Below are 43,597 nucleotides of genomic sequence, written 5' to 3' on the forward strand. Positions count from 1 at the left end.
CAGCGGAGAGCGTGATCGTCGAGACCTATCGTCGGTGGTACGCCCTTTCCGACATGGAACGCGCTCTCATTGCGTCGCCTCGTTCCTGGCTCGCGATGAACGCGGGCGAGATCGCTTCGGCCCGGCTGGCTCAATCCGCTTGGGATCACGATGCCGGTCCAGATGCGGCGGATGCCAAGCGGGCGGTGTCCAGGCTCGATGGCATGCTCGGGATAGCGCCGCACATCGTTCCGGAGTACGCCGGCCTGGCCGGCACCGCACCTCGCGTACTCCGGGCGCGGCAGTTCCGTCCGGCGACCTCGAAGGAGCATGACGCGATAGTCGGTGCTGTCAGGGAGGGCTGTGCGATGCAGGACGCCGGCATGCTGACGTCCTTGCTGTGTCCTGACGCCACAGCGGTCTTCGACGGTGGCGGCAGGGTTCGGGCGCCGGTCCGGCCGGTGCACGGAAGCAGGCGGGTCGCCCGCTGCCTGCTGACCGCGCTGACCCCCCATCCGCGCACCACGGTGACCGCCCAGTCGGTCAACGGCCGTACCGGCCTGGTCGTGCGCTGCGATCAACGGGTGGCCGCAGTCCTCAGCCTCGACATCACCGACCACCGCGTGGCACAGGTCTGGGCCGTTCTCAACCCGGAGAAGCTGCGCCGGTGGAACCGGCATGCCGACCCGACGCCCACCGCCTGACAACGTCGTTGCCCGTGCCCTCTTCGACGGCCTGGCAGCACCGGGAATCCGAACTCACCGAAGCCTTGCCGGCCGAACCGTCACGTCCGCACCGGCCGGCCCGCCTGAGGGCGGGCCAGCGCGTCACCAATGGCGCTGGCTCCCGCGCCGCCGGGCTCGCCATGGTGTTCGGTTCATCGAGTCGCCCAGGCCCGCTGAAGAGCGTCAACGGCTCACACCTGGTCCTCCTTGTCCGCGCCGGAGCCCGCTTCAAACGCGGCCAGCTCATCGACCGCCCCTCCGCAGGTTCTGAGCATTGCTCCGATGAGAATGCCGCAGAGGTCTTTCGCCAGACCCGAGGATCCCCTCGCCCAGTCGCCCGCTGAGGGCACACCCCGCCGAACCTCCGGTTCAGTCGTTGACGAGCATCACACCAGGAGGCAGGAGAGGCGACCGAACACGGGCGAGAAGCCTCCAGCACCTGGAGGTGACGGCTCGCGGATCTGATTGCACATAGGTGCCTTACGCCACGGCTCCGACGGATTAGAACGCGCCACGCCCGAGCCGTCTCGACCCGCACTGGCTGGAGCGGAGCATCAGCCGTCAGTCAGACTCTGCCACCTCACGGTCACCGCCACTATCAGCTGTCACTGCGTGCAGACCGTCACCTACAAGCGTCGGTTCTCTTCGCTAATAAGCCTCGGAGCCCACCATGCCTCTTCCATTAGCAGGCAAACGAGGGGACCATATGGTCCATGTGGTGCGACACGTGTGAATGTCACCATCGATAGTCGGCCCTCATCGTGTTCACATGGATCCGCCGCGTCCCGACACGGCAGCTGCCCGGAAGTCATCACGGAGGGAAGCCAGGGCCCACAGTCGAGCGTTCCCCTACAGTTCGCATCCAGTGAGAGGCAGAGGTGATCCATGACGTCAGGCAAGGCACGCGTACCTGCGGAAGCCGCACCTCGCGGGCCCGGCGCCCCGGCCGACAGCGAGCGGCCTGCTGACGCCCCCAAGGGGGCCCCGGCAACGCCCTCCGGCTCTCCCCCGGACCCGTTGATCGTCCGTAGTAATATCGGGCACATGTCCGTAGATGATGCTCCTAGGCAAGAGCGGCGCCTCACCTCGCGTGGGGCTGTCACCCGCGACCGAATCATTCAGGCCGCTGCCGACCTTTTCTACGTGAGGGGCGTCAACGCGGTCTCACTCGACGACGTACGAGCGACGAGTGGGACGAGTAAATCCCAGCTTTATCGCCACTTCGCGGACAAAGACCAGCTTGTCCACAGCGTCATCGAGCTGCGGACCGATCAGGTCCTGAACCGTGATCGCCAAATGCTGGAGCGAATGAATTCCATTCGCGCGCTCGAGCGATGGAGCGACAAGCTTATCCATCTCAACTCTTTGCAGAACGGTGCCTACGGGTGCGCGTTGGGCTCGCTGGTCAGCGCGCGGGCGGCGCAGGACCCGACGTCGAGGAGCAAGCTTGCCGAGACGTTCGCCGACTGGCAGCAGCTCATCTCGGCAGGCTTGAAGCGCATGCAGGAGAACGGCTCCCTGCGTGAAGACGCAGACCCGGCGCAACTCGCCACCGCAGTCATGGCTGCCTTGCAGGGCGGCTATTTGCTGGCCCAGACCGCCCAGGACGTTGAGCCCATGCGCGTCTCCATGCAGATGGCGCTGAACTACGTACGCTCCTACGTCGTGGACTGAGCCGGATCCTCAGCTCGATGCTTTGTCACGCAGGCAGGCGGGCAGTTGACGGCCGGCTCGGTCAGCCCGACGAAGGCGAGACCCAGGTGCCTGAATGTTTCACGTCGACCAGGCTGATGTATTCGGGATTCTTGTGTATGAACCTGTCGACGACTGGACAGTAATTTGAAATGGTATTTCCGCGGATGCGCAGAAAGTCCAAGGTGTGCTTGATGAGGACGTTGGAGAGACCTCGCCCGCGGAATGCGTCGTAGATGACCGTGTGCATCAATACGCGTCGATCACCAATCGCCCGATAACCCATGTGGCCAGCCGTCTCACCGACTACGGCTATCTCGTAGCGATGCTCGTTCTCGTTGTCGCTCACCACCACAGACGATTCCGCGTCTGAAAATATAACGTCAGGCATCTCAGCCCTCCAGTCCATCGTGAAAGCCCCATAGTGGGAAAGCTGCCAGAAGTCGATCGACGGCTACCCTGAAGAGGTCCCGCCTCTGACCGAGTCGACGTAAGGGCCCGCCTGCCCTGGCTCTGGCACAGCGCGTATCAGCCTAAGCGAAGTGGTCGAAACAGTCCAGTCTGAGTCCCCGGCCAGCATCCCGTCGGCGCACGCTGCGACGCGCGAGGGAGGGGAGGCTGCACTCTTGCCCGCATACAGTGCTCCTCACCAGCCGCCCTCCGCCCCGTTTCGGGAAGGTCCACCCCTCCGGATCCTGCACGGAGCGGCACCGGCACCCCCATCCATGGCAAGCAGACGGCGCACCGGCCATCCCGGGTACGCAGACCGTGTCTCTCGACGAGGCCCCAGGGATCGCGGGTCACGGATTCCGACTCAGCGGCATCTCCTCACAGGTAAACCTGCTGCCTGCTGAGCTGCCGCTCAGCTTCGCACCCCGCTCCCAGTGGACACGCGACCTGCTCTGCGGCAGATAGGATTGTTACGTTTATCGGGGTCATATCGCTCGATGACGGTCAGGGAGCGGCAGATGGACGCCTCGGACGAACTCCTACAGAGGGCTACACCGTCGGCTCTTTTGACCCTGGACGGTGTCATCCGTTGTCTCAACGCCGCGATGGCCTCAGCGCTGGGCAGGCCCGGGGAACAGTGCGTAGGCCGCGGCTTCGGTGATCTGCTCTCCGAAGATCAGCGCATCTCGGCCAGGAGCCTGCTGGCGCACGGGGCCACGACGAAGAGGCTCGCCATGCGGGTGCTCGAATTCCCTGGGTGGGCGACGCGTCTGTGGTCTGCCTTGTCGAAGCGCGGCCGGTACAGGACCCCGCAGGTGGCGAGCGGCTTGTGTGGGTGCACTCATTGAAGCTGCGCCATCTTGAAGTGGCTGTTCAGGGGGCTAGTGTGATGTCGTTTCGGGGTGCTCGTGCTGGTCGTGGGCGGCAGTCTGTGGTGTAGATCGTCTGGCGGGGCGGTTTTGTGGATTCCCGCCCGTCGTCGCGGCTGCCGCTCCTACGCTCCGGCGCATGACGGACCCCGAGGTACTGGAGCGGATCGCCGCGCGACGTGCGGAGCTGGACGGACTCGCAGAACGGCTGGCCAGGCGATTGGCGGAGGTGCGGGCCGAGCGGGAGGAACTCGCTGTGGCCGAGCGGGTACTGCAGCGGATGAGTGAGCAGATCGCCGATGAGCGGGCGGAGGCCGGATCGCCGGTCGTTCAGGTGGCGGGACGGGCGGTGCGGTTGGTTCCGGACCGCGCGCCAGGGGTGGCCGAGTCCGCGCTGCCGGCGGAGTACCAGCGCATCCTGACCGCCGCGCGGCAGGCCCCCGGTCCGGTCGCAACCCGGCAGATCGGCGAGGTGCTGGGCTTGGACACCGGGGTGCGGGCAGGCTGGAGCCGCTGCGCGGGAAGCTGACGAAGCTGGCCGACCGCGGCTGGCTGCACAAACGGCCCGACGGGAAGTTCACCGTCCGCCCGTGACCGGGGCCGCACAGCGATTCTGAGCGTAACTGCGTTGCCCCCGGAGGCCGTTGGGATTGTGTGACGAAAACCAACGACCATGCCGGGGCCACCGTGTCCCTGGTCTACCAGTGCCGACTGCCGCGGTCCACGCACACCGTCAACCACCTCGCCGACCTGCTGCGGCGCCATCTGGAGGCGATACGGTCCCGGTGGCGGGCGCTGCCGCCGGGGAGGACCGCGGTGATCGTCTTGGCCGTGCTGCGGCACGATCAGCGCCTGGCCGACATGGCCGGCGGCAACGACGTCTCCGCCACCACCGTGCGGCGCCGGCGCGACGAACTGATCGCCCTGCTGGCCGCCCGGGCGCCGCGGCTGGACCGCAACCTGAAGAAGATCGCCAAACGGGGCGGTGAGGTCGTCCTGATCGACGGCATCCTCATCCCCACCCAGCGCCGCACCGGGAAGGCGAACCGCCCGGACTACTGCGGCAAACACCACCGCCACGGCCTGCGCGTCCTCGCCCTCACCGACGACAAGGGCCGCCTGGTGTGGATATCGGCCGCCCGGCCCGGCCGCACCCACGACATCACCGCCGCCCGCCGCGACCGCATCCTGGCCCACCTGCGCACCGCCGGACTCGGCACCCTGGCCGACCTCGGCTTCCTCGGCCTGGACGACGAACCGGACGACCCCGTGGTCGTCACCGGCTTCAAGGCCACCCGCGCCCGCAAGCTCACACCCGCCGAGAAGGAGGCCAACCGGGTCCTCGCCGCCGGACGCGCCCCCCGTCGAACGCGGCTTTGCCCACCTGAAGAACTGGCGGATCCTCACCAAGCTCCGTACTGGCCCCGCCCGCGCCACCCACCTGCTGCGCGCCCTACTCGTCCTGCCGAACATCGAGGCCACTACCGACAATCGATCTCTACCGCGGGTAGCCCACGATCAGCACAAGCACCGCGGAACAGCGTCAGCGGGCCGGGATCGGCTGAGTGAGGTTCACTGGGTTGCCGTCGGGGTCCTGGATGTGGGCGACGCGCTGTCCCCACGGCATGTCGTTGGGGCCGCCGCGGACCGAGCCGCCCAGCGCCTCCACCCGGCCGAGCGTCTCGTCGACGTCGTCGACACCGATGCTGAGCAGGATCCGCGGCGCCGCCCCGGTCCCCGGGTTCGCCTTGGCCACCAGCCCGAGGTCGGTGTCGCCGATGCGCAAGCCGAGGTAGAAGGCCGGGCCTTCCGCCGGTACCCGGAAGATCTCCTCAGCGCCGAACAATTTCGTATAGAAGCCGAGCAGAACGTCCTGGTCGGCAGTAATGATCACTGGCTGGATGGTGGACATGGCACTCCTGTCGAGAACGGTCGTGTCGCCGGGTGGACCGTTCGAGGACGGTGAACTCATCGGCAAAACCACCCCGCCGGACGATCTACAACACAGACTGCCGCCCACGACCAGCACGAGCACCCCGAAACGAGGTCACGCCACCCCGCTGACCAGCCACTTCAAGATGGCGGAGCTTCAGTGTTCGAGTTCCCGGTGTGCTGTGGCGCCTTCCGAAGTCGTGAACATCTGCTGCCGATTCTCGTGAACGAAACGAAGCCACAGGCCAGGCCTGGCGCTCCCCCACCTGCCGGAAGGCGGTGCAGACGAAGGAGAACAGGCAGTTGGAGCGTTCCCCCCGGCTCACCGCTGTTCGGGATCCTCCTTGAGGACGCACTGCAGGCGCTGCGCACGACGCCGGCCTATACGCAGTTTCCAGCTGTCGCAACGACACGCCCCGGGATGCGCTTCGATCGCTGTCGGCACGAACCTCTGCATCGAGACAGCGTGCCTCCTCGAGGAGTTCATCCCTGTTCTGCTCGAGCCGGAACCCCGTCACATCCGCATCCAGGGTGGGCGCCTTGGCGTCCGGCTACGCATCCGCCCCGTCACCGGCTGCACCCGGCTGCGCATCCGCCGGAGCCGGATCCGCCAGGATACGCGCGTGCACGGCCTCCATGCGGGACGGGGCTGCAACGGCACGCTGCGGGCCGGGCGCCGGCTGCATGTCGGGCACGGTCTCCTCCCCCGCATCCGCTACCGCAGTTTCGAGCGCGGTGTTGGCGCGGTCCAGGGCAACACCGATGAGGGCTTCCGACACCCTCACGCCGACCGCGCCGCAACGGGCATGTTGCTGCGCGCCATCAGTGCGCAGCCGAACAGTGCAAGCTCGCCGGCGAAGAACAGGAAGCCACGTTCACGCAGGGAGTGCATCCCCAGGTGCTCCTCGGCGAACCGCCAGGAAGTGTCGCCGCTGTAAGCGGTGCACGCGGCAACAGCCAGCGCAGCCACCACGACAGCAACCGGATGCCGCTCGTCTTTGCGCTTCTGCTTCTTGCCGTTGCCCGGCTGCGCATCCGCAGCGCGCAGCCGGCGCCGCCGAAAGAGCACAGCGGCCAGGACCACCACGGCAAGCTGCACCAGGACGAACAGGCCGACGGCCAAGGGGTACTGAGAAGACTGGTCGAACAAGCCGTTCACCGCAGACTCCTCGGCCAGATGTCGGGACGGGTGGCCGAATACGCGGCGCGGCGGCTACCGGCAAGATCTGCACCCGGAGCGCGGATCACGGCCTGACGGCAGTAGCCATCACCAGCCGATGCAAAGGTTCTGGAGGTCATTGTCGCCTCGGCAGTGCACCAGCCCAAGCCCCGCAACGCAGACTTGGAGAACATCCCGCTCAACGGAGCCGACACCCGCACCCCCACACTGCCGGTGACGCTGACCAGGGCGGCGACAGGCCGTGGCTGCCGGCGATGAAGCAGGAGGTTCCGCGGCCGGCGACCACAGCAGCGAACCGGCAGCCCTCAGCTCTTCGGCCGGTCCCCGAGGCCAACACCTCACTTTCGGCAGTCGGGGGTGAAGCCGACGGCTGGCCGGGGCTGGGGGTCATAGCGGGACCGACGAAATGCTGTTCCCAAAGTGACAGAATGTGCTGAGCGAGACGATCCGGCCTGGAAGCCGGAACGTATGTCGACGGCGCCCGCACGATCGTGTGATGTGATGTCTCTGCCACTCAGGGTGGGCGTGCGGGCACAACGCGACGGAATCGGGGATGGGATGCCATGTCGAGCGGGCAGGACACGTCCGTAACGGTCTGCGGTACCCAACAGTTGCTGACGCGCGCCTTGACCCGAGAGTCAAGCCGAGCCCGGCAGTTCCTGACTGCCGGGGGATGGCGCCCCATCGACGCGGACGCCGACGCGGCGGCCCGGGTCCTGGCCCGCCTCACCGCCCCACTCCCTGCCCGTGGAGCCGGCAGCGCACGGACGCGGGCCACGGACCGGGACCGACGGCTCCAGCGGATCTGGCGCACCACAGTCCATCACCTCGATGCAGGCGCCGTCAGCGCGTCCGCCGCCGCGCTTCTGGCCTCCGTCGCTCGCGCCCTCCTGCCCTGGTACGCCGCCCCCAACCCGCCGGCCGCCGCGGCGGCTCCGCGCTATGCGGTACCCCAGGACACGGTCGGCGGCTTGCCGGTCCCCCCGACCGAGGCGGGCGAAGCTCTGCTCCCCGACCTGGCTGAACTGTTTACCGCCCTGGCCGCCCCGAACCCGTCCGGGACCCTCGCTCTCACGCCCCCGGTCGTGCCGTGGGAGACCCAGTACACGGGTCGGTTCCGGCATTACGGCAGGCCCGCCCCCAACGTGTGGACGGCCCACACCGTCCACTGTCCCGGGTGCGCGAGTGCGGATGGCCCATGGACCGTGGCCAGCGACTGGCGCCTGATCACGCTCGGCTGCCCCTGCGGGCTGGTGACCGATGAGCACGGCCTCACCTTCTCCGAGATCTGGCTCCGCCTGCCGGACTCGTAGCGAGCGTCGCCATCGACCTGCCCGGGCAGACCAAAGCGCTTCATGTCGTCGATCGAACACTCGCCGACCGGTCAAGCACTCAGTCACGGCACAGGGGCCTGGGTATGTCGGTGAGTTTGGGGAACAGGTGTTGCTCAGTGCCGTGAACACCTCGGATTGAGGCGTGTGAATGTCGATGAGTTTCGGCAACACCAGGGGGCTTGCGCCCCGAACATGGCCGTGATGGCGGGATCCCGAATCCTGCTCGGCATCGGCGTTGGCGGGCGGGCGCGCAGGAGGCCGTGGGTGTCGCGCTTGCCGGGGCTACGCCAGGGCGCGGGCGAAGGCCCCTGAGTTCCTTGGCGAACAGGTCGGGCTGCTCGAATGCGGCGGCGAGGGGGCCGGTATGGCGGTCGGCTCCGCCGTACCGGCTCCCCGACCGCCCCCTCCCGCCTCTGGGGCGGGAGGCTCCCCGGGGGGCGGTCAGACCTGGTTCATGCCGCCGTCGACGAAGAGCTCAATGCCGGTGACGAAGCTGCTCTGGTCCGAGGCGAGAAAGAGCGCGGCCGCAGCGGTCTCCTCCGGGCGGCCCATCCGGCCGAGCGGCACCCGGCCCGCCAGGAAGCCCTTGAGCTGGCCGGCCTGCTCGGCGTCGGGGGCGAGGCCGTCGATGCCGGGGGTGTCGGTCGGGCCGGGGCTGATGGTGTTGACCCGGATCGCGCGGCCCCTGAGCTCGTTGGCCCAAGTCCGGGCGAAGGACCGCACCGCCGCCTTGGACGCGGCGTACACGCCGAAGGCCTCGTCGCCGGTGGTACCAGTGGTGGAACCGGTCAAGATCACCGAGGCACCGTCGTTCAGCAGCGGCAGCGCCTTCTGGACCGTGAACAGCAGGCCCTTGACGTTGCTGCCAAAGGTCTGGTCGAAGTGCTGCTCGGTGACCTGCTCCAGGGTGGAGAAACTGCCGCCGCCGGCGTTGGCGAACAGCACGTCGATGCGGCGCCCCTGCCGGGCGACGACGTCGTAGAGCCGGTCGAGGTCGGCCGGGTCGGCGACGTCACCGCGGACGCCGGTGGCGCGGGGGCCGATCTGCGCCACGGCGGCGTCGAGTGCCTCCTTGCGGCGGCCGGTGATGAACACGTGCGCGCCCTCGGCGGCGAACCGCCGCGCGGTGGCCAGGCCGATGCCGCTGGTACCACCGGTGACGACGGCGGTCCTGCCCTCAAGCTGTCCCATGGTGTGGTGCTCCTAATCTGGATGAACGGGCGCCCTACAGATGAAACAATTTTTGTTACATCCTTTGCTGAGCCCCACTTCCCGACATCCGCATGCGGGCGTCGCGAGAATGGGATGAGCGCTTTTTGTAATGAACGATAAAAATTTGCTGCAGTCGGTGCCGTGCGACAGCCGGTGCGCCCGGCCGAACCCGGAAGGAACTGGCGCTTCCGGTTGCCCACGGACTGTTCGGAGACCTTCGCCCTCACAAAGTCCTACGCCGACACGGCGAGAGGATCAGGAAACGGTCCGGGAGGAATCCCAGAACCACCGCCCGGGCCTACTCGGCCCCCTGTGGACGCTGCGAGCCGCCCAGGCGAAGGCACATACAGCCGACGCCGTCGACTGGATGGCGCCGGGGGTAGGCGGTCGAAAGCGCCTTCCGCCTACCCCTCCCATCCGGAGCACGGGCCGAACCCATGCCTTTCGACAGGTATCACCTGTTGTTCTGTTCGCCCGGCTCCGCGCGAGTCACTTGCCGGGGTAGAACGCGTTGATTTCTTCGATGATGCGCTGCGGAGCCTCTTCTGCCAGCCAGTGCCCCGAGCCGGCCACTTCCACGCCGGTCGCGGAGGGCGAGGCGCCCTGCGCCCCGGCGAGCATCACGTTGAGGAAACCCTCCTCGCTGATCATCCTCACGGGAATGGTCAGGGGCTTCTGCTGCAATCGCTTGTTGTCGATCTCGTCCTGGTTCCAGTAGCGGTAGAACTCGAACCCGCCGTGGAGCACCTGCGGCCGCGAGTAGGTGCGGACGTACTCCTTGACGGCACCCGGCGACGGGATGGCGCGAGGCGAGTGGGAGAACGTCGGGTAGAAGTAGCCGAAGAACTGCTTCTCACGGCCGGTCACGAGCTGCTCGGCGAGCGGTGACTGCTGGTTGAACAGGAAGTGGAAGGACACGTTGCTGAAGTCAGCGAAGCGCAGGTTCTTGCCCACCAGAGGGAAGTCGATCATGAATAGTCCACTGACCTGCTGACGGTATTTGGCGGCGAGGGGGTAGGCGACGCCGGCGCCGATGTCATGCGCTACGAGCTCCACACCGTGGCGCTTGCCGATCCGGTCGAGCAGATCGTGCACGTAGGTCGCCATGGTCGCGGCGGCGTAGTTCGACGGCGCTCCGGTCGAGTCCCCCAGGCCCGGCAGGTCGACGGCGATCACCGTCCGCCCGGGAAGGAGCTTCGGCATGATCCCTCGGTATGCGTACCAGTTCTCGGGCCAGCCATGCAGCAGGACCGTGGTTTGCGGGCCGCTGCCGCCGATGACGTAGTGCATCTGTATTCCGTCGACGGTGGTGAAGCAGTGACGGAATTCCCTGTTAAACGCCGAGTCCTTGCGGGTTGCGGAGTCGTAGCCGCGGCTCTTCGGCCTCTCCGGAGCTGCGCAGGCTGGCGCGCGGGATGCGGACGACTTTCCGCTGGCAGCGGCGTTCGCAAGGTTCGGGAGGACTAGGGCGGCGAGGGCCACGAGGCCAGCCAGGATCCCCAGGAGTCTTTTCTGATTTGTGTGCACGAAAGTACCTCGGTGTTTGCTGTTCTGCCCGGCCGCTGAGACGTGGGCACTTGCGCACTGCTCAAAGGTCGCGGCCTGGTTGACGCACCGGCCCACCGGCGTAGGCGCCGGTCCTGCATCGCGGTCATAGCACTGGGGTGCGCCGTCAGGTGGATGCTGCCTTTTTGGGGGCGCCAGCCATGGGGCCTGGGTGACCGTCGAATCCGCTTAATTCTTGACCGGTTCGTCCATAACGTTACCCCATATGGACGAACCGGTCAAGAAAACGTGGATCGGCCACATGGCACGCCCTCGGAAGTTCGATGAGCAGCAGGTCCTGAACACCGCCCTGGAGCGGACCGGCGAGGTGCAGGCCCGCGAGGCAGCGCTGAGCAGGGTGCTCGTGGACCGCTCCCCCGGCCTGCGTGATCACCGGGGCGCGGTGGAGCGGGCGCTGGCTGGTGGGGCGACGGCGTTCGTGGAGGCGGTGGAGGGTGTGCTGGCCGGGTGCGGGTATCCGGCGGGGCTGCGCCGGGCGTGGCGGCTGGCGTATGCGCCGGCCTGATCACACTCATCCCCGATCACGGCGGGCGCATCAGCCTCCACGACGTCATCCGGGATTACCTCCGTGCCGAGGTGGGGGATCCAGCACTCGTTAGCTTGAATGGCCGGCTGGTTGATGCGGTGGCCGCCATGCTCCCCCCGGCCAGTCCGCTTGCATCGACCGCTCCCGATCCTGAGCGCGCCTGGTGGGCACTGAGCGACGGCTACCTTCTGGACCATCTCATCGAGCACCGCCGGCGCGGCCACGCGGAGCCGGGCGGCCTGCCGTGGGGCACGATGCTGCGCTTCGCGCTGCTGCTGATGGTGCTCTTGACCGCCGCCGTCTCGATGCTGCGTGAACTGATGGCCAGCGGCACCTCCGGTCCACTGGCCAGATGTATGGGGCCCGGCCTCGTACCCCTACTGGCGCGGCCTGGCCGGGACGGTGCTGCGAACTGCAGGCCGACGCCGGCGCCGTGTCACAAGGAGCCGATCGCCGGTTCCTCAAGCGTGCCGCCGCGGCCCGCAACACCACAGGGGGTGACCGCGTGGCCGCGTGGTGACGTACCCACCCCACCTCACGCCAGCGAGCCAAGGCGCTCCGTGCGGATGCGACGGCAGGCGGCTGACGCCGTGCGCCAAACCTTTCGCCGCCTGCCGCACCACCCGCTGGGGCGATGCTGCGCGTGGGCAGCCTCCGAAGGGCTGTCTAGAAGAAGCCGCCGTCTGCCTCGATCGTGCGGCCGGTGATGTACGAGGCGTCGTCGGAGACGAGGAAGGCGGTGACGGCCGCGATCTCTTCCGGTCGGGCCAGGCGCCCCAGGGCGCCGTGCATCTTCTCCCAGGCATCCAGCGACGCGTCGAACAGCGGGTGCTTGTAACTGAGGGCGTGGGTGTCGGCCATGTCGGTGGCGGTTCCGCCAGGCGCAATGGCGTTGATCGTGATGCCGCGCGCGCCGAGCTCCGGCGACAGGTTGAGCACCATGCTGTTCACCGCGCCCTTACTGGCGGCATACAGGGTGTGATAAAAAACCGCGCGAGTGGCGCTGACCGACGAGGTGAGCACGATCCGTCCGCCCTCCGGCAGTTGGCGAGCCGCATGCTGAACGGCGAAGAGCTGACCGCGGGTGTTGACGGAAAAGACCCGGTCGAAGTCCTCCGGGGTGATCTCCTCGAGGCGGCCGAAGTGTTCGATGCCGGCGTTGCTCACCAGGATGTCGAGCTTGCCGAAGCGTTCGACGGTCTGCTCGACAAGGCGTCCGGTCTGCTCTGGGTCGCAGACATCCGCCTGGATCGCGACCGCGTCGGTGCCGTTCTTCCTGAGCTGTTCGACGAGGTGCTCGGCGCCCGCCGCACTGGTGCGATAGCTGATTGCGACCATCGCTCCGTCCTGCGCGAGGCGTTCGGCGACCGATTTCCCGATGCCACGACCGGCTCCGGTGACAAGGGCAACTTTCCCAGCAAGCTTTCCCATGATCGCTCCACTCCATCTGATGTGTGTGCGGGAGGGGCGGAACAGACACCCGCGGACGCCCACCCCGCGCGACACCCCAAGGCGGAACGGCCATCCTCCGGCTGTACCGCCACCAAACCGTCACGTCACCGCACCAAGCAGCCCGGCCCACACCCCGGCATCGGTGCACAGCAATCGAGACCAGCCCTATCCGAGAGCCGGCTAATCGGCACACCCGTACTCATCGCGACCGTAAAACGTAACGGAGCCGGACATGTTCAACGCCCCGCCCGGCAGGGGGTCTGTCAATCGAACGGCTCTGTCTCACTTTCGGTGGTGACAGAGGGTGGTGCTATCCGAGGAGGATGCGGTGGCGAAGCAAGGTGAAACCTGCGCGTCCGTGCATCTGGCGGGCGATTCGCTCCGCTGAACACTACGTCCGGATGTACCGCGGTACCGCCACGAGCGCGCGAGTTGAGACCTCACAGTCGCCGATGCCGAAGCGGCCGGCCCGCGGGCTCGGCGACCTGCCCCCGATCCTGCCATGGGTGGGGCGAGCGCCGCCGAGGGTGACCTCACACCGCGTCCACGAAGCACCCGCCAGCAGGGGAAGGGAGGTGGTCATGGGCTGGGAGTCGAAAAGGCCTCGGACGGGGACACCCCGACTGGCCGGTGACAGCGGCGTTCGGCGGCAGCCGCGTTCCCGGATGCCGGGATGCCGGTGGCCGGCCGCCGCCCGGCCAGTAGGGGGTTGTGCGCCGCCGGCGTGGTGCCGGCCCACGGGGCTCAGGCCAGGGCGGTGACCAGCAGGGCGAAGGCGGCGATGATGACGGCGACGCGGACGTAGTGGTAGCGGTCCCAGCGGTTCATCTGCTCCTTCCAGTCGGCGGGCCGGTTCTCGGGCGTCCACGTCTTGCCCCGGTTGTTGATAGGGACGAGCAGCAGGATCGACATGATCACGCTGAGGATCAGCAGCGCGCCGGCGGTGACGACGAGGCCGGTGCCGTCGTGGTGCCATCCGGCGATGGCCCAGAGCGCGACGAGGACGAGCGAGCCGATGTACCAGACCGGCATCACCGCGCCGAGCATCCGGCCCCCGTGGGCGCGGCCGAGTTGGCCGCTGTCCTCGGGCAGGGCGCCCAAGATCGGGTTGAGGACGAAGGCGACGGAGAACTCCACCCCCACCATCAGGCCGACGGCCACGGTGGTGAAGACCTCGAGTGCGTTGAGCACGACTACCCCTCCTGGAATCTAGTGGTGCTAGATGTTGATGCAACGCTAGCCTGCTGCCGCTTGCTTGTCTAGCAATGCTAGGATCGGGTCATGTCGGTACAGGAACGCAAAACACGCGAACGGGCGGTCCGCGAGCGCCTCATCGTGGCGACAGCCCGCGAACTCGCCGAGCAGCAGGGCTGGGACGCGGTCACCACCCGCCAGCTCGCCGAGCGCATCGAATACAGCCAGCCCGTCCTCTACAGCCATTTCCGCGGCAAGCGCGAGATCATCGGCGCCGTCGCCCTGCAGGGCGCCGCCGAGATGGCCGCCGCACTGCGGGCCGCGGCCTCCGCCGCCGCAGACAGCCCCCGCACCCAGGTCACCGCCCTCGCCCGCACCTACCTCGACTTCGCCGAACACAACCCCGCGGTCTACGACGCCATGTTCCAGCTCGACGGCGGCCTGGCGTTCGCGAACGAGGACACCCCGCAGCCGCTGAAGGACGCCTTCGCCGCCCTGCTGGAAACCCTCAGCGCCGTCGCCGGCGACGGCGTCCACCCGGGACTGTTCACCGAGGTGTTCTGGGCGGCCCTGCACGGACTGGCCACCCTGACCCGGGCGGGACGACTGCCACCGGAAGACGCCGAGCGCAGGGTGGACCTCCTGGTCGACCGGCTCGCCAAGGTCTGACACACCGCCCCGGCGGGCACGCAGCCGCATTCCTCGGGGCCCCGTCGCCTGCCGGCGGCACCGTCACCGGTCACCGGCGCCCACACGGCGCAGCCGCAGACCGCCGGGCCCCGCACCCCCGGATGGGCACCCGCCCCGCAAGCCGCGATGACCGTGGATCACCACCCGATACCGGCGTAGGCGTAAGGAAGTGACCGTGGCTGACGAACGGCTCGATGCCCAGTGGCTTCGCGGCTGGTGCGGGCATGCGCAGGCGGCGCTCGCCAAGCTGAGTCAGTCGTTCCAGGCACGTCATGGGTACGAGCCGGGCAGCAACGTGGTCGTGCTCGCTACGGAACCCAGCCATCAGGCCACTGACGCGCTCGTGGAGCTGACGCCGATTCCCTCGGACCTGACCACGATGTACCGGGTGATCGAAGAGGTCTCCTAGTCCGATGTGGAGCACGGCTGCTTCGTCCATCCGGCTTCGCTGGTCGCCGACCACTTCCGCAACCTCGGGGCTGTCCAGATCGACCGGGAAGAGCCCGGCGTGGTCTTCGCCAGTGACGGCGGCGGCCATCTGTTCGCGCTGGCAGGCTCAGGGCGAGTCTGGAGGTCGTCCACCGCCTCGTGGTCCGATCAGTTCGACCTCGCCGCAGCCAGCCTTCAACAGTTCTTCGAGGGGCTTTCACGGCAGATCAGCGCTCAGCATTGACGGCTGACCGAAGGGCAAGACGGCTCAGAGACGGATGAGGATCCGGATCCCCACAAGCCGGGAACGAGGTCCGGCCATACACGGTTCTCTTGATCGTTTCCACCCTGTTGACGTGACCGTCGACGATGCCGGAGCCCCATTCGAGGATGAGGCCTGCCATGACAGCATCGAAGTCCTGGCGGAGGAACACGGCGAACTTGGCGACCGAGACAACTCCGAACTGTTCGGCCTGACGGATCCAGTCGGGCAGCAATTGGCCTCGGCGGTTACGGACGAGGTCCGTGAGGGCCCGGGCGAGCCCGCAGGCACGCGCAATGTCCGGGCAGGCGAGGCAGGCCTGGTCCAGGTGTTCGACCTCCCGGGTGCTGAGGCGGCCCCGGTTGCGCACGATCCATGCGGTGATCCGGCGCGGGCTCGGGATTTCCGCTGGTGCGGCTGGGGCTGTGCCGACTTTCAGGGTGCGCAGGTAGGGGGTGAGTGTCCAGTAGCCGCCGCGGAATCCGCGCTCGCGGATCTACTGGTACAGGGTGCGGCCGTTGGTGATACCTGCGGCGTACTGCTGCTGCAGGTAGGGCTTGAAGGCGTCCAACTTGTCGGGGCGGCGGTCTCGGGCGCTGTTGAGGAGATCGCCGAGGTCAGGACCAGTCGCGCCGTCACGCCTGCCACCGGCGACATCGCCTACGGCCTCTTTGTCAGAGGGCGTGCTTAGGGTGGCCGACAAGATCACCGGCAGAAACTGCCGGGCTGTTCGGATCGATCGCGGGGGTTGGGATGCGCTGGTGGAACAGGACACCTGAGGAGCGTGCACGGTGGGAGCTTGATCCGTTGGTGGGGGTGGGTCCGCTGCGGTTCGGGATGAGTCCCGACCAGGTTGTGGCGGCTTTGGATGGGGCGGTCGCCTACGTATCACAATGCAGTGCGGACCGGTTGTCGTGGCAGCGGTACAGCGAGGTGGGGGTGACCGCGATCTACGGGCAGGGACCGCGACTGGTTGCTGTGGCGGTCCACGCGTTGGACGGCCCGCAGGTGCCACTGCGGGATGTTGACCTGATCGCCCGGGCGCCGTCCGAGGTGCGCTCGGACATTCAGGATCTCGCCCGCAGGGAGGCAGTAGCGGTCGGGGTGAACTGGAGCGGTGATCCCGAGGTCGCGGCATGGGGGGTGTCCATGGGCGCCACGCTGGAGTGGGGGCAGCATCCGGAGGGCTGGGCGGAGCGGAGGGACGCGGTGATCACCGATGCCCTGCTCGTCGGCCCGGAACTGGCCGCGGATCCTTACGGGGCCGACCCGGTCATCCAGTGGCGGGATGTCCGCGAGCGGGAGACGAACCCGGGAGCGTGGCCGGTGAAGGCTGACCAGGACAGGCCACGCTGGGATTACACGCCGCTGGAGAACGTCGGTCCACTGCGGTTCGGGATGCTTCCGCAGCAGGTGGCGGCCGCGTTGGACGGTGAGGAACCAACTGTTCGCCAAGGCCACTACCCCTACTTTTGGCGTAACAAGCCCGGGCAGTGGTGCCTGGAAGAAGAACGGTTCCACAGCGCTGGGGTGACCGCCCACTACTGGTATCCGGAAGGGATCCCCACCCTGGGGGCCGTGACCCTGCACGGGCGCACCGGCCCCCAGGTCGCCTTCGCCGGCATCGAGTTGATCGGAAGGACGCTGTCCACTGTCGACGCGGCCCTGACCAAGTACATCGAGGAACAGCAGATCCACCTGCTCATCGGCTGCGCCGGCGACCTGGGGCCGGACGGGTCCAACATGTATGTGCGGGCCGCCAGAGCCGGGGACGCCGTGGTCAGCGAGGCCCGGTTCTGCGCGCAGGACTGGGAAGACCGCGGCTGACACCGCCAGACGGCCGTCTACGCCATGCGCCTACTATGCGATCACCCGGCGGCCCTGGCTCCATCAGCGAGGGGCCGTGAGCCATGAGATCGCGTGAGGAATCGCCATGAGGCGCTGGATCGCCGCTTTCGTCGCCACCTTGGCGGTCGCGAGCACTGGTGCGTGCACCGCAACCGCTACGCACACCGAACCGAAGGCGTCGGCGACGGCTCCAGCTTTGGGCCCGAGGGCATGCGCGAACGGTACCTACCAGTGGTTCAACGTCGAGCAGCCTCTTAGGCTCACCGCCCTCTCCGGGGTGCAGACCCTCGGCAAGGACGGCGGCACGTTCAAAGAGACGGCACCCAAGAACCGGGTGTCATGGCCCGTGACTTCCGTTTCGGCGAGCGGCCCAGCGTTGCCGGCGCGTGATGTGCTGTTTTCCCTGGCCAAGTGGATAGGCGAGGCGCAGGAGGGCGACGACGCCGCCAGCCTTGCTTTCACCGACGTCGGCAGAAAGCCAGAAGACCCCAACGCAAGCCGGGCCATCTCCTCAGAATCGGCAGGCCGCTATGTGGAGTACGAAGAGGCGCACATCGTAGAAGCGGACTTCCGGTACACATGCCCAGGCGCTAAAGCCGTGACCATCGGGCATGCAAAGAGCTGGACGATCGAGGGTGGGGGCAGCCTTGAGTGCGGCACGCGGGTCCAGGACGCCAGCAAGTGGTTGACCGTCGCGCGGGAAGCTGCACGTCTTTCCTGTGGACCGAAATCGGCGGCCGCGCAGACCGCACCAGCAACCAGGCGATAAGGCAATGCCTGGTCCTGGACTGGTTCGGTCCCCCCTTGCCCTCCTGGCTGCCGGAGCCGTCACGTTCACTGACCGCGACGCACGAGCGCACCTCTGGTTTGCCGCAACCCGGAGCGTCCTGGCCACTTCTCTGAACTTTGGGGCCGTTCCGTCCCAAAGCCTTTGATCTGCAGCTCTCTGAAGCCGAATTGGTGATGCCGGAGAACCTAGAGGGCGGTTCGTGAGCCTATGGGCATTTCTGTCGTCGCCTGATGGTGTGGGTGCGGGCGGAAGTTGCCGATCCGCGGTAGCTGGTTTGCTGGGGTAGCGGGGTGAGCGAACGCACGCCGTATCCGAGTGACTTATCGGATGAGCAATGGTCACTGATCGAGCCGGTGATCACCGCGTGGAAGGCCCGGCACCGCTCGGTCAGCGGTCACCAGGGCGCCTACGCGATGCGGGAGATCGTGAACGCGATCCTGTACCAAGGCAGCTGCTGAAACCGGTGGTGCTGCGCGGAGGCCGCGTTCACGCACGGCATCGCCACCGTCGCGATGCCCTTACCGATGCCCGGGAATGCCAGGTCGGCCTACCTGGCTCGGTACGAGCGGCACGGGCCCGTCGTGCCGCCGGGCGGGCGCCGCCGCGGCTACGGGCAGGAGCCCGATCACGCCGTTGTGTCGGCGGTGCTCGCGGCAGCGGGCGGTGAGTGCCATGTCCACGATCCACTCGTCCAGGTCGGGTGGGCGGGGACGCAGGGCCCGGTGAGGGCCGGCAGGTGCCTGCGACAGAACCGGCCCCGCCACGTCACCACCACCACACCGGCCTACTCTCCCGGCTCGCACCCACCGCGTCACAGCCGACGGTCAGCCTCTCCCCCACCAGTGCGCAGCAGCCCCGCGCCATTCCACCCAAGCGCCGGCCGTCCACCACCAGGCCCGGCTCCCGCCCACCGGCCGGTCAGCACCACGAACCGCGTTGCGTCCATCACCCCCGGCGTGCCTGCAGGCGGGGGCAGGGCCGGCTCATCCCTTTGGCGGAGGGCGCAAGCCGCTCTCAAGGCTGAGGCCGCGCCGGGAGGCGGACCCCACCCTTGGAGGCAGACCGGGCGGCCACCGAAGGAAACGTTCAAGATTTGACATCTTCGAGCCCCGGCCGCCACCATCCTTTCACTAATCAATTAGTGAAAGGATGGTGGTCGCGGTGGTGGAGTACCGCATCGACCGGCGCACCGGCGTCGCCACCTACCTGCAGATCGTCCAGCAGACCAAGCGCGCCCTGCGCCTGGGGCTGCTGGAACCCGGCGACCAGCTCCCCACGGCCCGAGAGGTCGTGGAAGCGACCGCCATCAACCCGAACACGGTCCTGAAGGCGTACCGCGAACTGGAACGCGAGGGACTCGTCGAGGCCCGTCGTGGCGTGGGCACGTTCGTCCGCAAGGCGCTCGGCGCCGTGCCGGCGGACTCCCTGCTGCGCGCGGAGCTCGGCGGCTGGGCGGTACGAGCCCGCGCCTCGGGCCTGGACCGGGACGACGCGTGCGCGCTCTTCGTCGCCGTACTGGACAAGCACTTCGAGAACACCGAAAGGCAACAAGGATGACCGCTACCGTCATCGAGGCGGCCGGCCTCGGCAAGAGGTACGGCCGGCACGGCACGTGGGCGCTACGCGACTGCACGTTCCGGCTGCCCGCCGCGGGCGTGTGCGCCGTCGTGGGGCCGAACGGCGCCGGCAAGTCGACGCTGCTCTCCCTCGCGGCGGGGCTGGCGGCACCGACCGAGGGCACGCTCACGGTGTTCGGGGCACCCGCGGCATCCGTCCGGCCCCGGGTCGGGTTCGTGGCCCAGGACAAACCGCTGTACCCGCAGCTCACCGTCGCGGAAACACTCCTGCTGGGCGCCGACCTCAACCCCGGGCACTGGGACGCGCCCACCGCAGAGCGGATCGTGGCCGGCGGCGATCTCGATCCCAAGGCCCGCATCCGCTCCCTGTCCGGCGGCCAGCGCACCCGCGTCGCCCTCGCCCTCGGCCTGGCCAAGAAACCCGAACTGCTCCTGCTGGACGAGCCGATGGCCGACCTGGACCCGCTGGCTCGCCACGAGCTGATGGGAGCGCTGCTGGCCCAGGCAGCCGAGTACGGCACCACGATCGTGATGTCCTCGCACGTGGTCGCCGAACTCGACGGAGCTTGCGATCAGCTCCTGCTGGTCAGGGACGGCCGGATCCAGCTCGCCGGCGACATCGACGACCTGCTGAACACCTACGCCGTGGTCACCGGCCCCGCGGAGGCCAAGGACCGCCTGGCGGCGGACTCGGTGGTGGAGTCCCGCATCACCGGTCGCCAACTCACCGCCCTGGTACACACCGCCGACCACCCCCTGCCCCACGGCCTGCAGGCCGACCGGCCCTCCTTCGAGGAACTCGTCCTGGCCCACCTGCGCGCCCCGCAGACCCCCGCCCGCTCGACCACCACCCCGGCTAAGACCCAGAAAGCACTCTCGTGACCACCATCACCGTCCCCCACCGGCCCACCACTGCCCTCGGCCCGCTCCGCGCCCTGCTGCGCCTGCACCGCCCGGCGCTGTACATCTGGGTAGCCCTCGTCATTGCGTTGTCGGCGATGCTGCTGTGGCTGGGCGGACCGCTCACCGACGCGTCCGCGCAGGCTTGGCGCCAGTCCAACTGCGGCTCCTCACACTGCTCGTACGACCAAGGCGCAATCTTCCGGTACAAACACGTCTACCTGTACGCCACCTTCGCCCTCCTCACCCTCCCCGTCGTGGTCGCCGCCTGGGCCGGAGCAGCCCTGACCGCCCGTGACATGGAGAACGGCACCGCCAAGCTCGCCTGGACACAGGGCGTCTCACCGGCCCGCTGGCTCGCCGCGAAACTCACCGCACCGGCCGTGGCCGTCACTGCCGGGACCGGGCTGCTGGTCCTGCTCCACCACCTGATGTGGTCTGCGTCCCAGGGCCGTATCGACACCATCAAGGCCTGGTACGACACCCCGACCTTCTACACCAACGGCCCCGTCCTGGTGGCCCTCGCACTGCTCGCCCTCGCCGCCGGCGCCCTCGCCGGACTGGCCTGGCGACACTCCCTGGCCGCGCTCGCCACCGCCCCGCTCGCCGTGGCCCTGACATGGACCGCCCTCCACGCCGCCCTGCCGCGCCTGTGGCCCACCGTCACCAGCGTCAGCAACCTGGGCGACGGCAACGGCCTGCCAGGCGAAGGCATCACCGTCAGCGAAGGCTTCCTCACCTCCACCGGAGCCCGCCACCCACTCACCACCGACTGCGGCCCCTACGCCTACTTCCCCCAGTGCCGCACCGTCTACAACAAGCTCGATGCCACCGGCTTCTACCACGACTACCACCCCGCCACCCACTACTGGCCCCTGCAACTGACCGCGACCGCGATCCTCCTGGCCGCCACCGCCGTCCTGGCCCTGGCCGCTTTCCGGGTCCTGCGGGCCCGCACCCGCTAAACCGCATCCCGCACCGAACACAACCAGCCGGCAACCCACCACACCCGACCACACCAACAAACACCCCACTCGACACATCCCAGACCGCCCGCGACAAGGAAGGCCGAGTCCACGACGAGAAGGCCCCAGCAACTGCCAGCAGAGGCAGCACCCAGCGCAACCACAGCACCAAACCCACCTCGACACGCCGGCAGCGTGCCTCCATCGCAACGACCACCAGCACCCGGCCGCTGCACCGCAAACCCATCCGACCGGGGATAGGGCGCCGTGTCAGGTGCAGACGGTGGCGGCCGTGGGGAGCCGGCCGTGGAGCAGGTAGTCGTCGACGCAGGTGCTGCCCCGCTGATAGGCGGTGTGACCGTCGCCGTCCCAGGTGAGGAACCGGCCCGAGGAGAGCTGGTCGACCAGGGCCTGGGCCTGGTTGGTGGGGGTGGCGGTGTCGCGGAGGGTCCCGACGACGAGGGTGGGGGCGGCGCCGGGGGCGGTGATGTGGCGGGAGGACTGGGTCGGCCGGGCCGGCCAGCTGGCGCGCGTCGAGAGGTCCTCGTTGCAGAACGCGCCGAACTGAGGCGCGGCCCTCACGAACTCGGTGAGTGCCGCAAGTGCCTGGGCGGGTGTGGACCGCGGTTCGAGTGCAGAGATCAGGCAGTTGACCGCCGTCATGGACTGCTCGCCCGGGTCGGTGTCACCGTCGCTGCCGATGGGTTGCAGGAGCACCGCTCAGCAGCCAGGTCGCCGACCGGGGCGGCAGTCTGCTCCCGGCCCACGGCGCCGCCGCACCGAGGACGGTACTGAGCAGCAGCGGTAGGTACACGTCGATCCGCACGCGTCATTCCCCGGTGTCCGCGTGCAGCAGCCGCTCCAGGAGCTCCTCGTCGTCCGTGGGCAGCTCGGAAACGAAGCGGGCGAGGACCGCGGCCCGATCGCTGCCCTTCACCAGCAGCGCCCGCATGGCGGCCGCGGTGTGGGCCGCCTCGTCGCGTACCGGGGCGTAGAGGCGGGTGCGCCCGGCGCGTTCACGCGTGACCAGGCCCTTGTCGTGGAGCCGGGTGAGGATCGTCAGCATCGTGGTGTACGCAGGGTCGCCGTGCAGTCGCTCACGCACCGCACCGGGGCCACCGGTTCACCGGCCACCCACAAGGTGGCCAGCACCTCGCTCTCGAGCTCTCAGCGGGCACGCCAGCCTGCCGTCCCCGGACCGCTCGCGTCGCTGCTCACGCCCACCTCTCCGCTCGTACGCGCCGACCAACGGCCACCAAGCTACTACGAGACGTAAAGCAGGTGTCCGTCTCATGGCACGTATGCGACCCAGCCGGTGCCCGCGAGCCGGTGCCCGGTCCAGTCGCGGGCGTAGCGCGGCGGTTGCTGCCCGCGGCCGGTCAGAACGGCGGAGGGCTCCCGTACCATCCGGCGCAGCAGGGCGGGCAGGGTCGTGGAACGGTTGTTCCCGGACGTCTCGGCCGAGGCGCAGCCCCCGTAGTAGGCGACAGGCAGCGCGTGGGTACCGGTGACCAGGCACGGCGGCCGCAGGCCGAGTCGGCGCAGTCCGTCTGCGGCGCTGCGGTAGTGACCGGCCGTGGTGCGGGCGCGGGCGACGTTGTGGTGCAGCACCGTGAACTGGCCGGCCAGGTGCGCCACGAGGAGCGCGGCCATGACCCCCGTGGCGACGGCGCGTGCCCGCACGGTCGGCATGCGTGCCGCGAAGGTGAGCGCCGCCGCGGCGATCGGCAGGGAGAGCAGAGCGTAAGCGGGCAGCAGGAAGCGCGGAGCCGAGTAGTCGATCAGAAGGAGGTACGGGACCGCGAGCGCGGCCGCGCAGGCGACGGGCAGGAACGTCGTGGCGGGGCGCCCGGTCCGCAGCGCCGGCACGCAGGCGGCCGCGGCGAGGATCGGCAGGGCGAGCCACCACAGGGTGAGCACCGGGTGCGTCAGCGGCACGTCGCAGGGACGGCACAGCAGCGGGCCGTTCAGGCTGCGCAGGGCGTGGCCACCGGCCCAGTGGGCGCCCATGCCGCCTTCGGTGGCACTGGAGACGTGGAGCCGGGCGCCGATCCCGCCCCACCGGATGTACGCCTCGGCGATCCATTCGGCGCCGCCCACGGCGAGCCCCGCGAGGATCGCGAGCGCCATGACGGGGCGGCGCGGACCGCGCACCACAGCACAGGCCGCCAGCAGCGGCAGCGCGAGCCAGACACCGTCCGGGGTGCGGAACAAGGTGGCGGCGGCGATGGCGCCCGCCAGGCCCACGAGCACCCACCGCGGCGCATCCGGGGCCAGGCCGCGCAGGAACCAGCCCGCGGCGGCCACCGCTGCCAGCGCCACCCACAGGTTCGGCATCGCCTGCGGCCCGTAGAGGACGGTGACCCACAGGCCGCCGAACAGCAGCGCGGCCAGGGCGACAGGACCAGGTCCCACCAGCGGGCGCCACACGCGGAAGGCCGCGTACAGCGCTACGGCGGACAGCAGGGCCAGAGCGGTCCTGAGCACGGGCGTGGATTCCGTGACAGCGGCGAAGGGCGCGGTGAGCAGGCTGATCCCGCGCGAGCGCGGGGCGCTGAAGAAGGCGGCCGGATGGCGCGGGTTCAGCTGGGAGACATACACGGTCTCGTCCCAGCCGAGGCCCACGTGCGGGACCGCGAGGACGAGTTGGAGGAGTGCGTAGCCGGCTGCCACCGCCGCGAGCCGGGGGTCGGGACGGAATCTCGGGGGCTTCGCGGGTGGGTCGGGCAGGACAGTGGCGGTCTTCGTGGTCATGTCCTGCCCTCCCGTCCCGGCCGGCCTTCCCGTCCGGGCCGTTCTCCGGGGCGGGACGGCCGGGACGGGAGGAGCGGGGACGGCCGGCCGGGCCCCCTGAGTTCACCGAGGCGACGGGACATCCGGCGGGCGGTGCCGAGCAGCCGCGCCCGGCGCAGCGTCCTACGCAGCACCCCGCGCGTACGGCCTCCGGCGGCGGCGCGGAACCGCCGGCGGGCGCGTTCGCCGCGGGTGGCGTCAAGTTCGGCGAAGAGCATCTCGTAGCGGTGGGCAATGAACCCCGGGTCGAAGCGTGCGGAGTTCTCCATGGCCGCGGCAGCCATGCGGCGCCGGCCGGGCTCGTCCTCGATGAGCTCGTTCAGGGCGGCGCCGAGTGCGGTCACGTCCCGCACCGGTACGAGGCGGCCGTCGACCCCGTCGCGGATGATCTCGGCGGGACCGAGCGGACAGTCGGTGCTGACCACGGGCACGCCGCAGCGCATCGCCTCGACGATCGTCATGCCGAAGGACTCGGCGTCGGAGGAGACGGCGAGGATCGACGCCTTCGCGAACTCGGGCTCGATCGGCGAGCGCAGCCCCATCAGCCGAACGGCGTCCTCCAGTCCGAGCCGGGCGATGCGGTGTTCGAGGCGCTCGCGCTCGCCGCCGGCACCGTAGATGCGCAGGTGCCAGTCCGGGTGCTCGGCCGCCACAGCGGTGTACGCCTCGATGAGCAGGTCGTAGCGTTTGCCGGGCGCCAGCCGCCCGGCGGCCACGACGACCTTGGCAGTGCCCTCGGACGGCGGCCCGGGCGGCTCGGGAACGCTGTTCGGTACGGCGAGCACCCACACACCGGGCAGCGGCATCCGCCGGCGGTAGACGGCGGCGTCCGCCTCGGTCATGGTGACGAGTGCGTCCAGGCGCCGGTAGTGCGGGGCCAGGTCGGCGTTGAGCCGCTTGCCGTGGACGTCGTGGCTCAGGTGCTCCTGCGCGATGCGCAGCGCCCGGCGCGGACCGAAGCGGACGAGATAGACGTTGACCCCCGGCCGGGTGCCGATCAGGACGTCGGCGCCGGTGTGCCGCAGATACTCCTCCACGCGCACGTCGACCAGCTCGCTGTACTGGTGGTGCCGGTTGTCGGACCGGGGGAAGACCCGGGAGGGCCGGCCGTGCCGCGGGTCCCGCACGTCCGTGCCGTCCGGCCGGGTGTCCACCAGCGGGACCAGCCGTACCCGGGGATCGACAGCGAACCTCGGCTCCTCTCGGTGCCGCATCATCGAGACGATCTCGACATCGTGGCCCACCGCCAGGGCCGCGGCGAGATTCAGCGTGCTGCGGATGGTCCCGCCGACCCCGTAGACGTTGTGCAGCAGAAACGCGATCTTCATACGGACTCTCTCCGGCCGGGGTGTCCGGGAGGAACGCGGCTCCCCCGGCGTAGCCGACACCGTGGCCGAGGGAGGTAAGCGCCCCGCGTGACGAAGGTGAGAGGGAGGTAAGAGGCCCGGTCGGCGGCCCCCGGGCGGCTGGTCGGTCCCGCCGTCCATGCACACTGACCGGGTGAAGAACACCGTGCTTCTGGCCGAGGACGACCGAGCGATCCGCACGTCGCTCGCGCGTGCCCTGGAGTTGGAGGGCTACCGCGTAACGGCCGTTCCGGACGGGATCGAGGCGCTGGCCGCCGTGCACCGGGAGCGGCCCGATGTTGTCGTGCTCGACGTGATGATGCCCGGCGTCGACGGGCTCGCGGTGTGCCGTGTGCTGCGCGCGGAGGGCGACCGGACACCGGTGCTCATGCTCACCGCACGGGTGGAGACCGCAGACCGGGTCGCCGGGCTCGACGCCGGCGCGGACGACTACGTGGCCAAGCCCTTCGAGGTCGAGGAGGTCTTCGCTCGGCTGCGCGCCCTGCTGCGCCGGGCCGTCCCCGAGCTGGCTCCCGCCGAGGACGGCACGGTGGAGGCCGCGGACCTGCGCTTGGACCCCTCGGCACGGCGCGCATGGCGGGGACGGCAGGAGCTGGACCTCACCCGCACCGAGTTCGACCTGCTGGAGCTGCTGGCCCGCAACGCGGGCATCGTGCTGGACCACACCACGATCTACGAGCGGATCTGGGGCTACGACTTCGGCCCCGGCTCGAAGAACCTCACCGTCTACATCGGCTATCTGCGGCGCAAGGTGGACCTACCGGGCCGGCCGCACCTGATCCACACCGTCCGCGGCGTCGGCTACACCCTCCGGGAGGAGTGAGTTGCCCCAGTTGCCCCGACCCCCAGGCCTCCGCCGTACGCCGGCACCCGTCCTGCGCTTCAGCCTGCGCACCGCCTTCGCCGTGTCCTTCGCTGCCATGGCGGCGGCCGTGACAATGCTTGTGGGCTACCTCGGCTACGACGCGGCGGCCCGGCTGGTACGCGTCGACCAGCAGCAGGTCTTCTCGGACCAGGTGACCGACCTGCGCCACCAGGTCGATCACGAGCGGCTGTCCGCGGAGGACTACTTCGGCGCCGACCCCGACCACGACGGTCCGCGCGACGAACTGAACCGGCCCACCCGCACGGATGTCCAGGTCCTGGGCCCCGGCGGGGAGATCGCGGACAGGGGCAGCCCCGCCCTGCCGGTGTCCGCCGCCGATCGGGCCACTGCCAGCCGGGCCACGGCGGCGCTCACCGTGCGGTACGAGGCCGCAGTCGGCGAGGACCGCTACCGCATCGCCACCGTCGCGCTGGGCGGCGGCCGCGGTGCGGTCCAGATCGGCCAGCAGTTCAGCGACACCGAGGACCTCCTGCGCCATCTGCAGAAGCGCACGCTGCTGCTCGTGGTCGTGGTCCTGCTCGGCGCGGGAATGGTCGGCTGGTGGCTGGCGCACCGGATCACCGGCCGCCTGGTGCGGCTCACCGGGATCGCCGAGGACGTGGCGCGGACCGCGCGCCTGGACGTGCGGGTGCCCGTCGCCGGCCGGGACGAGGTGGGCCGGCTGGGCCGCGCCATCGACGACATGCTTGGGCGGCTCGCCCGCTCCGAGGAGGACCAGCGGCGCCTGGTCCAGGACGCGGGACACGAACTGCGGACCCCCCTCACCTCGCTCCGCACCAATGTCTCCCTGCTGCGCCGCTTCGACCGGCTGCCGCCGGAGGCGCGGGCGGAGCTGGTCGAGGACATGACCGCCGAGACCCGTGAACTAACCGACCTGGTCAACGAACTGGTCGAACTCGCGGCGGGGAACCGCGACCACGAAGAGCCGGTCGAGGTCGCGCTCGCCGACGTGGCGGCCAGGGCGGCCGAGATCGCCGGGCGCCGCACTGGCCGGGAGATCGTCGTACGCGCCGACGACACCGTCGTCCGAGGGCGGCCGGCCGCCCTGCAGCGGGCGGTGGGAAATCTGCTGGAGAACGCCGCCAAATTCGCCCCCGGCAGGGCGGAGCCGATCGAGACTGTGGTCGTCGGGCCCTGCGTCGAAGTGCGGGACCGGGGCCCCGGCGTGCCCGAGGCCGACCTGCCGCGGATCTTCGACCGCTTCCACCGCGCGGACGCGGCACGCAGCCTGCCCGGCTCCGGGCTCGGGCTGGCCATCGTCCGTGAGATCGCCGTCGCCCACGGCGGCACCGCCTTCGCCCGCAACCGGCCGGGCGGCGGCGCGGTCATCGGTTTCACCGTCGGTTGCGCGGCCAGGGACTGAAGGTGCGTGCGGCCGCGGGGTGCTCCCCCGCGGCCGCTCGCACGGTGGCCTGCGCTGTCAGCGACGGCCGTTGCCGCCGCCGAAGCCCTTGTCGAGACCGGCGCGGTGCGGCGCGTCGGCCATAACACCGCCGGGGCCGGAACGCTCGCCGCCGCGGGGCTGCCGGGGCGGGGTGCCGCCACAACGGTCGGGGCGCGGACCGCGCTCGGGGCGGCCGCCACCGCCGTTGCCCTTGGGCGCGCCCGCCTCGTCCTCCTGGTGGTCGCGTGAGAATGACATGGCCCTTCGTCATTCATGCCAGCAACGGGCCTGTCCAACGAACGGCTCTGTCTCACATCCGGTAGTAACGCAACGCGAGGCTGGGTGCGCAGAGTAAAAAGTGCTGGTCGGTTGACATATTGCATGGGCCAACGCGTCTCGGATGGCCCCGCGTGAGAGATAGATTCACGCTCTGCGACCGCGCTTCAAACTGCGGGAAAGGCTCCCGGAACCAGATTCAGCGGATATGACGCTCCGTTACCACCGGATGTGAGACAGATCCCAACGAACGGTGTAACTCAGGTGGGGGCCTTGCCCCAAGGCCCCTCGGCGGACTCCACCATTGTCCGAGCGCCCCAGCACGCTGCCGGTGCCCGCACCGATCCGCCGCCGGCGCCCGCGTCAAAGGGGGCCGAACAGGCAGAACACCAGGACGAGACCGCGTGGCAGAGCCTGCACGCCCGCGTGGTGGAGGTGGTGCAGGAAGTGAGGGCGAACCGCTCGCGGGGCGGGTTCACCAGCAAGCTCCACCTGAGCGCGGACGGCCGCTGCCGCCCGTTGTCCCTGCTCATCACGCCGCGCCAGCGGGCGGACTGCACCCAGTTCAAGGCGGTGCTGGACATGATCCGCGTCCCCAAGATCGGTCCGGGCAGGCCGCGCAAGAAGCCGGACAGTGTCGCGGCGGACAAGGCCTACAGTAACGGCCCTATTCGGGATTACCTGCGGCGCCGTGGCATCCGGCACACGATCCCGGAAAAGACCGACAGCCAGGCCGCCCGCCTACGTAAGGGCTCACACGGCGGACGACCACCCGGCTTCGACGAAGAGCGATACAAGCAACGCAACACCATCGAACGGGCGATCAACCGACTCAAGCAACACCGGGCCGTGGCCACCAGATACGACAAGCGCGGCTACGTCTTCCTGGGCACGGCCACCCCAGCAGCCCTCGTCATCTGGCTCCGACATGATCGACCGGACAAGTCCTAGGCGTTCGGTTCCTCATGTGTTGAGCGCGCCTGCGGCAAGTAGTCCGAACAGCAGAACGCCGACGACGACGCGGTAGATCACGAACGCGTTGAAGGAGTGCTTGGCGACGAACTTCAGCAGCCAGGCGATGGAAGCATAGGCGACGACGAAGGAGACGGCGGTGCCCACGACGAGGGGGGCGAGGCCGACCCCGGCGCTGGTTGCGTCCTTCAGTTCGTACAGGCCGGCGCCGGTCAGCGCGGAGATGCCGAGGAAGAAGGAGAGCCGGGTGGCGGCGACCCGGTCCAAGTCGAGGATGAGCGCGGTCGACATCGTCGCGCCGGAGCGGGAGAAGCCGGGGAAGAGCAGGGCGAGGATCTGCGAGGAGCCGACGAGCATGGCGTCCTTGAGCGTGGTGTCGTCCTCGCCGCGCTTGTGGCGGCCCATCTGGTCGGCGGCCCACATCACGGCGCTGCCGACGATCAGCGAACCGGCGACCACCCACAGCGAAGCGAGCGGTCCTTCGATGAGCCGCTTGGCCGCCAGGCCGACGACGACGACCGGGATGGTCGCGTAGATCACCCACCAGGCGAACTTGTAGTCGTGGTGGTACCGCTCCTCGCGGTTGACGATGCCGCGGCCCCAGGCGGAGACGATCCGCACGATGTCCTTGAAGAAGTAGACGAGCACCGCCGCTATCGCCCCGACCTGGATCACCGCGGTGAAGCCCACGACGGAGGTGTCGTCGACGGGGATGCCCATCAGCCCTTCGGTGATCTTCAGATGGCCAGTGGAGGAGATGGGAAGGAATTCCGTGACTCCTTCGACCACTCCCAGGACTGCGGCCTGGCCGACGCTGATGGCGCTCATGGGGGTCCGTTTCTGTGATCGCCGGGTGGTCGCGCCGGCTGCGGGCAGTGTGGCGGGGTCGGTCCACCAGGTGACCGCGGCCGGGGTCAGTGGCGGGAAGCAGCTGGCGGTACCGCCGCCTCCCGTGAAGGTCGTGATGGGCTATGTGATCTTCACGCCGGGCGTCGTGCCGGCTCCGTGTCGGCTCGGGTGCGGCGCGAGCGGAGTACCTCCAGGGCCAGCGGCAGCAGGGAGAGGACGACGATCACGCCGACCACGGGAAGCAGGTAGTGGTCGACGTTGGGGATGGTGGACCCGAGGGCGTAGCCGCCGAGCACCAGCCCGACGGTCCAGGCCAGTCCGCCGGCGATCTGCCACAGGGCGAACGTCCTGGCCGGTACGCGGACGATGCCGGCCAGCGGATTGAGCACGGTTCGCACGACGGGGATGAAGCGTGCGAAGACGATCGCCTTGCCGTGGCCGTAGCGGGCGAGCAGGTCCTCCGCCCGGGCCACGCCTTCGACAAGGTGCCGGTTGCGGGCCCGGCCCAGCAGGGTGCGGCCGGCGCGGCGGCCGATCAGGTAGCCGGCCTGCGCTCCCAGGAGTGCCCCGGCCGCTGCCGCGATCAGCACCCGGGGCAGCGACAGGTGGATGCCGCCGGCCCCTGTGGTGCACAGCAGTCCGGCGGTGAACAGCAGGGAGTCGCCGGGCAGGAAGAACCCGATCAGCAGCCCGGTCTCGGCGAACAGCACCAGGAAGACACCCGCCGTGCCGAACGCGGTCAGCAGCGACGTGGCGTCCAGCGGATTGAGGGCGAGGGGCACCGGCAAGCCTTTCCTGCCGTACGCGGGCCAGGGGCTGGACCACCTGGCAGGGGCGCATGGCACACTCGGGAGGCGACGCTTTACACCGCCGTAGAAGTTTTACACGACCGTAGAACACGAGAGGGGGGACCGGCAAACCCCATGAGCACCCCGATGGAAGGCCGCGGCCCCAAGCGGGCCAACGGTGAACGCGAGGCCGAGATCCTCAGCCTGCTGCAGCAGGCCGACGGCGCGCTGACCCCGGGCGAGGTCGCCGAACGTCTCGGAGGCGAGCTCGCCTACAGCAGCGTGGTGACGATCCTCACCCGCATGCACACCAAGAACTTCCTCACCCGCACCCAGCGCGGCCGGGCCTACGCCTACGCTCCCGTGACCGACGAGCCCGGCTTCGCCGCCCGTCGCATGCGCTCCGTCCTGGAGGAGCGGCCTGACCGGGAGGCCGTGCTCGCCCGGTTCGCCGACGGCCTGTCGTCCGCAGACGCGGAACTGCTGCGCCAGTTGCTCGGCCCGGACCAGAATCCGTAGAGGGGCGCCTGCATGCGCATCGCCGTCTACCTCCCGCTGCTGCTGTCGCTGCTGGCCCCGCTCGGGACACGGCCTCTGTCGGATCGCTGCGATCCGCGCCTGGCCACGTGGCTGCTCACCGCCGTCTGTGTGGTCCTCGGCGCGGCCGGCACGATTTCACTGGGCCTGCTGGCCATCACCGGCCTGATCCGCATCCCTGAGCTGGCCTCCCTCGGCCACTGGTCGGCCGGGGCAGCGCAGCGGAACGACCCTGCGGAGGTGTCCGTGGCGCTGATCGCCGGCCTGCTCCTGGGCGCGGCGATCCTCACGGCCGCCCGCATGCTCTGGCGTCGCGCCCGCTCACTGGCGGCCGCCGCGCTGGAGGCGGCGTGCATGCCCGGGGACGACGGCCTGGTCGTGGTCGACGACGAGATCCCCGACGCCTTCGCGGTCCCCGGCCTGCCCGGCCGTGTGGTGGTCTCCACCGGCATGCTCCGCACTCTGGACGCCTCCGAGCGTGACATCCTGCTCGCCCACGAACGAGCCCACCTGACCGGCCACCACTACGCCTTCGTCGCACTCGCCCAGCTCGGCGCCGCCGCCAACCCGTTCCTGCGCCCGCTCGCCACCGCCGTGACCTACACCATCGAACGCTGGGCCGACGAGAACGCCGTCGCCCGCACAGGCGACCGCAAGCGGGTGGCCCACGCGGTCGGCAGGGCGGCTCTCGCCGCCCACCGCGCTCCCGCCCGGCCCGCATGGACCTCCCTGGGCATCCTCGGCCTCGGTTCCTCCCCGCTCACCAAAGCCGGCCCCGTACCCCGCCGGGTCGCCGCCCTCCTCGCACCACCGCTTCGCCACCACCCCGCCCTCGCCGCCGCCACCGCCGCACTCCTGGCAGCGGCGGCTATGTCCACCGTCGATGCCGTAACCGACCTTCACCTCCTGCTGGAAGCCGTCGGGGCCTGACGGGCACGTCACGGCCCGCACGCAGCGGCCGGCGGCCCCCAGAGCCGGGCAGCCCTCCGGCGAGAGGCGGCGCCAAGGGGGCTGCCCGGCCGTCCCGGTGAGCCGCTACACCGTCCGGGCAGACCCCCCGCCCTGCGCTCCGGTGCTGCGGCGTTCGTGAAGGTACGCGTAGCCCATGAACAGGAACAGGTTCTTGATCGCGTACGTTCCTGCGGTCTCGCCGATGCCGGCGGGGGGTCGGGCAAGGGTTTGCGGTTTCTCCATCTCTGTCCCTCCTGAGATGCCGTCGCGGATTGGAGAACGGCTGTCACGGAGGGGTCGTAGATGGACTGTGATGCTCGCCGCCCGCACTGCCCTCCGGCACGCGGGCACGCATCCCGCGACGGGTTCAGGTCACTATCGGGCCGGGTTTCCCGCGCAACGCGCGCACAGACGACCGACGGCCTGCGTACGCAAGACCCCTTGCCTCAGACACACAGAGCATGGCTGGCGACCTTGCCGGACTAGCGGGCACTCGTTGACGGCGCCCTACAGCGTAGGTCTACAGGATTGTAGACGAAGAGCTGTAGCTTAAGCCTGAATACGGCAAGGCGACGGCAGGGCACGCCGGAGCGCCGGGACGGGGGGCCCAGGAGACCACCGCCCGGGGCCTACCTACACGCCGCGACCGGCACCAGCGCCGCCTGATCCGGTCCCGGCCGGCACTTCTGCGGTCGCGCTGGACAGCAGCGCAATCCAGCCCGATGTCACGACAGCCTGCCGGGGTCCTCCCCTTGGTGGGGCAGGAGCAGCGTGAAAGTCGTCGGGTGGTCGCGCGGGTCAAGGTGAGCCGGCCGTCCGCGGCAGCAGCCAGCTCTCTGGCAAGCGCCAGGCCGATGCCGCTGCCGCGGCCTGTGGTGGTACCGCGGGAGAACAGGTCGTGGGGATCGAGCGTGAGAGTGCCCTCGTCTTCCACGTCCAAGGCGACCACTCCCCCAGTTCCGGCACGGTCACTCGCACCGTGCCGTGTCCGTGCCGGTGGGCGTTGTCCAGCAGAATGTCCAGGATCTGATCACTGGTACGGCCGGGAACGCCAAGCCGGGCGGTTCCGGATTCCGGTGCGATGGTCAGACGGCGCCCGTCTTGGGCCAGCGGACCATGCCACCGGCGTTCCGCCTGCTCAAGGACCTCGCCGACACAGCGGACCGCGGGGCCGCCCGGAGCGGACGCTTCGCTCCTGGCCAACTGGAGAACTTCGTCGATGGTGTGCTGAAGGTATCGCGACTGTGCCAGGGCCTCGCGCGTCGCGGCCCGCAGGTCCGCTTCCGCAGTGGACAGCGCCGTCTCCGGTCCCAGTTGCAGCCCGGTAAGCGCGGTGCGCAATTGGTGGGAGGCGTTGGCGGCGAACTCCCGTTCGTGGCGGAGCAGACCGCCGAGGCGTTCGACCATGTCGTTGTGCGTCGCTCCCACCTGATCAATCTCAGCGATTCCCGATGGTGTCGCCCCGGCGGTGAGGTCGCCGTCGGTCACTTGCGCGACCGTGGCGGCCAGTGCCTCCAGTGGTCTGGTCAGTGCCCGGGCCTGGTGCCGGGCGACGAGCAGGGCCACGCCCACTGCGGACAAGGCAACGGCGGCCAGTGCCAGGCACGCCAGCAGGATCCGCTGCCAGACCTCACCGGTGTCCGCGGAAGTCCGGACCACTCCGAAAAACGCTGTCTGCGCCCCAAGGAGTTCGAAGTCCTGGCGCTGCTGGCCCGGCATGCTGGGGCAGCCTTGTCACGGGAGACGCTGATGGCGCAGGTATGGGACGGGAACTGGTTCGGTCCCACGAAGACCCTCGATGTCACCATCGCCTCGTTGCGTCGTCGGCTGAGCGAGAGTGCCGCTGTCCTCCAGGCAGGGATCAACCTGCCGGAAATCACCACCTTGCGGGGGCACGGATACCGGCTTGAGGTCTCCTTCCCCCTGGGTCGTGAACCGGGGCGGCCTGCCGATGACGAGTGACACCCGGGCCGACGGCCACGAGTGTGCTGCGGCGGCGGTTTCAGGGCCGCCGGTTGATGTTCCTGGAGCCACACCCTGCTGCCGACCGCCTCAACCGACGATGTCCGGTGCGGGCCCGCCCTGCTACCAGGCGCAACGTCTCGAGTAGCCGGGTCAGCTGTGGTGCGGAGGCGTCGTTGGTTGCGCGTTGGCGGCCAGTGATCGATGCACGGGCTGCCTGAACGGCGCTCCCGGCTGGCAGACTCCTCGATCATCCTCCTCCCAGGGGATGGAGTCCGGCGATGTGCGCGACGGTGTCGTGCGCCGTCGAGCGGGCCCGGCTCGGTGTGTCTCTTCCCGCTGGGCCCTCGCCAGCGGACGGCCTGTCAGTAGAAGTCGTCCAGGTGGCGTGACGAACCCCGGTCCGCCCCGGTTGCCGCGAACTGCACGCAAAACACCAGCAGTCCGACGGTCAGTGCCCCACCGAAGGTGACAGCCGCAAACCGGCCGGGCGAGTCGACGGCCCCGGCTAGCCCGACTCCCCGCCAGACACTCTCCCGCAGCACTGCTGCGGCAGGCAGTCCGAGAGCCGCTACGATCACGGCCATCCGGCCGGCCCTCCGGAGCCCCGTGGCCGGGGGACGGTTGCGCGGGCTGGGATGCGCGATGTGCAGAACGGTGTTGCAGATCGCACCCAGAGCGAAGAAACCGCCGGTCCCGATGGCTGTGCCGGTCAGGAAGAGCAGGGGGCTCGCCCAGTCCTCACCCACCGCCTGCATGGTGGTGATGGCGAGACCGGTGAACAAGGCCAGGCCCGCGAGTACAGCCGTCACGTGCCGCCGGACGAGGCCAATCAGGCCGGGCGGGCACAGTGAGGGCAGGTCGTCGAGCCAGTCGTTTTGATCGTCTGGTGCGGTGGCCGCGGGGAGCAGGCGCAGGGCTCGCTGCACGGCGGCCAAACTGGCCGCGGTCAGGCAGGTCTGGGCGGCCAGGGCGCCGATCAGCCAGCCGGTCGTCCCTGTCCAGGCGTGGCGGTCTGCACGCACGGCGACGGCGAGCCAGTCCGTGAGGGCCGTCGCGGCGATCATCACCAGGGCGGTGAAGGCGGCACGCAGAAGCTGGCGCCGGCGGGACAGTTGTCCGCGGGAGTCGCGCCAGCGCAGTGCGCGCACTGCCACGAGCCCGGCCATGAAGGGCACCAGGAACGCAGTGAAGGACACCACGCCGTCGTAGGGGTCGTTCTGCCAGGGACTTGTGGCGCGGATGCCCTTGTCCTGGGTGGTGACCACAGCGAAGGCCGTGAAGGCCATCGCGCACACCCCCGCGGTCAGCAGCGCTGCGGCTGTGGCGCGCCGTCCTCGCTTCTTGCCGGCGTTGGTGATGTGGGGGTCGTCGGGTGTCATGTGGTTCCTCCACTCGTCTTCGGCCTCCTAAAACTACTACGCCGGACGATATAACGAGCCACGTAGTATCGTGTAGTGAAGCGGCGACGCCAATGTGAGGAGCGGGCCCGGTCATGGCATCCGAGAACGACCCCGCGGTACTGGTGCTGACGAGCCTTGCCGAGGGGCCCAAGCACGGGTACGCGATCACCCAGGACATCGCCGACGCGGTCGGGGTCACGCTCGGCCCCGGCACCTTGTACGGCGTCCTGTCCCGGTTGGAGGACGAGGAACTGATCGCGCCTTTGCCCGCCGAAGGCCGCCGCCGGCCGTACCGCATCACTGCGGCCGGGCAGGCGGCGCTGGCCGAACAGGCCCAGCGCATGCGGCAGGTCGCCGAACTGGGCCTGCGACGCCTGGGTGCGGCCGGAGTACACCTGTGACCTCCCGCCGCCGCACCCTTCACACGGTGGTGCTGCTGTACCCACCGGCATGGCGGGCCCGGTACGGCCCGGAGTTCCGCGCGCTCCTGGACGACATGCGCATCGGCCCACGCCAGTTGCTGGACATCGCCATCGGCGCAGTAGCCGCGTGGGCCCGGCCCGCGCGCCGCCTTCACGACCGGCCCGCCCGCCTGCGGACCACGGTGACGGTGGTCCTGTATGCATGGAGCGTGCTGGCAGCGGGTGGGGTGCTGTTCGCCAAGATCACGCATGACGGAGCCTGGAGCGCCGGCGTTACGGCCGGCTCCGAGGCGGCTCGCTGGTACGACGGCTTCGTCCTGGCCGGCGGCGCCTCGGCGGTGACGCTGGCGCTCGGCATGCTTCCCCTGCTCATGGCGGTCCCGGCCGCGGCTCACGCCGCGGGGCGCCTGCGCGGCAGCCTGACCATGCTCGCCTGGCCGCTGGTGGCCCCGCCCGCTTTCCTGGGCACTGCGGCAGCGGCCTCCGCCATGGTCGGCCCTCGTCCAGGGCGTGCTCTTGGGGCCATCGCGTTTCTGGCGCTGGCGGCACTGGGTGTGGCTACTGCCCTGGCGTGCGCTGCGGGCCCGGCAGTCGCTTTGGCACGCGCGCGTCCGCAAGGAACGTCTCTGAAAATCGCGGTCGTGGCGGGTGCCGGTGCCGTCGTGCTGATGGCTGCGGCAACCGGCGCGGCCCTGGCCAGCGAACTGCTCTGGCCGGGCCATGGGGCGACGGTTCCGTTGACGCTCTACGCCGCCGTCACCACTGCGGTCGTCACGATCGCGGCGATCTCCTGTCGGCGCGGGCTGGCGATCCTGCGCTCCGCACCGTGAGACGGGGCCGCCAAGACCGCAGTCCACCAAGTGCGGCAGGCACGCACGAAGCCCGCAGTACCTCGTCACGACGTCCTTCAGTAGGCACCCCACTGACCCACGCCGGCCAAGAGGCGGCGGCAGGGGGATCCGATGTAGCCGAGCCTTGGAAGTTCACCTGGAACTGCGGAAATCTCGCCGATGTGGAAAGCGACGACATCAGCAGGCGGGTTCCGAACCGGTGTCGAACTGCGCGATCTTCTCCTCCACCGCAGGATCCCGCGTCAGAGTCCCCGGAAGCGTCGTCTTTACCGAGATACCCAGTTCTCAACAGCAGCGTTGTAGCGGTCGGTGATCTGCCCTTCTCTCGTGATGGACCGCTCCATGTTGACCTGCTTGAGCGACATCCATGCCATCAAGGCCACTGCCGGGGTGGCCAAGTTGACGTGGCTGCTGGGCTACCGCTCGGCCTGGACACGCTCGGCACCTGGTTCGGCCTCCTCACCGGCCTTGCCACCACCACCGTGCTCCTGCTGCGCCGCTACAACCACCCCCTCAGCCGGCACCGAAGCACGCACCCGCTCCCCGCCGCCGTCTGAACCCGGCGGACCACCGCGATCCGCCACGCGGAGGGGTGCCCGTGAGACCCGGGGGCACTGAAAATCACTCTCGTGCCGCAGTTTCCCAGGAAGTCGCCCTCAAGCTGACGCCGCGATCAGGTATCCAGCGGCCTCAGGCATTGGCACAGAGCACGGAGCGGCGTTCAGCGTTTGATGCGTCCGCGAATGGCGAGGGCGCCCAGGGCCAGAAGGGTGGGTTCTAGAAGGCGGGATGCCATTTCGACGTAGGTGCCAGCGATCGTGAGGTTCTGGCCGGTCGAGCGGAAGATGACGGAGTTGACGGCGACACGGGTGGCTTTCTCGGCGCGTGCCCAACTCATGCGTTGTCGCAGGCCACCATCGAGAGTGGGATCGGGCGTGGCGGTGTTGAGGGCGATCTTGCTGCCGTGAACCGTTCCTGTGGTGGCAGGGTCGGGATCGTGGCTGGGCAGGCCGAAGCCCATGAGGAGCAGCACGGTCAAGGACATCGCGGCGAGCAGCCATGTGAAGGCACGGGACGAGCGCAGGCCATAGCCGGAGAGGAGCCAGTAGCCCCAGAGCAGCCGGCGTTCTCCGGATGGGGTGCTGGTCCGGTCGTTTCGGCGCATTTCCATCTCGCCGTAGTAGAAGTCGGCGGCGCCGGGTTCGTTCTTGCCGTCCTCGAAGGCTTTGCGCAGCTGGCGGTAGAGGGCAGCGACATCCTCAGGGTCGGGGGTGAGTTGAGGATCGGGATGATGTGGACCGGGGCGCCACTGGCGCGCACCAGGTGGGAGGAGAGTTGACTGGCCGGCAGTCTGTGCGCGCCAGTGGTGTTCCTCGGCGAGCGTACGCCTGCGGGTCCAGCGTATTGGCCACATGCCTCGACGGTGCCAGCCGGTGGGAGCGGGGGCGAAACCACAGCGGCCCTCCAGGCGGAGTTGGTCGAGGTGGAAGGCGCCGGAAAAGAGACAGTCGGTGAGGTCGGTGTCGGTCAGAACCAGGTTCGCGGCGTCCGCCCCCTGTATGGAGCTCAGCCGCACGCCAACAGAGCGGCCGGCCAAGAGATCCTCGTCCACCGCGTCTCTGGTGGTGGTGAAGGGAGTGGGGTGGGCGGTGACCGCTATGGGAGACGCCAGTACAGCGTGGCTGAGGTCCGCGGTGGCATAGCGCAGGCGCACGGTCGCGGTCGACTCCCACCGTGTCCTCACGCACCGCACCTCGGGGGCAGCGATCTCCAGCGTCACAGGAACCTCGAACACGGCACCTGACAGTTCAATCTTGTTGCTGGACACCATGGGACCGAAACTCGATGCTGCCACGAAGCGCGCGTCGTTGAACCAGGCAGCGTCGGAGAAATACGCGCCATCGAACTCGGCAGCACCAGAAAACTGCACCCCGCCGAACTCGGCAGAACCGAACCGTGTCCCGCCGAACCCTGCGTCACCAGCGAAATGCACACCGCGGAACCTGACGCGGTCGGAAAACTGCGCCCCGTCGAATCTGGCCGCGTCGGGGAACTGCACTCTGACGAACCAGGTCTCTCCAGAGAACTGTGCACCTGGGAACCAGGCACTGCCGAACTTCGCCTCGTCAAACCTGGCGGTGTCGCCGAACCGCGTTCTGGTGAACCAAGCGCTGTCGAACTGCGCCCCCAAGAACCAGGCAGCGTCGGAGAACTGCGCCTCGTCAAATGTGGCGATGTCGCCGAACCGCGTCCCAATAAAATAGGCAGCACCCGCGAACCGCGCCCGGTTGAACCGGACAGTGCCGGAGAACCGCGCCGGCCCGAATCTGGCCTCTTCGGAGAACTGCGCCCCGTCGAACCGGGCGGTGCCAAGGTGAGGATTCCCGGTGGCTGGATCTCGAAGGGCGTTGAGGAGAGAGGACAGGAGTGAATCTGAGAAGGGGGTGCCGCGGTGATCGATGTCCGTGCCCGGGACCAGGCCGGCGAAGTAGGCGTTGCGGTCGGTGTCGGACAGGTGGGCCAGGCACGCGGCGTGCCCGGGGACGTGGATGCCACGGCAGCCGATGGGGTCGGCGAGGGGGGTCGCGTTGTGTCCGCAGTGCGGCCAGGAAGGTGTCAGAGGTACGGGAGGCTCGGCTGGGCTCATTCTGTAAGAAGGCTCCGGTCGTTCACTCGTGATGGGACGGGAAGCGCTGTGCCGGTCTCAACCGGCCGAGCTTACTGCCCCGCGCGTGAGCGGCGCGAAGCGGTTCCGTCATGTCCCTCATTGTCGGTCAGCAGTCGCTGCAGCATCCGCTCGTCTTCGCTGGACAATTCTGAGACGAAGCGGGCGAGTACGGCTTCCCGGCCCGGTCCCGCGTCGAGCAGGGTGCGCATGCGCTGTGCCGTGTGGGAGGCCTCCCCGACGACTTCACACCTGTACCGGCCCTCGAGAGGACCCAGCCGTGACCGCCTCCCGACTCCTGCGCGCCGCCACGCTCATGGCGCTGCCCGCTCTCGCGGCCGCCCATGCGGCGCCCGTCGTCTCCACCTTCGGGCCGCTGCGCAACCGCGTCATGCCCCGCCTGTCCGGGCAGGGCCGCAGCGACCACGTGGCCCTGACCTTCGAGGACGGCCCCGACCCGCTGTCCACGCCGTTCTTCCTTCGTCTGCTCGCCGCCCGCCGGGGGCGCGCCACGTTCTTCGTCCTGGGCACGCAGGCATGCCGCTCCCCCGGTCTGGTCCGCGACATCGCCCTGGCCGGGCACGAGATCGCCGTCCACGGGTGGCAGCACCGCCCACTGCTGCTGCGCGGCCCCCGGGCCACCCACGACGACCTGGCCCGCGCCCGCGACCTTGTCGCCGACCTCACCGGCCGGCAGCCCCGGCTGTTCCGGCCCCCGTACGGTGTGATGACCACTGCCGCGCATCTGGCCACGCGCCGTCTTGGGCTCACCCCGGTGCTGTGGACCTGCTGGGGCGAGGACTGGAGGGCGCGCGCCACCCCGCAGTCCGTACACCGCACGGTCACCGCCGATCTGCGCGGGGGCGGAACGATCCTTCTCCATGACTCCGACTGCACCTCCGCCCCCGGCGCATGGCGCTCCGCCCTCGGCGCTCTGGCCCGCATCCTCGATACCTGTCAGGAGCGTGGCCTCACGGTCGGCGCGCTGCGTGATCACCGGAGCGGGGGCGGGCAGATGGTTGACCCGCTTGACCCGGGGCCTGAAGGGCCCGGGCCAAGCGGGTAGGGCACGGCTGGCTGTCGCGCGGCATCCCGCGTCTGGTCACATACGGAGTGGTGACCGGGACGCGTGACTCACCTCGCGGGAGATGTTGCGGGAAGCGTCGAGATCTGCGTGCGCGACGACGCCGCATCACCTGCACTGGAACCGGGCCTGCGAAGCCCCCCTGACCGGAGTCTCCGGCGCCGGTAAGACCACCCTGCTGCGGGCCTTGATCGGCCGTCTTCCCGACGGAGCGGCCGTCAGCGCCGGCACCGTGACCGGCGCTCCGCGAGATGGCCCAGCCCTTGGCCCGGGCGCCGCTCCACCGCTGCCAACCGGTGGGCCGTCGCTGTCCCGTACCTGCCCGCTACACGCGCGCGGCGGCCGGTTCCGGTGCGGCGGCGGGCTCGTGCACGGGCTGGACGTCCGCCTTGGTCACCGCCAGGTAGGCAACCATCAGCACGATCAGGGCGAGCAGGGCCGAAGTTACCGGCCCGTCGCCGAGGCCGAGACCTCCGACGGAGCGGGGCTTTGCCAGGCCGTCGGCGATCGACGCGCCGAGCGGACGGGTGATCACGTAGGCGGTCCAGAAGCAGAACACCGGATTCCAGCGCAGCCATCGGTAGCCCACCGTAGGAACGAGGATCAGCACTGCGAACACGGCCGCGGAGGTGAAGTAGCCCAGGTGCAGAGTGAAGGCGGTGAAGTCGCCCAGCGCGGTGCCCATGGCGAAGGTGACGACCACTGTCGCCCAGTAGAACGCCTCTCGGCGCGGGGAGTCGATGCTGTGGATCGACAGAGTGCCCTCGGCGCGACGCCACAGCCAGAACACGGCCAGCAGCAGCACCGCGTACAGAACGCTGGAGAAGGTGTAGGGCACGCCGAGGGCCACGTGCATCACGTCGGCTGCCATCGTCCCGAAGATGCCGACCATGGCGACGGCGAACCAGTACGTCCATGCCCGGTATCGGGCCTGGCGGAACTGGACTACGAGCGCGACGAGAAAGGCGGCGAATCCGAGCACCACCGCGAGCTGCGGCGCCATGGCCTGGACGAGATAGTCCGAGGCCCCCTCCCCCAGCGCCGTCGACAATCCCTTGACGATCCAGAAGGCGGTGATGATTCCGGGAACGCGAACGGCGCCTCGGAGTACGCCTGCGGTAGCGCTGCCCGAACGGGCATGACGAGTAATCGAAGTCACCGGGCGACCCTACGGATCCCGCAGCGTGTTTGTCTACACGCCTGTAGAAGGTCTAGCCTTGCGCAAACGCGAGGGGCGCCCCTCCGCACCGTCACCCGTTGCACGTGAGGGGTTACATGACGACCACAACGGCGTCCGACAGTCTTCGGACGCCCTCTCGAGAAATGCTGAACAAGGTTCCCGAAGTCACGGTCTGGTTTTGGGTCATCAAAATCTTGTGCACCACGGTTGGCGAAAGCTTTGCCGACTGGATCAACATGAGCCTCGGTGTCGGTCTGATCAACACCGCATTGATCTTCACCGTCGTTCTGGCCGGCGTCTTGGGCTGGCAGCTCAGTACCAAACGCTACATCCCGCTCGTGTACTGGCTCACCGTGGTGGTGGTGAGCGTGACCGGCACCCTTTACACCGACATCCTCACCGACAGCCAAGGCGTTCCCCTCGCGGTGAGTACCAGCGTGTTCGCCGGCGTTCTGGCTGTTGTCTTCGGGATTTGGTACGCCCGCGAGCGGACCCTTTCGGTCCACAGCATCGTCACCCGCCCCCGTGAGCTCTTCTACTGGCTCGCGGTCCTGGTCACCTTCGCCCTCGGCACTGCGACCGGGGACTGGACCCTGGACCTGACCGGTTGGACGGCGGGCGTTTCCGTGCTCCTTCCTCTCGGGTTGATCATCGCGATCGTCGTCGCGTGGCGCCTGGGCGCCAACGCGGTGCTCTCCTTCTGGCTGGCCTACATCCTCACCCGTCCGCTCGGCGCCAACCTCGGTGACTGGCTCGGCTCGCCCAGCGGCGATGGGGGACTGGGCCTCGGCACCGCGGCAACCAGCGTGATCTTCCTCATTGCGATCCTTGCCACGGTCCTCTACCTCACGCGCAGCCGCAGCGATGTCATCGAGACCCTTGACCCGACCCGCACTCCACGGGCCGTGAACCCGGTGCGTGAGCGGATCATGCTCGGTTACTTCGCCGTCGTGGCAGTCGCGACCGCGGCGCTTCTGGTCTGGGCGCACCAGCAGCCCCACGCGGCGGCGGCCGGCGAAGAAGACACCCCCGCACCCGTGACCGCCCATCTCAGCCCGGACCAGGCGACGTCGTCGTTTCCTCCGGCCGACATCGCGAAGTTCCGCACGATCGCCACGGACACCCTGGCGAAGCTCGACTCGGGCGATCAGGCAGCCGCGACCGCCCGGGTGACCGACCTCGAGACCGCGTGGGACGACGACCAGCCCTCCCTCGAGCCCGAGGACGGGCAGGCCTGGCACTTCCTCGACGGCGAAATCGACCAGGTCCTGACCACGCTGCGAACTCCGAACCCGGACAAGGCCTCCGAAGTCAAGGTACTCGAAACGCTTCTCACCTCGCTTGGCTGACCAGGTACGATGACCGACTGCCCCGACGCTGGGGCAGTCAGCATCAACACCGTTGCGTCTGGCAGGTCGTTGGTGCGTCAGGCCCGGTGGCCGGCTCCCGAGGCTCGCGGCGGCCTCTCAGCCGCGAGGCTTGTCCCCCTGCTCGGTGGCAGGGGGACAAGCCTCGCGTGCCAGGAACAGGACGCTGGTGACCACGGTGCCGATGCCCAGTCCGCCGTCGCCCGTCGGCTGCGACAGGTAGTCGCCGATCGACGCGCCCAGGGGCCGGGTCAGCACGTACGCGATCCAGAAGCTCCACACCGCGTT

46 protein-coding genes and 2 pseudogenes are annotated in these 43,597 nt (G+C 69.3%); 26 read left to right on the forward strand and 22 right to left on the reverse strand.

Features of this window, described 5'->3' with window-relative positions; all coding sequences use genetic code 11:
- A partial coding sequence (locus tag ACWDAS_RS37825) for an RNA polymerase subunit sigma (protein WP_450400039.1) occupies window positions 1-683 on the forward strand: 683 nt, incomplete at its 5' end.
- Between the two features lie 1,065 nt (window positions 684-1,748).
- Entirely contained in the window at window positions 1,749-2,378 is a 630-nt protein-coding gene (locus ACWDAS_RS37830; RefSeq protein WP_450400041.1) for a TetR/AcrR family transcriptional regulator, read from the forward strand.
- A 61-nt stretch (window positions 2,379-2,439) separates the two neighbouring features.
- On the opposite strand, the gene ACWDAS_RS37835 is transcribed toward ACWDAS_RS37830, so the two are convergent.
- The gene (locus tag ACWDAS_RS37835; RefSeq protein ID WP_450400043.1) at window positions 2,440-2,745 is read right to left on the reverse strand and encodes a GNAT family N-acetyltransferase; all 306 of its coding nucleotides are present in this window, start codon (window positions 2,743-2,745) and stop codon (window positions 2,440-2,442) included.
- 706 nt (window positions 2,746-3,451) lie between these two features.
- Between ACWDAS_RS37835 and ACWDAS_RS37840 the strand changes: the two genes are divergently transcribed.
- From ACWDAS_RS37840 to ACWDAS_RS37850, 3 genes are all read left to right on the forward strand, one after another.
- Window positions 3,452-3,694: a hypothetical protein gene (locus ACWDAS_RS37840; RefSeq protein WP_450400140.1), complete on the forward strand. Its 243-nt coding sequence runs from the start codon at window positions 3,452-3,454 to the stop codon at window positions 3,692-3,694.
- A 160-nt stretch (window positions 3,695-3,854) separates the two neighbouring features.
- Window positions 3,855-4,244, forward strand: a complete 390-nt coding sequence (locus tag ACWDAS_RS37845; protein ID WP_450400046.1) for a hypothetical protein — start codon at window positions 3,855-3,857, stop codon at window positions 4,242-4,244.
- Between the two features lie 125 nt (window positions 4,245-4,369).
- A complete protein-coding gene (locus tag ACWDAS_RS37850) occupies window positions 4,370-5,284 on the forward strand; it encodes a transposase family protein (protein ID WP_450400048.1) in 915 nt (304 codons plus the stop codon).
- Here the strand turns inward: ACWDAS_RS37850 and ACWDAS_RS37855 are convergent.
- From ACWDAS_RS37855 to ACWDAS_RS37870, 4 genes are all read right to left on the reverse strand, one after another.
- Entirely contained in the window at window positions 5,259-5,627 is a 369-nt protein-coding gene (locus ACWDAS_RS37855; RefSeq protein ID WP_450400049.1) for a VOC family protein, read from the reverse strand. The two genes, ACWDAS_RS37850 and ACWDAS_RS37855, sit on opposite strands and share 26 nt — an antisense overlap.
- 801 nt (window positions 5,628-6,428) lie before the next feature.
- A complete protein-coding gene (locus tag ACWDAS_RS37860; protein WP_450400052.1) occupies window positions 6,429-6,806 on the reverse strand; it encodes a hypothetical protein in 378 nt (125 codons plus the stop codon).
- A 1,796-nt stretch (window positions 6,807-8,602) separates the two neighbouring features.
- Complete coding sequence (locus ACWDAS_RS37865; protein ID WP_450400055.1) at window positions 8,603-9,352, reverse strand: SDR family oxidoreductase; 750 nt, start codon at window positions 9,350-9,352, stop codon at window positions 8,603-8,605.
- 510 nt (window positions 9,353-9,862) lie between these two features.
- Window positions 9,863-10,663, reverse strand: a complete 801-nt coding sequence (locus ACWDAS_RS37870; RefSeq protein ID WP_450400057.1) for an alpha/beta fold hydrolase — start codon at window positions 10,661-10,663, stop codon at window positions 9,863-9,865.
- A gap of 517 nt (window positions 10,664-11,180) precedes the next feature.
- On the opposite strand from ACWDAS_RS37870, the gene ACWDAS_RS37875 reads away from it, so the two are divergent.
- Window positions 11,181-11,444 (forward strand): hypothetical protein, encoded by a 264-nt coding sequence (locus ACWDAS_RS37875; RefSeq protein ID WP_450400059.1) that lies wholly within the window; start codon window positions 11,181-11,183, stop codon window positions 11,442-11,444.
- 687 nt (window positions 11,445-12,131) lie between these two features.
- Here the strand turns inward: ACWDAS_RS37875 and ACWDAS_RS37880 are convergent.
- Complete coding sequence (locus ACWDAS_RS37880; RefSeq protein ID WP_450400062.1) at window positions 12,132-12,896, reverse strand: SDR family NAD(P)-dependent oxidoreductase; 765 nt, start codon at window positions 12,894-12,896, stop codon at window positions 12,132-12,134.
- A 765-nt stretch (window positions 12,897-13,661) separates the two neighbouring features.
- Window positions 13,662-14,108 carry an anthrone oxygenase family protein gene (locus ACWDAS_RS37885; RefSeq protein ID WP_450400065.1) on the reverse strand — a complete coding sequence of 149 codons (447 nt, stop codon included), beginning with the start codon at window positions 14,106-14,108 and terminating at the stop codon, window positions 13,662-13,664.
- Window positions 14,109-14,198: 90 nt separating this feature from the next.
- Here ACWDAS_RS37885 and ACWDAS_RS37890 point away from each other — a divergent pair, with 90 nt between their 5' ends.
- The 3 genes from ACWDAS_RS37890 to ACWDAS_RS37900 all read left to right on the forward strand — a co-directional run bounded on the left by ACWDAS_RS37890 (window position 14,199) and on the right by ACWDAS_RS37900 (window position 15,474).
- Window positions 14,199-14,780, forward strand: coding sequence for a TetR/AcrR family transcriptional regulator (locus tag ACWDAS_RS37890; protein WP_450400067.1), 582 nt, complete (start codon window positions 14,199-14,201; stop codon window positions 14,778-14,780).
- Window positions 14,781-14,976: 196 nt separating this feature from the next.
- Entirely contained in the window at window positions 14,977-15,210 is a 234-nt protein-coding gene (locus ACWDAS_RS37895; protein WP_450400070.1) for a hypothetical protein, read from the forward strand.
- Between the two features lie 6 nt (window positions 15,211-15,216).
- Window positions 15,217-15,474 carry a hypothetical protein gene (locus ACWDAS_RS37900; protein ID WP_450400072.1) on the forward strand — a complete coding sequence of 86 codons (258 nt, stop codon included), beginning with the start codon at window positions 15,217-15,219 and terminating at the stop codon, window positions 15,472-15,474.
- Here ACWDAS_RS37900 and ACWDAS_RS37905 read toward each other — a convergent pair.
- Window positions 15,458-15,862, reverse strand: a complete 405-nt coding sequence (locus ACWDAS_RS37905; RefSeq protein WP_450400074.1) for a transposase — start codon at window positions 15,860-15,862, stop codon at window positions 15,458-15,460. The genes ACWDAS_RS37900 and ACWDAS_RS37905 overlap by 17 nt on opposite strands.
- Window positions 15,863-16,431: 569 nt before the next feature.
- On the opposite strand from ACWDAS_RS37905, the gene ACWDAS_RS37910 reads away from it, so the two are divergent.
- From ACWDAS_RS37910 to ACWDAS_RS37935, 6 genes and pseudogenes are all read left to right on the forward strand, one after another.
- A complete protein-coding gene (locus tag ACWDAS_RS37910) occupies window positions 16,432-17,319 on the forward strand; it encodes a hypothetical protein (RefSeq protein WP_450400077.1) in 888 nt (295 codons plus the stop codon).
- A 106-nt stretch (window positions 17,320-17,425) separates the two neighbouring features.
- Window positions 17,426-18,109: a hypothetical protein gene (locus tag ACWDAS_RS37915; RefSeq protein WP_450400079.1), complete on the forward strand. Its 684-nt coding sequence runs from the start codon at window positions 17,426-17,428 to the stop codon at window positions 18,107-18,109.
- Window positions 18,110-18,420: 311 nt separating this feature from the next.
- A pseudogene (locus tag ACWDAS_RS37920) lies at window positions 18,421-18,576 on the forward strand (transposase); the annotation flags it as partial.
- Between the two features lie 715 nt (window positions 18,577-19,291).
- The gene (locus ACWDAS_RS37925; protein ID WP_450400142.1) at window positions 19,292-19,687 is read left to right on the forward strand and encodes a GntR family transcriptional regulator; all 396 of its coding nucleotides are present in this window, start codon (window positions 19,292-19,294) and stop codon (window positions 19,685-19,687) included.
- Window positions 19,684-20,589 (forward strand): ABC transporter ATP-binding protein, encoded by a 906-nt coding sequence (locus ACWDAS_RS37930; protein ID WP_450400081.1) that lies wholly within the window; start codon window positions 19,684-19,686, stop codon window positions 20,587-20,589. Before ACWDAS_RS37925 ends, ACWDAS_RS37930 begins: the two co-directional genes overlap by 4 nt.
- On the forward strand, window positions 20,586-21,572 hold the full coding sequence (locus ACWDAS_RS37935; RefSeq protein ID WP_450400084.1) for an ABC transporter permease: 987 nt from the start codon (window positions 20,586-20,588) through the stop codon (window positions 21,570-21,572). The genes ACWDAS_RS37930 and ACWDAS_RS37935 overlap by 4 nt, the downstream gene beginning before the upstream one ends.
- 270 nt (window positions 21,573-21,842) lie before the next feature.
- Here the strand turns inward: ACWDAS_RS37935 and ACWDAS_RS37940 are convergent, their stop codons facing one another.
- The 4 genes from ACWDAS_RS37940 to ACWDAS_RS37955 all read right to left on the reverse strand — a co-directional run bounded on the left by ACWDAS_RS37940 (window position 21,843) and on the right by ACWDAS_RS37955 (window position 25,693).
- Window positions 21,843-22,289, reverse strand: a complete 447-nt coding sequence (locus ACWDAS_RS37940; RefSeq protein ID WP_450400086.1) for an alpha/beta hydrolase — start codon at window positions 22,287-22,289, stop codon at window positions 21,843-21,845.
- A 112-nt stretch (window positions 22,290-22,401) separates the two neighbouring features.
- Window positions 22,402-22,677: a BlaI/MecI/CopY family transcriptional regulator gene (locus tag ACWDAS_RS37945; protein WP_450400088.1), complete on the reverse strand. Its 276-nt coding sequence runs from the start codon at window positions 22,675-22,677 to the stop codon at window positions 22,402-22,404.
- A gap of 185 nt (window positions 22,678-22,862) precedes the next feature.
- Window positions 22,863-24,326, reverse strand: a complete 1,464-nt coding sequence (locus tag ACWDAS_RS37950) for a hypothetical protein (RefSeq protein ID WP_450400091.1) — start codon at window positions 24,324-24,326, stop codon at window positions 22,863-22,865.
- A complete protein-coding gene (locus ACWDAS_RS37955) occupies window positions 24,323-25,693 on the reverse strand; it encodes a glycosyltransferase family 4 protein (protein WP_450400093.1) in 1,371 nt (456 codons plus the stop codon). Before ACWDAS_RS37955 ends, ACWDAS_RS37950 begins: the two co-directional genes overlap by 4 nt.
- 172 nt (window positions 25,694-25,865) lie before the next feature.
- On the opposite strand from ACWDAS_RS37955, the gene ACWDAS_RS37960 reads away from it, so the two are divergent.
- On the forward strand, window positions 25,866-26,555 hold the full coding sequence (locus ACWDAS_RS37960; RefSeq protein WP_450400095.1) for a response regulator transcription factor: 690 nt from the start codon (window positions 25,866-25,868) through the stop codon (window positions 26,553-26,555).
- A 115-nt stretch (window positions 26,556-26,670) separates the two neighbouring features.
- Window positions 26,671-27,981, forward strand: coding sequence for a sensor histidine kinase (locus ACWDAS_RS37965; RefSeq protein WP_450400144.1), 1,311 nt, complete (start codon window positions 26,671-26,673; stop codon window positions 27,979-27,981).
- Between the two features lie 57 nt (window positions 27,982-28,038).
- Here the strand turns inward: ACWDAS_RS37965 and ACWDAS_RS37970 are convergent, their stop codons facing one another.
- The gene (locus ACWDAS_RS37970; protein WP_450400097.1) at window positions 28,039-28,260 is read right to left on the reverse strand and encodes a hypothetical protein; all 222 of its coding nucleotides are present in this window, start codon (window positions 28,258-28,260) and stop codon (window positions 28,039-28,041) included.
- Between the two features lie 282 nt (window positions 28,261-28,542).
- Here ACWDAS_RS37970 and ACWDAS_RS37975 point away from each other — a divergent pair, with 282 nt between their 5' ends.
- On the forward strand, window positions 28,543-29,229 hold the full coding sequence (locus tag ACWDAS_RS37975; RefSeq protein WP_450400099.1) for an IS5 family transposase: 687 nt from the start codon (window positions 28,543-28,545) through the stop codon (window positions 29,227-29,229).
- 12 nt (window positions 29,230-29,241) lie between these two features.
- Here ACWDAS_RS37975 and ACWDAS_RS37980 read toward each other — a convergent pair whose 3' ends face one another.
- Entirely contained in the window at window positions 29,242-30,078 is an 837-nt protein-coding gene (locus tag ACWDAS_RS37980) for an undecaprenyl-diphosphate phosphatase (protein ID WP_450400102.1), read from the reverse strand.
- Window positions 30,079-30,230: 152 nt separating this feature from the next.
- Window positions 30,231-30,887 (reverse strand): DedA family protein, encoded by a 657-nt coding sequence (locus tag ACWDAS_RS37985; protein ID WP_450400105.1) that lies wholly within the window; start codon window positions 30,885-30,887, stop codon window positions 30,231-30,233.
- A 135-nt stretch (window positions 30,888-31,022) separates the two neighbouring features.
- On the opposite strand from ACWDAS_RS37985, the gene ACWDAS_RS37990 reads away from it, so the two are divergent.
- Together ACWDAS_RS37990 and ACWDAS_RS37995 are read left to right on the forward strand one after the other, a co-directional pair.
- Window positions 31,023-31,406 carry a BlaI/MecI/CopY family transcriptional regulator gene (locus ACWDAS_RS37990; RefSeq protein WP_450400107.1) on the forward strand — a complete coding sequence of 128 codons (384 nt, stop codon included), beginning with the start codon at window positions 31,023-31,025 and terminating at the stop codon, window positions 31,404-31,406.
- 12 nt (window positions 31,407-31,418) lie between these two features.
- The gene (locus tag ACWDAS_RS37995) at window positions 31,419-32,354 is read left to right on the forward strand and encodes a M56 family metallopeptidase (protein ID WP_450400108.1); all 936 of its coding nucleotides are present in this window, start codon (window positions 31,419-31,421) and stop codon (window positions 32,352-32,354) included.
- Between the two features lie 105 nt (window positions 32,355-32,459).
- On the opposite strand, the gene ACWDAS_RS38000 is transcribed toward ACWDAS_RS37995, so the two are convergent.
- Entirely contained in the window at window positions 32,460-32,618 is a 159-nt protein-coding gene (locus ACWDAS_RS38000; RefSeq protein WP_450400111.1) for a hypothetical protein, read from the reverse strand.
- Window positions 32,619-33,173: 555 nt separating this feature from the next.
- The gene (locus tag ACWDAS_RS38005) at window positions 33,174-34,094 is read right to left on the reverse strand and encodes a sensor histidine kinase (RefSeq protein ID WP_450400113.1); all 921 of its coding nucleotides are present in this window, start codon (window positions 34,092-34,094) and stop codon (window positions 33,174-33,176) included.
- 12 nt (window positions 34,095-34,106) lie between these two features.
- Between ACWDAS_RS38005 and ACWDAS_RS38010 the strand changes: the two genes are divergently transcribed.
- A complete protein-coding gene (locus tag ACWDAS_RS38010) occupies window positions 34,107-34,337 on the forward strand; it encodes a winged helix-turn-helix domain-containing protein (RefSeq protein ID WP_450400116.1) in 231 nt (76 codons plus the stop codon).
- Between the two features lie 365 nt (window positions 34,338-34,702).
- Here the strand turns inward: ACWDAS_RS38010 and ACWDAS_RS38015 are convergent, their stop codons facing one another.
- Window positions 34,703-35,719 carry a hypothetical protein gene (locus tag ACWDAS_RS38015; protein ID WP_450400118.1) on the reverse strand — a complete coding sequence of 339 codons (1,017 nt, stop codon included), beginning with the start codon at window positions 35,717-35,719 and terminating at the stop codon, window positions 34,703-34,705.
- A gap of 113 nt (window positions 35,720-35,832) precedes the next feature.
- On the opposite strand from ACWDAS_RS38015, the gene ACWDAS_RS38020 reads away from it, so the two are divergent.
- From ACWDAS_RS38020 to ACWDAS_RS38030, 3 genes are all read left to right on the forward strand, one after another.
- Window positions 35,833-36,141: a PadR family transcriptional regulator gene (locus tag ACWDAS_RS38020; RefSeq protein WP_450400120.1), complete on the forward strand. Its 309-nt coding sequence runs from the start codon at window positions 35,833-35,835 to the stop codon at window positions 36,139-36,141.
- Between the two features lie 26 nt (window positions 36,142-36,167).
- Entirely contained in the window at window positions 36,168-36,992 is an 825-nt protein-coding gene (locus tag ACWDAS_RS38025) for a hypothetical protein (protein ID WP_450400122.1), read from the forward strand.
- 425 nt (window positions 36,993-37,417) lie between these two features.
- A complete protein-coding gene (locus ACWDAS_RS38030) occupies window positions 37,418-37,570 on the forward strand; it encodes a hypothetical protein (RefSeq protein WP_450400123.1) in 153 nt (50 codons plus the stop codon).
- Between the two features lie 164 nt (window positions 37,571-37,734).
- Here the strand turns inward: ACWDAS_RS38030 and ACWDAS_RS38035 are convergent, their stop codons facing one another.
- Together ACWDAS_RS38035 and ACWDAS_RS38040 are read right to left on the reverse strand one after the other, a co-directional pair.
- The gene (locus ACWDAS_RS38035) at window positions 37,735-39,660 is read right to left on the reverse strand and encodes a pentapeptide repeat-containing protein (RefSeq protein ID WP_450400126.1); all 1,926 of its coding nucleotides are present in this window, start codon (window positions 39,658-39,660) and stop codon (window positions 37,735-37,737) included.
- 71 nt (window positions 39,661-39,731) lie between these two features.
- On the reverse strand, window positions 39,732-39,890 hold the full coding sequence (locus ACWDAS_RS38040) for a hypothetical protein (RefSeq protein WP_450400129.1): 159 nt from the start codon (window positions 39,888-39,890) through the stop codon (window positions 39,732-39,734).
- 68 nt (window positions 39,891-39,958) lie between these two features.
- Here ACWDAS_RS38040 and ACWDAS_RS38045 point away from each other — a divergent pair, with 68 nt between their 5' ends.
- Window positions 39,959-40,744, forward strand: a complete 786-nt coding sequence (locus ACWDAS_RS38045; RefSeq protein WP_450400132.1) for a polysaccharide deacetylase family protein — start codon at window positions 39,959-39,961, stop codon at window positions 40,742-40,744.
- Window positions 40,745-41,087: 343 nt separating this feature from the next.
- Here ACWDAS_RS38045 and ACWDAS_RS38050 read toward each other — a convergent pair whose 3' ends face one another.
- Window positions 41,088-41,921, reverse strand: a complete 834-nt coding sequence (locus ACWDAS_RS38050; RefSeq protein WP_450400135.1) for a COG4705 family protein — start codon at window positions 41,919-41,921, stop codon at window positions 41,088-41,090.
- Between the two features lie 164 nt (window positions 41,922-42,085).
- On the opposite strand from ACWDAS_RS38050, the gene ACWDAS_RS38055 reads away from it, so the two are divergent.
- Entirely contained in the window at window positions 42,086-43,291 is a 1,206-nt protein-coding gene (locus tag ACWDAS_RS38055) for a COG4705 family protein (RefSeq protein ID WP_450400138.1), read from the forward strand.
- 117 nt (window positions 43,292-43,408) lie between these two features.
- Here the strand turns inward: ACWDAS_RS38055 and ACWDAS_RS38060 are convergent.
- Window positions 43,409-43,597 (reverse strand): annotated as a pseudogene (locus ACWDAS_RS38060) (hypothetical protein); the annotation flags it as partial.

It is taken from the genome of Streptomyces sp. NPDC001070 (assembly GCF_053598835.1).

Bases quoted from the DNA above. Each gene is read 5' to 3' on its own strand.
- ACWDAS_RS37930 (WP_450400081.1), top strand. From the start codon at position 19,684: ATGACCGCTACCGTCATCGAGGCGGCCGGCCTCGGCAAGAGGTACGGC.
- ACWDAS_RS37870 (WP_450400057.1), bottom strand. From the start codon at position 10,663: ATGCACTACGTCATCGGCGGCAGCGGCCCGCAAACCACGGTCCTGCTG.
- ACWDAS_RS37955 (WP_450400093.1), bottom strand. From the start codon at position 25,693: ATGAAGATCGCGTTTCTGCTGCACAACGTCTACGGGGTCGGCGGGACC.
- ACWDAS_RS38035 (WP_450400126.1), bottom strand. From the start codon at position 39,660: ATGAGCCCAGCCGAGCCTCCCGTACCTCTGACACCTTCCTGGCCGCAC.
- ACWDAS_RS37890 (WP_450400067.1), top strand. From the start codon at position 14,199: ATGTCGGTACAGGAACGCAAAACACGCGAACGGGCGGTCCGCGAGCGC.
- ACWDAS_RS37950 (WP_450400091.1), bottom strand. From the start codon at position 24,326: ATGACCACGAAGACCGCCACTGTCCTGCCCGACCCACCCGCGAAGCCC.
- ACWDAS_RS37970 (WP_450400097.1), bottom strand. From the start codon at position 28,260: ATGTCATTCTCACGCGACCACCAGGAGGACGAGGCGGGCGCGCCCAAG.
- ACWDAS_RS37830 (WP_450400041.1), top strand. From the start codon at position 1,749: ATGTCCGTAGATGATGCTCCTAGGCAAGAGCGGCGCCTCACCTCGCGT.
- ACWDAS_RS38015 (WP_450400118.1), bottom strand. From the start codon at position 35,719: ATGACACCCGACGACCCCCACATCACCAACGCCGGCAAGAAGCGAGGA.
- ACWDAS_RS37995 (WP_450400108.1), top strand. From the start codon at position 31,419: ATGCGCATCGCCGTCTACCTCCCGCTGCTGCTGTCGCTGCTGGCCCCG.
- ACWDAS_RS37880 (WP_450400062.1), bottom strand. From the start codon at position 12,896: ATGGGAAAGCTTGCTGGGAAAGTTGCCCTTGTCACCGGAGCCGGTCGT.
- ACWDAS_RS37980 (WP_450400102.1), bottom strand. From the start codon at position 30,078: ATGAGCGCCATCAGCGTCGGCCAGGCCGCAGTCCTGGGAGTGGTCGAA.
- ACWDAS_RS37865 (WP_450400055.1), bottom strand. From the start codon at position 9,352: ATGGGACAGCTTGAGGGCAGGACCGCCGTCGTCACCGGTGGTACCAGC.
- ACWDAS_RS37965 (WP_450400144.1), top strand. From the start codon at position 26,671: ATGCTTGTGGGCTACCTCGGCTACGACGCGGCGGCCCGGCTGGTACGC.
- ACWDAS_RS37990 (WP_450400107.1), top strand. From the start codon at position 31,023: ATGAGCACCCCGATGGAAGGCCGCGGCCCCAAGCGGGCCAACGGTGAA.
- ACWDAS_RS38005 (WP_450400113.1), bottom strand. From the start codon at position 34,094: ATGCCGGGCCAGCAGCGCCAGGACTTCGAACTCCTTGGGGCGCAGACA.
- ACWDAS_RS37875 (WP_450400059.1), top strand. From the start codon at position 11,181: ATGGCACGCCCTCGGAAGTTCGATGAGCAGCAGGTCCTGAACACCGCC.
- ACWDAS_RS37915 (WP_450400079.1), top strand. From the start codon at position 17,426: ATGAGGCGCTGGATCGCCGCTTTCGTCGCCACCTTGGCGGTCGCGAGC.
- ACWDAS_RS38040 (WP_450400129.1), bottom strand. From the start codon at position 39,890: ATGCGCACCCTGCTCGACGCGGGACCGGGCCGGGAAGCCGTACTCGCC.
- ACWDAS_RS38055 (WP_450400138.1), top strand. From the start codon at position 42,086: ATGCTGAACAAGGTTCCCGAAGTCACGGTCTGGTTTTGGGTCATCAAA.
- ACWDAS_RS37840 (WP_450400140.1), top strand. From the start codon at position 3,452: ATGGCCTCAGCGCTGGGCAGGCCCGGGGAACAGTGCGTAGGCCGCGGC.
- ACWDAS_RS37845 (WP_450400046.1), top strand. From the start codon at position 3,855: ATGACGGACCCCGAGGTACTGGAGCGGATCGCCGCGCGACGTGCGGAG.
- ACWDAS_RS38000 (WP_450400111.1), bottom strand. From the start codon at position 32,618: ATGGAGAAACCGCAAACCCTTGCCCGACCCCCCGCCGGCATCGGCGAG.
- ACWDAS_RS38020 (WP_450400120.1), top strand. From the start codon at position 35,833: ATGGCATCCGAGAACGACCCCGCGGTACTGGTGCTGACGAGCCTTGCC.
- ACWDAS_RS37855 (WP_450400049.1), bottom strand. From the start codon at position 5,627: ATGTCCACCATCCAGCCAGTGATCATTACTGCCGACCAGGACGTTCTG.